The 57,403-nt window shown below is 43.5% G+C and carries 60 protein-coding genes and 1 pseudogene (2 of these 61 cut by a window edge); 9 read left to right on the top strand and 52 right to left on the bottom strand.

The window, feature by feature from the left end:
- On the bottom strand, window positions 1-349 hold the 5' portion of the coding sequence (locus tag AC0QUU_RS09185) for a chromate transporter (protein ID WP_474542270.1). The gene continues 215 nt to the left of window position 1, outside the view; 349 of the gene's 564 nt are visible here — the first part of the coding sequence; the start codon lies at window positions 347-349; its stop codon lies off the left edge, out of view.
- Window positions 346-912, bottom strand: coding sequence for a chromate transporter (locus AC0QUU_RS09180; RefSeq protein WP_474542269.1), 567 nt, complete (start codon window positions 910-912; stop codon window positions 346-348). Before AC0QUU_RS09180 ends, AC0QUU_RS09185 begins: the two co-directional genes overlap by 4 nt.
- A gap of 108 nt (window positions 913-1,020) precedes the next feature.
- Here AC0QUU_RS09180 and AC0QUU_RS09175 point away from each other — a divergent pair, with 108 nt between their 5' ends.
- Window positions 1,021-1,941 carry a LysR family transcriptional regulator gene (locus tag AC0QUU_RS09175; RefSeq protein WP_474542268.1) on the top strand — a complete coding sequence of 307 codons (921 nt, stop codon included), beginning with the start codon at window positions 1,021-1,023 and terminating at the stop codon, window positions 1,939-1,941.
- On the opposite strand, the gene AC0QUU_RS09170 is transcribed toward AC0QUU_RS09175, so the two are convergent.
- From AC0QUU_RS09170 to AC0QUU_RS09135, 8 genes are all read right to left on the bottom strand, one after another.
- Entirely contained in the window at window positions 1,910-2,401 is a 492-nt protein-coding gene (locus AC0QUU_RS09170; protein ID WP_474542266.1) for a pyridoxamine 5'-phosphate oxidase family protein, read from the bottom strand. The two genes, AC0QUU_RS09175 and AC0QUU_RS09170, sit on opposite strands and share 32 nt — an antisense overlap.
- Window positions 2,402-2,423: 22 nt before the next feature.
- Window positions 2,424-3,017: a hydrolase gene (locus AC0QUU_RS09165; protein ID WP_474542265.1), complete on the bottom strand. Its 594-nt coding sequence runs from the start codon at window positions 3,015-3,017 to the stop codon at window positions 2,424-2,426.
- A 100-nt stretch (window positions 3,018-3,117) separates the two neighbouring features.
- On the bottom strand, window positions 3,118-4,599 hold the full coding sequence (locus AC0QUU_RS09160; RefSeq protein ID WP_474542264.1) for an MATE family efflux transporter: 1,482 nt from the start codon (window positions 4,597-4,599) through the stop codon (window positions 3,118-3,120).
- Window positions 4,589-5,050 carry a MarR family transcriptional regulator gene (locus AC0QUU_RS09155; RefSeq protein WP_474542263.1) on the bottom strand — a complete coding sequence of 154 codons (462 nt, stop codon included), beginning with the start codon at window positions 5,048-5,050 and terminating at the stop codon, window positions 4,589-4,591. The genes AC0QUU_RS09160 and AC0QUU_RS09155 overlap by 11 nt, the downstream gene beginning before the upstream one ends.
- Window positions 5,051-5,135: 85 nt before the next feature.
- On the bottom strand, window positions 5,136-6,185 hold the full coding sequence (locus tag AC0QUU_RS09150) for an alcohol dehydrogenase (protein WP_474542262.1): 1,050 nt from the start codon (window positions 6,183-6,185) through the stop codon (window positions 5,136-5,138).
- A gap of 17 nt (window positions 6,186-6,202) precedes the next feature.
- Complete coding sequence (locus AC0QUU_RS09145) at window positions 6,203-7,219, bottom strand: aldo/keto reductase (RefSeq protein WP_474542261.1); 1,017 nt, start codon at window positions 7,217-7,219, stop codon at window positions 6,203-6,205.
- Between the two features lie 26 nt (window positions 7,220-7,245).
- The gene (locus AC0QUU_RS09140) at window positions 7,246-8,583 is read right to left on the bottom strand and encodes a DHHW family protein (protein WP_474542260.1); all 1,338 of its coding nucleotides are present in this window, start codon (window positions 8,581-8,583) and stop codon (window positions 7,246-7,248) included.
- A 14-nt stretch (window positions 8,584-8,597) separates the two neighbouring features.
- Complete coding sequence (locus tag AC0QUU_RS09135) at window positions 8,598-10,019, bottom strand: MBOAT family O-acyltransferase (protein WP_474542258.1); 1,422 nt, start codon at window positions 10,017-10,019, stop codon at window positions 8,598-8,600.
- 345 nt (window positions 10,020-10,364) lie between these two features.
- On the opposite strand from AC0QUU_RS09135, the gene AC0QUU_RS09130 reads away from it, so the two are divergent.
- Complete coding sequence (locus tag AC0QUU_RS09130) at window positions 10,365-10,847, top strand: RNA polymerase sigma factor (protein WP_474545552.1); 483 nt, start codon at window positions 10,365-10,367, stop codon at window positions 10,845-10,847.
- Window positions 10,840-11,826 carry a zf-HC2 domain-containing protein gene (locus tag AC0QUU_RS09125; RefSeq protein ID WP_474542257.1) on the top strand — a complete coding sequence of 329 codons (987 nt, stop codon included), beginning with the start codon at window positions 10,840-10,842 and terminating at the stop codon, window positions 11,824-11,826. The genes AC0QUU_RS09130 and AC0QUU_RS09125 overlap by 8 nt, the downstream gene beginning before the upstream one ends.
- Window positions 11,827-11,972: 146 nt before the next feature.
- Here AC0QUU_RS09125 and AC0QUU_RS09120 read toward each other — a convergent pair whose 3' ends face one another.
- The 10 genes and pseudogenes from AC0QUU_RS09120 to AC0QUU_RS09075 all read right to left on the bottom strand — a co-directional run bounded on the left by AC0QUU_RS09120 (window position 11,973) and on the right by AC0QUU_RS09075 (window position 18,465).
- On the bottom strand, window positions 11,973-12,437 hold the full coding sequence (locus tag AC0QUU_RS09120; RefSeq protein WP_474542256.1) for a hypothetical protein: 465 nt from the start codon (window positions 12,435-12,437) through the stop codon (window positions 11,973-11,975).
- 50 nt (window positions 12,438-12,487) lie between these two features.
- Window positions 12,488-12,952: a helix-turn-helix domain-containing protein gene (locus AC0QUU_RS09115; RefSeq protein WP_474542255.1), complete on the bottom strand. Its 465-nt coding sequence runs from the start codon at window positions 12,950-12,952 to the stop codon at window positions 12,488-12,490.
- Between the two features lie 95 nt (window positions 12,953-13,047).
- Window positions 13,048-13,173, bottom strand: a complete 126-nt coding sequence (locus AC0QUU_RS09110) for a DUF6019 family protein (protein WP_474542254.1) — start codon at window positions 13,171-13,173, stop codon at window positions 13,048-13,050.
- Between the two features lie 96 nt (window positions 13,174-13,269).
- Window positions 13,270-13,692, bottom strand: a complete 423-nt coding sequence (locus AC0QUU_RS09105; RefSeq protein WP_474542253.1) for a DUF5301 domain-containing protein — start codon at window positions 13,690-13,692, stop codon at window positions 13,270-13,272.
- A gap of 125 nt (window positions 13,693-13,817) precedes the next feature.
- The gene (locus AC0QUU_RS09100; RefSeq protein ID WP_474542252.1) at window positions 13,818-14,552 is read right to left on the bottom strand and encodes an SAM-dependent methyltransferase; all 735 of its coding nucleotides are present in this window, start codon (window positions 14,550-14,552) and stop codon (window positions 13,818-13,820) included.
- 22 nt (window positions 14,553-14,574) lie between these two features.
- Window positions 14,575-15,033 (bottom strand): helix-turn-helix domain-containing protein, encoded by a 459-nt coding sequence (locus tag AC0QUU_RS09095; protein ID WP_474542251.1) that lies wholly within the window; start codon window positions 15,031-15,033, stop codon window positions 14,575-14,577.
- A 61-nt stretch (window positions 15,034-15,094) separates the two neighbouring features.
- Window positions 15,095-16,078, bottom strand: a complete 984-nt coding sequence (locus AC0QUU_RS09090) for a Gfo/Idh/MocA family protein (protein WP_474542250.1) — start codon at window positions 16,076-16,078, stop codon at window positions 15,095-15,097.
- Window positions 16,079-16,127: 49 nt separating this feature from the next.
- Window positions 16,128-16,316: pseudogene (locus tag AC0QUU_RS09085) on the bottom strand (class I SAM-dependent methyltransferase); the annotation flags it as partial.
- 52 nt (window positions 16,317-16,368) lie between these two features.
- Window positions 16,369-16,671 carry a DUF1648 domain-containing protein gene (locus AC0QUU_RS09080; RefSeq protein WP_474545551.1) on the bottom strand — a complete coding sequence of 101 codons (303 nt, stop codon included), beginning with the start codon at window positions 16,669-16,671 and terminating at the stop codon, window positions 16,369-16,371.
- 324 nt (window positions 16,672-16,995) lie between these two features.
- The gene (locus AC0QUU_RS09075; protein WP_474542249.1) at window positions 16,996-18,465 is read right to left on the bottom strand and encodes a VanZ family protein; all 1,470 of its coding nucleotides are present in this window, start codon (window positions 18,463-18,465) and stop codon (window positions 16,996-16,998) included.
- A 327-nt stretch (window positions 18,466-18,792) separates the two neighbouring features.
- Here AC0QUU_RS09075 and AC0QUU_RS09070 point away from each other — a divergent pair, with 327 nt between their 5' ends.
- On the top strand, window positions 18,793-19,020 hold the full coding sequence (locus tag AC0QUU_RS09070) for a hypothetical protein (protein WP_474542248.1): 228 nt from the start codon (window positions 18,793-18,795) through the stop codon (window positions 19,018-19,020).
- Window positions 19,021-19,070: 50 nt separating this feature from the next.
- Here the strand turns inward: AC0QUU_RS09070 and AC0QUU_RS09065 are convergent, their stop codons facing one another.
- Both AC0QUU_RS09065 and AC0QUU_RS09060 read right to left on the bottom strand, forming a co-directional pair.
- Complete coding sequence (locus AC0QUU_RS09065; protein WP_474542247.1) at window positions 19,071-19,322, bottom strand: hypothetical protein; 252 nt, start codon at window positions 19,320-19,322, stop codon at window positions 19,071-19,073.
- 104 nt (window positions 19,323-19,426) lie between these two features.
- On the bottom strand, window positions 19,427-19,819 hold the full coding sequence (locus AC0QUU_RS09060; protein ID WP_474542246.1) for a DUF3795 domain-containing protein: 393 nt from the start codon (window positions 19,817-19,819) through the stop codon (window positions 19,427-19,429).
- A 275-nt stretch (window positions 19,820-20,094) separates the two neighbouring features.
- Here AC0QUU_RS09060 and AC0QUU_RS09055 point away from each other — a divergent pair, with 275 nt between their 5' ends.
- The gene (locus AC0QUU_RS09055) at window positions 20,095-20,604 is read left to right on the top strand and encodes a helix-turn-helix domain-containing protein (RefSeq protein ID WP_474542245.1); all 510 of its coding nucleotides are present in this window, start codon (window positions 20,095-20,097) and stop codon (window positions 20,602-20,604) included.
- A gap of 122 nt (window positions 20,605-20,726) precedes the next feature.
- On the opposite strand, the gene AC0QUU_RS09050 is transcribed toward AC0QUU_RS09055, so the two are convergent.
- The 4 genes from AC0QUU_RS09050 to AC0QUU_RS09035 all read right to left on the bottom strand — a co-directional run bounded on the left by AC0QUU_RS09050 (window position 20,727) and on the right by AC0QUU_RS09035 (window position 26,775).
- Window positions 20,727-21,614, bottom strand: a complete 888-nt coding sequence (locus tag AC0QUU_RS09050) for a DUF5688 family protein (RefSeq protein WP_474542244.1) — start codon at window positions 21,612-21,614, stop codon at window positions 20,727-20,729.
- Between the two features lie 19 nt (window positions 21,615-21,633).
- Complete coding sequence (locus AC0QUU_RS09045) at window positions 21,634-23,319, bottom strand: recombinase family protein (RefSeq protein WP_474542243.1); 1,686 nt, start codon at window positions 23,317-23,319, stop codon at window positions 21,634-21,636.
- A 276-nt stretch (window positions 23,320-23,595) separates the two neighbouring features.
- A complete protein-coding gene (locus AC0QUU_RS09040; protein WP_474542241.1) occupies window positions 23,596-26,094 on the bottom strand; it encodes a hypothetical protein in 2,499 nt (832 codons plus the stop codon).
- A gap of 171 nt (window positions 26,095-26,265) precedes the next feature.
- Complete coding sequence (locus AC0QUU_RS09035; RefSeq protein WP_474542240.1) at window positions 26,266-26,775, bottom strand: hypothetical protein; 510 nt, start codon at window positions 26,773-26,775, stop codon at window positions 26,266-26,268.
- 476 nt (window positions 26,776-27,251) lie between these two features.
- Between AC0QUU_RS09035 and AC0QUU_RS09030 the strand changes: the two genes are divergently transcribed.
- Window positions 27,252-27,689, top strand: a complete 438-nt coding sequence (locus AC0QUU_RS09030; RefSeq protein WP_474542239.1) for a hypothetical protein — start codon at window positions 27,252-27,254, stop codon at window positions 27,687-27,689.
- Window positions 27,690-27,945: 256 nt separating this feature from the next.
- Here the strand turns inward: AC0QUU_RS09030 and AC0QUU_RS09025 are convergent, their stop codons facing one another.
- The 7 genes from AC0QUU_RS09025 to AC0QUU_RS08995 form a co-directional block, all read right to left on the bottom strand.
- Window positions 27,946-28,308, bottom strand: a complete 363-nt coding sequence (locus tag AC0QUU_RS09025; RefSeq protein ID WP_474542237.1) for a hypothetical protein — start codon at window positions 28,306-28,308, stop codon at window positions 27,946-27,948.
- Window positions 28,305-28,709 (bottom strand): hypothetical protein, encoded by a 405-nt coding sequence (locus AC0QUU_RS09020; RefSeq protein WP_474542235.1) that lies wholly within the window; start codon window positions 28,707-28,709, stop codon window positions 28,305-28,307. Before AC0QUU_RS09020 ends, AC0QUU_RS09025 begins: the two co-directional genes overlap by 4 nt.
- A complete protein-coding gene (locus AC0QUU_RS09015) occupies window positions 28,666-29,265 on the bottom strand; it encodes a DUF1643 domain-containing protein (protein WP_474542234.1) in 600 nt (199 codons plus the stop codon). The genes AC0QUU_RS09020 and AC0QUU_RS09015 overlap by 44 nt, the downstream gene beginning before the upstream one ends.
- Before the next feature lie 70 nt (window positions 29,266-29,335).
- Window positions 29,336-29,926, bottom strand: a complete 591-nt coding sequence (locus AC0QUU_RS09010) for a hypothetical protein (RefSeq protein WP_474542232.1) — start codon at window positions 29,924-29,926, stop codon at window positions 29,336-29,338.
- A 100-nt stretch (window positions 29,927-30,026) separates the two neighbouring features.
- Window positions 30,027-31,403, bottom strand: a complete 1,377-nt coding sequence (locus tag AC0QUU_RS09005; protein ID WP_474542230.1) for a hypothetical protein — start codon at window positions 31,401-31,403, stop codon at window positions 30,027-30,029.
- A 55-nt stretch (window positions 31,404-31,458) separates the two neighbouring features.
- Window positions 31,459-31,656, bottom strand: a complete 198-nt coding sequence (locus tag AC0QUU_RS09000) for a hypothetical protein (RefSeq protein WP_474542229.1) — start codon at window positions 31,654-31,656, stop codon at window positions 31,459-31,461.
- Between the two features lie 46 nt (window positions 31,657-31,702).
- Entirely contained in the window at window positions 31,703-32,248 is a 546-nt protein-coding gene (locus tag AC0QUU_RS08995; protein ID WP_474542228.1) for a hypothetical protein, read from the bottom strand.
- A 110-nt stretch (window positions 32,249-32,358) separates the two neighbouring features.
- On the opposite strand from AC0QUU_RS08995, the gene AC0QUU_RS08990 reads away from it, so the two are divergent.
- Window positions 32,359-32,598, top strand: coding sequence for a helix-turn-helix domain-containing protein (locus AC0QUU_RS08990; RefSeq protein WP_474542227.1), 240 nt, complete (start codon window positions 32,359-32,361; stop codon window positions 32,596-32,598).
- Between the two features lie 162 nt (window positions 32,599-32,760).
- On the opposite strand, the gene rlmH is transcribed toward AC0QUU_RS08990, so the two are convergent.
- The 3 genes from rlmH to AC0QUU_RS08975 form a co-directional block, all read right to left on the bottom strand.
- Window positions 32,761-33,240, bottom strand: coding sequence for a 23S rRNA (pseudouridine(1915)-N(3))-methyltransferase RlmH (gene rlmH / locus AC0QUU_RS08985; RefSeq protein ID WP_474542226.1), 480 nt, complete (start codon window positions 33,238-33,240; stop codon window positions 32,761-32,763).
- Window positions 33,237-34,679, bottom strand: coding sequence for an FAD-dependent oxidoreductase (locus AC0QUU_RS08980; RefSeq protein WP_474542225.1), 1,443 nt, complete (start codon window positions 34,677-34,679; stop codon window positions 33,237-33,239). The genes rlmH and AC0QUU_RS08980 overlap by 4 nt, the downstream gene beginning before the upstream one ends.
- A gap of 81 nt (window positions 34,680-34,760) precedes the next feature.
- Window positions 34,761-36,818 (bottom strand): HelD family protein, encoded by a 2,058-nt coding sequence (locus tag AC0QUU_RS08975; RefSeq protein WP_474542224.1) that lies wholly within the window; start codon window positions 36,816-36,818, stop codon window positions 34,761-34,763.
- A 185-nt stretch (window positions 36,819-37,003) separates the two neighbouring features.
- On the opposite strand from AC0QUU_RS08975, the gene AC0QUU_RS08970 reads away from it, so the two are divergent.
- Window positions 37,004-37,567 carry an FKBP-type peptidyl-prolyl cis-trans isomerase gene (locus tag AC0QUU_RS08970; RefSeq protein WP_474542223.1) on the top strand — a complete coding sequence of 188 codons (564 nt, stop codon included), beginning with the start codon at window positions 37,004-37,006 and terminating at the stop codon, window positions 37,565-37,567.
- Window positions 37,568-38,277: 710 nt separating this feature from the next.
- On the opposite strand, the gene AC0QUU_RS08965 is transcribed toward AC0QUU_RS08970, so the two are convergent.
- The 16 genes from AC0QUU_RS08965 to AC0QUU_RS08890 all read right to left on the bottom strand — a co-directional run bounded on the left by AC0QUU_RS08965 (window position 38,278) and on the right by AC0QUU_RS08890 (window position 56,910).
- On the bottom strand, window positions 38,278-38,976 hold the full coding sequence (locus AC0QUU_RS08965) for a DNA alkylation repair protein (protein ID WP_474542222.1): 699 nt from the start codon (window positions 38,974-38,976) through the stop codon (window positions 38,278-38,280).
- The gene (gene gltA, locus AC0QUU_RS08960) at window positions 38,976-40,367 is read right to left on the bottom strand and encodes an NADPH-dependent glutamate synthase (RefSeq protein WP_474542221.1); all 1,392 of its coding nucleotides are present in this window, start codon (window positions 40,365-40,367) and stop codon (window positions 38,976-38,978) included. The genes AC0QUU_RS08965 and gltA overlap by 1 nt, the downstream gene beginning before the upstream one ends.
- Window positions 40,367-41,254: a sulfide/dihydroorotate dehydrogenase-like FAD/NAD-binding protein gene (locus tag AC0QUU_RS08955; protein WP_474542220.1), complete on the bottom strand. Its 888-nt coding sequence runs from the start codon at window positions 41,252-41,254 to the stop codon at window positions 40,367-40,369. The genes gltA and AC0QUU_RS08955 overlap by 1 nt, the downstream gene beginning before the upstream one ends.
- Window positions 41,255-41,394: 140 nt before the next feature.
- On the bottom strand, window positions 41,395-42,576 hold the full coding sequence (locus AC0QUU_RS08950; RefSeq protein WP_474542219.1) for an iron-containing alcohol dehydrogenase: 1,182 nt from the start codon (window positions 42,574-42,576) through the stop codon (window positions 41,395-41,397).
- A 151-nt stretch (window positions 42,577-42,727) separates the two neighbouring features.
- Entirely contained in the window at window positions 42,728-44,125 is a 1,398-nt protein-coding gene (locus AC0QUU_RS08945; protein WP_474542218.1) for a chitobiase/beta-hexosaminidase C-terminal domain-containing protein, read from the bottom strand.
- Window positions 44,122-44,976, bottom strand: a complete 855-nt coding sequence (gene folD / locus AC0QUU_RS08940) for a bifunctional methylenetetrahydrofolate dehydrogenase/methenyltetrahydrofolate cyclohydrolase FolD (protein ID WP_474542217.1) — start codon at window positions 44,974-44,976, stop codon at window positions 44,122-44,124. The genes AC0QUU_RS08945 and folD overlap by 4 nt, the downstream gene beginning before the upstream one ends.
- 15 nt (window positions 44,977-44,991) lie before the next feature.
- On the bottom strand, window positions 44,992-46,662 hold the full coding sequence (locus tag AC0QUU_RS08935; RefSeq protein ID WP_474542215.1) for a formate--tetrahydrofolate ligase: 1,671 nt from the start codon (window positions 46,660-46,662) through the stop codon (window positions 44,992-44,994).
- An 11-nt stretch (window positions 46,663-46,673) separates the two neighbouring features.
- The gene (locus AC0QUU_RS08930) at window positions 46,674-49,205 is read right to left on the bottom strand and encodes an FtsK/SpoIIIE family DNA translocase (RefSeq protein WP_474542213.1); all 2,532 of its coding nucleotides are present in this window, start codon (window positions 49,203-49,205) and stop codon (window positions 46,674-46,676) included.
- A 64-nt stretch (window positions 49,206-49,269) separates the two neighbouring features.
- Window positions 49,270-49,983 (bottom strand): ClpP family protease, encoded by a 714-nt coding sequence (locus tag AC0QUU_RS08925; protein ID WP_474542212.1) that lies wholly within the window; start codon window positions 49,981-49,983, stop codon window positions 49,270-49,272.
- A 154-nt stretch (window positions 49,984-50,137) separates the two neighbouring features.
- Complete coding sequence (locus AC0QUU_RS08920; RefSeq protein WP_474542210.1) at window positions 50,138-51,412, bottom strand: O-acetylhomoserine aminocarboxypropyltransferase/cysteine synthase family protein; 1,275 nt, start codon at window positions 51,410-51,412, stop codon at window positions 50,138-50,140.
- Window positions 51,413-51,415: 3 nt separating this feature from the next.
- Window positions 51,416-52,177, bottom strand: a complete 762-nt coding sequence (locus tag AC0QUU_RS08915; protein ID WP_474542208.1) for a CFI-box-CTERM domain-containing protein — start codon at window positions 52,175-52,177, stop codon at window positions 51,416-51,418.
- An 11-nt stretch (window positions 52,178-52,188) separates the two neighbouring features.
- Entirely contained in the window at window positions 52,189-52,920 is a 732-nt protein-coding gene (locus AC0QUU_RS08910) for a YebC/PmpR family DNA-binding transcriptional regulator (RefSeq protein WP_474542206.1), read from the bottom strand.
- 109 nt (window positions 52,921-53,029) lie between these two features.
- Window positions 53,030-53,377, bottom strand: a complete 348-nt coding sequence (locus AC0QUU_RS08905) for a type II toxin-antitoxin system PemK/MazF family toxin (RefSeq protein WP_474542205.1) — start codon at window positions 53,375-53,377, stop codon at window positions 53,030-53,032.
- A gap of 157 nt (window positions 53,378-53,534) precedes the next feature.
- On the bottom strand, window positions 53,535-54,701 hold the full coding sequence (gene alr, locus AC0QUU_RS08900) for an alanine racemase (protein WP_474542204.1): 1,167 nt from the start codon (window positions 54,699-54,701) through the stop codon (window positions 53,535-53,537).
- A complete protein-coding gene (locus tag AC0QUU_RS08895; RefSeq protein ID WP_474542202.1) occupies window positions 54,698-56,197 on the bottom strand; it encodes an NAD(P)H-hydrate dehydratase in 1,500 nt (499 codons plus the stop codon). The genes alr and AC0QUU_RS08895 overlap by 4 nt, the downstream gene beginning before the upstream one ends.
- A 68-nt stretch (window positions 56,198-56,265) precedes the next feature.
- The gene (locus AC0QUU_RS08890; RefSeq protein ID WP_474542200.1) at window positions 56,266-56,910 is read right to left on the bottom strand and encodes a redox-sensing transcriptional repressor Rex; all 645 of its coding nucleotides are present in this window, start codon (window positions 56,908-56,910) and stop codon (window positions 56,266-56,268) included.
- Window positions 56,911-57,073: 163 nt separating this feature from the next.
- Between AC0QUU_RS08890 and abc-f the strand changes: the two genes are divergently transcribed.
- Window positions 57,074-57,403, top strand: the start of a protein-coding gene (gene abc-f, locus AC0QUU_RS08885; protein WP_474542198.1) for a ribosomal protection-like ABC-F family protein. 1,635 nt of this gene lie beyond the right edge of the window; the window shows 330 of its 1,965 coding nt (coding positions 1-330); the start codon lies at window positions 57,074-57,076; its stop codon lies beyond the right edge, outside the window.

The following is a 57,403-nucleotide window of genomic DNA, read 5'->3' as shown; positions in this document are numbered from 1 at the left end:
CCGGTCTAAGAGATCCCAGAACGCTCTGCAGTACAGTCATGTTTCTGTATTTCAGATATAGTTTTGCAATCAGAGTAACAATAATACAGGACGGAAGAATACATCCCAGAGTGGCTGCCAGAGCTCCCGGAATTCCTGCAATTTTAATGCCTACAAAAGTAGCTGAGTTGATGGCAATGGGCCCGGGCGTCATCTGGGAAATGGTCACCAGATCCGTAAATTCCGTCATGCCAAGCCAGCCGTGCTGTGTTACAACCTGTCCCTGAATCAGGGGCATTGCCGCATATCCTCCTCCGAAACTGAAAAGGCCGATCTGAAGAAAACTGAAAAAAAGCTGCAGACAGATCATCTCTTTGCCCCTCCTTTACTCAGAAAGGTTCTGACAATGCCGATCAGGCCGCAGACAAGAATAATACAGATCACATTGATCTCAAAGAAACATGCCGCCGCAAAGGCTCCCGCCATAATACAGAGAGACGCCGGATTTCTGCCCTCCACAATCCCCGCGGCCATATCATAGACTACCGAAGCAATCACTGCCCCTACTCCGGCCTGCATGCCTTCCAGCATCTGGCTGATAAGCCAGTTGTTCCGGAACGCATTGTAGAAAACAGAGATCAGCGCGATAATCACAAAAGGCGGAATAACAGTAGCAACAATCGACACCAGTACTCCCGGAAGTCCGGCAAGCTTATACCCCACTACAATGGCCCCGTTAACCGCAATGGCACCCGGAGACGACTGGGCAATGGCAGTCAGGTCCAGCATCTCATCTTCTTCGATCCAGTGGTATTCGTCCACAAACTTCTTTTTCATCAGCGTTACAATCACATATCCGCCGCCGAATGTAAAAGCACTCAGGTACAGAGTTGACAGAAACAGTTTTACCAGCACTTCTTTTTTCTGCTTCATCTCATTTCTCCTCCTCCCTCCCCAGTATAATGACGGTTGATTTATATGTAAAATAGTATTATTCTATTAAATACATAATGAAATTCTTATATAAGTAGGAGATACACTATGACACTTCGGCATATGAAAATATACGTCTCTGTTTTTCGTCTGAGCAGCATGACAAAAGCGGCGGAAGAACTTCATCTGGCTCAGCCCTCTGTCAGTCTCGCCGTCCGGGAACTGGAAGATTATTACGGAGTCCGGCTTTTTGAGCGGATCGGAAGACATATTTATCCGACAGAAGCAGGGAAAGAATTTTACAGCTACGCGGTTCACATTGTTTCACTGTTTGAAGAAATGGAGAAAAAAATCAGAAACTGGGATGCACTGGGCATCCTCCGGATCGGAAGCAGTATTACCATCGGAACACGGATTCTTCCTTCCCTTATCGCCCGGTGTCAGACTGCCTTTCCCGATCTGAGAGTGGAAGCTGTGGTAAGCAATTCCACAGAAATTGAAAAGAAAATTTTAAATAATGCAATTGATATCGGTCTGATCGAAACCCAGACCGGACAGAAGGAACTCTGCTCTGTGCCCTTTATGCAGGACTGCCTGTGCGCCATTCTTCCTCCCGGGCATCCTCTGGCCGGACAGAAGGACGTCTCTCTTTCTCAGCTTGTCCGTTACCCCTTTCTTATGCGGGAAAAAGGCAGCGCGGGGCGGGAGATCCTGGAGGCTGCATTTTCCATCAGCCAGCTGTCTGTCCGTCCGGTGTGGGAAAGCACAAGCACCCAGGCGATTGTAAAGGCAGTATCCCAGGGGCTTGGTGTGGCAGTTCTTCCTTATCTCCTTGTAGAAAAAGATATTCAGGAAAACACTGTCGTGGGACGGACATTAAATCCGCCCATACAGCGCAGCCTGAATATCATTTATCACAAAAGCAAATATTTAACGGAGAATATGAATGCTTTCATCTCTCTGTGCAGAACTTACGGCGCGGAACAGGAACCGGTTGTCATCCCTTTTTCTTCCGCTCCTTGCCCGTAAAATGCGTTATGTCGATTCTGAACACCGCTGTTCTCTCCAGCATTTCTCTGCTGAAAACAAGGTCTGCATCCGGAGCCGCATGCTCCATGATCCTGGAAAGAGCATATTGCTTTTCTTCATCAGAAGTAATCCGGCTGACTCTGCCCTTTCCCATGATGCTTCTGTAGGCATAGGAATAACTGCAGGTATAATTACCGGTGATCAGTTCGTGACAGCAGTCCATTTCCACTGCAACATCCGGATTAAGGGCAAATGCTTCCGCCTTTCTGCCCTCCGCCGCGCCGTGAAAATACAATACCAGCCGGGTAGTTTCTTCTCCCGTATCAAAATCGTATCCGAAATTCACCGGAACTATGAACATTCCTTCCTCATCCACGGCGCCGATCCGGACCACATCACATTCTTCCAGTATCTCTCCCAGAACCTTTTTATCCGTGACTTCTCTTTTTTTCAGTCTCATTGCCCGCATTATCTTTCCGTCCTTAAAATCCCATTTCTTTCATCTCATTCTGCACCTGTTCCTCGCAGGAGCGCATGGCCAGTATGGTTTTCCCGAATACATCATTCAGTTCCCAGCCAAGCCGTTCCGCACCGGTACGGATCACATCCCTGGAACAGCCCGCGGCAAATCTTTTGTCTTTGAACTTTTTCTTTACACTGGACACTTCCATATCCATCGTGCTTTTGGACGGACGCATAAGTGCCGCAGCCCAGATCAGACCGGTAAGCTCATCTACCGCAAAAAGGACTTTCTCCATCTCATGAACCGGCTCCACATCACTGCATATTCCATACCCGTGCGAGCATACCGTATGGATCATGTCTTCTCCCACGCCGCCTTTTTCCAGCAGTTCCGGTGCTTTTTTGCAGTGCTCATCCGGGTACATTTCAAAATCAATATCATGCAGCAGACCGCTGATTCCCCAGTAATCGATCTCGTCTTCATATCCCAGCTCCTGCGCAAACCAGCGCATCACTCCTTCTACAGTAAGTGCGTGCTGAATATGAAAAGACTCCTTATTGTATGTCCGCAGCAGGTCCAGCGCCTGCTCTCTTGTAATCCTGCTTGTCCGCATATCTCTTCCTCCTGTCATAAAATCAAATGTCAGTCATCTGCTCACCTGTTAATTATATATACATTTCCGTGCAGATGCAATTATTCTGTCCATCCGGATGCTATTCCGCCGTCTTATATTCTTCTTTCTTTTTCATTGATGCCAGAACTTTTCTGAACTGCACAGCAAACAGAACTGCAGTAAAAGTAACTGCGACAGTATCCGCAATTGGTTCTGCCATATAAACTGCTGTTGTCTGTCTGGACTGCAGAATCTGCGGCATAATATAGATCAGCGGAAGAAGAAGGACAAATTTTCGCATCACCGCGACAACAATGGATTCCACAGCTTTCCCCAATGCGTTAAATGTCATCTGGCAGGCTACCTGTATGCCGAACAGGAACATAACCGCCATATAAATGCGAAGCGCTGTCTTTGTGTATTCCATCAATTCTGCGTCCGTAGTAAACAATGCGGCAAATCCTCCCGGGAACAGCATAACGAAGAGCCACAGAATAACAGAGTAACACAGGCTGGTCTTCAACAGCAGTCTGAAAGCAGCCTTTACTCTTCCGGGATTTCCCGCGCCGTAATTATAACTGATAATAGGCTGCGCGCCCTGTCCGAGTCCCTGAAGGGGAAGCATGGCAAACTGCATAACACTGGTCAGAATTGTCATAGCTCCCACAGCAATATCACCGCCGTACTTCTGAAGGGAAGAGTTAAAGCAGACAGAAATTACACTCTCGCTGGCCTGCATAATAAAAGTAGATGTTCCAAGAGCCAGACAGGGAAGTATAATTTTCGGCACCAGACCGAAATTTTTCTTTCTGATCTTCAGAAATGTTTTCTTTCCGCACAGAAACCATACTACCCAGATACAGGATAAAGCCTGGGAAATAATCGTAGCCAGAGCCGCTCCGCGGACGTCCATGTTAAGTTCGAAAATAAAAACCGGATCCAGAATGATATTCGCCACTGCTCCGATCAATACCGAAAGCATACCGGTTTTTGCAAAGCCCTGGGCAGTAATAAATGCGTTCATGCCCAGTGTAACCTCAACAAAAATTGTGCCCAGCGCATAGATATTCATATAGTCTGCCGCATAACCGATGGTATTGCTGCTGGCGCCAAACGCCATCAGAAAATCCCGGTTCCAGATCAGTAGTACCGCTGTGAGAATTACAGAAATGATAATCTGCACGATAAAACAGTTTCCCAGCGTTTTTTCCGCGGATTCTTTGTCCTGTTTTCCCATAAAAATAGACGCCCTCGGTGCTCCTCCATAGCCCACCAGTGCGGCAAACGCTGAGACAATCATAATCAAAGGCATACACACGCCGACTCCTGTCAGAGCAGTGGCGCCAATCTCCGGTATATGTCCGATATAGATCCGGTCCACAATATTGTACAGCATATTAATAAGCTGAGCGGCAACGGTAGGAACCGCCAGCCGGAACAGCAGTTTCCCGATCGGCTCTTTCCCCAGAGCTTCTTTATCTGAACCGCTCTGCCCGGATATCCGGGTGTCCGCCGCAGCTGTTCCGTCGTCTCTTTCTTCATTCTCCTTATTTTCCAGGAAATCGTCTGATTTACGCTTCATATTCTTTCTTCCCTTCTATTTCCATTGCCCGGTCAATATTATTCAGCAGTTTCTTCCGGAATCTTGCATATCCTTCCAGCTCTTCCTCCGTAAACCCTTCCAGCACCATATCCCAGAATTCATCCTGAACCGATTCGATGCTTTCTGTTACCGGTCCGGCCTCAGGCCTCAGGATAAGATGAATCCGCCTCCGATCCTGCTGATCAGGCCTCCGATCCAGCAGAGACTTCTGGATGAGAGACTCCACTGCTTTAGAAACCGCGCCTTTGGACAGCATCCGCAGCTCTACGATATCTGCTGCTGTATCTTTTTCAGGATTGTTCTGGAGAAAACTGATTACATCTGCCTCGATTACAGTCAGATGGTGTTCTGTACAGACTCTTTTCAGCATTTTTTCATACAATTTAATTACGCCCCGGATTCCCATCCATGTTTCTGTATTCTGTTTCATATATGCCTCCCGGTAATTAAGTTTATAAAAAAACTGTTTCTGCATAAACCATTATAGTCTTTCTGCAGAAACAGTCAATATTAATTCAAATATTTTGTGGCTTAATCGCAAATTTTATAACATGATCCTTTTTATGCTCAAAAATATCATAAGCCTCCATAATCTGATCCATACCACAGCGGTGAGTAATAAGAAAATCTGTGTCCAGTTTTCCGGCCGCAGTAAGATCCATAATCTCCTGACAGAAGCTTCCGTCCACACCGCCTGTTTTAAACACCAGATTTTTCCCATACATATCAGGAAGCGGAAGGATCTGCGGTTCTTCATACATTGCCACAATTACGACAACTGCATTCGGTCTGGCGATCCGCCACGCCGTCTGAAAAGTATCCTTTCCACCTGCAACTTCAAAGACCACATCTGCGCCTCTTCCTTCTGTTGCCGTCCGGATTTCCTCATCGATCCTGTCCCGTCCCGGAACGAGTATCAAATCGGCCAGTCCCTTTTCTTTTGCAAGATGCAGTCTGTACTCATCAGTGTCTATGGCAATAATTCTGGCCGGCGTATAAAGGCGGGCACAGAGCATGGTACACAGACCTGTGGGACCGGCGCCAATCACGGCAACCGTATCCGCGGGCTTTACTTCCCCGATTTTTGCCGCCCAGTATCCGGTGGAGAGAATATCTCCGTTAAAAAGCGCCTGTTCATCTGTCACGCCTTCTGGAATCTTGGTCAGTCCATTGTCTGCAAACGGAATTCTGGCATACTCGGCCTGACCGCCGTCAATCCGGCAGCCCAGCGCCCATCCGCCGTCTTTTTCTGTACAGTTATTAACAAATCCCCTGCGGCAGTAGAAACACTCTCCGCAGAATGTCTCTACATTTACAGCTACCCGGTCACCGGGTCTGACCTTTTTTACCGCACTTCCTGTCTTAATAACTCTTCCGGTAAATTCATGCCCCAGAATCGTACCCGGCATCGCTTTCGGCACTGCACCGTGTTTGATATGGATATCGCTGGAACAGATGGTAGTCAGCGTTACTTCCACAATCGCATCTCTTTCATCCAGAATCTGTGGCTCCGGGCGCTCTTCCACCCCGATTTGTCCTTTTCCCTGATATACAAGTGCTTTCATCTTTTTTCTCCCGGTTCCTAGTTCAGAAACGTCCTGTAATCTTCATAATTTTTTGCAAGCAGTTCCGGCGTATTCAAGCCATATGGGCATTTACCCATACACTGCCCGCAGTGAAGGCAGTCCTCAATTTTTTTCATTTTCTCCTGCCACTCCGGGGAAAGCCATCCTTCCTGAGGCGCGCGCCTGAGCATCAGACTCATCCTTGCACAGTTATTAATCTCAATCCCCACAGGACATGGCATACAGTAGCCGCAGCCCCTGCAGAAATCTCCGGACAGCTGTTGCCGGTCCGCTTCAATCTCCTTCATAAGCCTCTCATCAAGACCGGGCGGACAGACCTGATAGGAAAGGAACTCATCCAGCTCTGACTCCCGCTGCACTCCCCAGATGGGAGCTACATGAGAAAACTGAGGCTGAGCCATATAGGCATAGGCACATGCCGAATTATGAATCAGTCCGCCGGAAAGCCCCTTCATGGCAATAAATCCCATGCCGGCCTTTTTGCAGTTTTCCACAATCTCCAGGTCAGCATCTGCAGCCAGATAGGAAAACGGGAACTGCAAAGTCTCATAAAGTCCGGAATCTATCGCCTCCTGCGCCACTGAGATCCGGTGATTTGTAATGCCGATATGACGGATCTTTCCCTGCTTTTTTGCTTTCAGAGCCGCATCGTACAGTCCCGACTCATCTCCCGGTTTCGGACAGAACGCCGGATTGTGAAACTGGTAAATATCTATGTAATCTGTTTTTAATTTTTTCAGGCTCTCCTCCAGATCTTTCCAGAATCCTTCTGCTGTCTGCGCCATCGTCTTCGTACTGATAATAATCCGGTCTCTTGTATATTTAAAAGCCGCGCCCATCTTTTCTTCGCTGTCGGAATAAGCTCTTGCAGTATCGAAATAATTTATTCCATTGTAAAATGCCTTCTGAAGAAGATACACCGCATCTTTTTTGCTGATTCTCTGTATGGGCAGTGCTCCGAAGCCATTTTTGTTTACCTCAATTCCTGTTTTTCCTAAAATTACCTTATCCATGTTGTTTCCTCCTTCTTCGGGGAATCTTATTCGAGGAGACCCGCGATTGTTTTTGATACATCTTCGCTTGCAATAATAGAAATATTATTCATAATAATCAGATCCTGAATATTATGCTCTTTTACGAAATCCATTACATTATTCTGTGTATACCGGAAATCAATGACATAAACTGTCTGATAATGGTCTACCAGGAACGGAACAAAACTGTTCCCATAAGACTCTTTTACAACAACACAGGACGAGCCGTCATTGAGTTCCGGATTGTTAATCTGGACAAGAGGTTTATCTCCCGCGATAAAACAGGAATAAAGGGAATTTTCATTCCAGGTGCTTACATCCTGAATTACGTGCCATTTCACTTCAGAGCCATCTGCTTCCCAGTAAGTCATGTCATTTGTAGCCATTGGAATATATGCGTCTACCGAATCAGGATTTTCCGCCATGTCTTCATTCTGCAGTTCCTGGTAAAATGTGCCCAGAAACGGCGCAAATGTCATCTTCTGAAAATCAGACAGCTCGTTTGGCTCAATTCCTTTCTGTTCACAGAAATTCCGATATACATAATACGCAGCCAGCTGGGTCCAGTGATGGTCGGTACGGAAATACAGATACTCGTCATTGTGTTCACGCAGGGTATCAATAGTATCTACCGTCTTTACGCCGTCCGTCAGACTGTAATAATACCTGATGGCCTGCTGCTGATCCGCTCCTCCCAGTGCTTCCAGCTCCTCTTCGCTGAGCATGACTCCTGAATTATTCGGAACCAGAATGGAGTACACATTTGTTTTGCCTTCCAGTTCAGCGGCTGCTTTATTTAATGCCGCAGTATAGCTATCTGCAGCTGCCTGACTGTAATAATAGAGTGAATAAGCAGCTCCATCCTTAACATACAGATTCTGCTGAATCTGTTTCTGAATCTCCGATTCCATTGCCCTGCTGTCCGGCGCAGAAATCTGCTCCACCTCCTGAGGCTGTTCGCTGCTGTCATCGGTCTTCTCCTCTTCTATATCCGGAATGTCATCACTGATCTGCCTGCTTCCTACCATCATAGTAGAAGATGTAATTCCATATGCGTTTTCAATTTTCTGATCCACGGCAATCAGTCCGTCACGCATAGGATATGTGTCCGAGTACCATAAAGACAGATCATAAAAAAACTGACCATCCCACAGGGAACTGACGGTAGGTGTCGGAAATTTCGTCAGCGTCCGTTTCTCCACATCTGACACTTCAGGACGGAAGAAAAACAGCAGACCGACAATTCCTCCCAGCAGCATTATAAACGCAAAAATGCGTACACTGAGGGCACGGTAAATAAAGATCGTTTCTTTTTGCTTTTTTGTAATTCTTTGTTTCCCCATTAATTATACACTCCCTAGAACTGAAAATATAAGAAAGGATTATAGCTGTTTCCGATCAGCGCCAGAACGGATAATATCAGCAGCAGCGGCGGTACAATCAGCTCTGTAATATTAAAAACTGTAAATACCGCCGAATTGCGGCTTCCGAACCGAAGCAGGTTCTGCCGTATCAGTTTCCCAAGCGGCGTACATGCGACAACCGCAAAAATAAGAAGGAAAATATTGCTGAGAAATAAAGTGCTCACATCCATTCCCGTAAATCCATTTGTGCCAATCCCGAATAAGCCTCCCAGTACAGACCCGAGTTCTCCCAGACTTTCAAATTTGAAGATAACCCAGCCGAAGAAAACTACAAATAAAGTATATATATACTTAAGCGGTCCGGGGATTCTGTCCTTGATCACAAAGCGTTCCAGCAGCAGGAATACAAGATAATAAAGTCCCCAGAAAATATAATTCCAGCTGGCGCCGTGCCACATTCCCGTCAGGAACCATACAACCGTCATATTACGGATATATTTCAGCGTGGAACAGCGGCTTCCTCCCAGCGGTATATAGACATAGTCTCTGAAAAATGTACTGAGAGAGATATGCCACCTCCGCCAGAAATCTTTCACGGATTTCGCGATGTACGGATAATTGAAATTCTCCAGATAACGGAAACCGACCATCCTTCCCATGCCGATCGCCATATCTGAATAAGCTGAAAAATCAAGATAAATCTGCAGCATATAGGCAAACATTCCCAGCCACAGTCCAAGAGTGGACTGCGCCGCGAGAGCATCGCTTCCCGGCAGAATCAGAGAATCCGCGATTTCAGCGCAGGAATTTGCCAGAATTGCCTTCTTGGCAAGGCCGATACAGAATCTCCGCACCCCGACATAGATATCTGTCTGCGAGACTTTCCGGTTATCAATCTCATTTGCGACCGTTTCATAGCGGACAATAGGTCCTGCAATGCACTGGTGAAACAGACTGGAATACAGAAGCAGCTTCCAGAACGCCGGCTGGGCGTGTATCTCTCCCCGATATACATCAACCACATATGAGAGAAGCTGAAATGTATAAAAGGAAATGCCGATAGGAAGAACGATATTGGGAATCACTTCCGGTACGCCGAACAGCATCTGAAAGTTTTCCAGAAAAAACACTGCATATTTAAAGTATCCGAGCAGTCCGAGCAGGACAACGCATTCCCCGGCCATATATAATTTTCTGCCCCGGTCATTTTCAGTTTTTTCGATTCTTAGAGCAAAAAACCAGCTTGCAAATGTTTCGCCGACTAAGAGGAGCAGATATTTCGGCCCGCCCCAGGCATAAAAAATCAGCGAAAACACAAGCAGTACTATATTTTTATATTTATCTTTTACAAACAGATAGATTGTCAAATTTAAGACAAGAAACAGAAACAAAAAAATAAGGCTTGAAAAAACCATGACGTAAACTCCCCTCTGAATTACAGAAAATGTATACTCAACGAAATTCTACAAATCTCGACATTACCAGTATAATGTCAGAAGCCCGGAAACACAAGCGATGTTTTCAATCTTTAATACAACTGTAATATTATTAATTTCTTGATTTCTTATGTAAAAAAATCGCAACAATTGCGTGATTCCTGAAAAGAATTGCCGGCATAAACATGAAGTTGCCTGCACAATTGGTTTTCTGATATACTAAACAGGTTCCGACGAACAAATTTTTTATGAAATTTATAAAATTCTTTGTAACGAAACCCATAATTCTCCGTCTAACCGGTGTACAGGAGGAGGTGAGCAGTTCTGGATTACGAAAAATTATATCATTCATACTATCTGCATGTGTATTCTTATGTAATGACTATTATAAAAAATCAGTCTCTTGCGGAGGAAATTACACAGAATACGTTTTACAAAGCTATGACAGCAAAAAAGTCTTTTGAACAAAGATCCAGTGAGCTGACCTGGCTATGCGGCATCGCGAAACGACTGGCAGCAGATGAGTGCAGAAAAAATCAGAAGGTTACAGAATTAGATGAAACATCTGCCGAAGATCACAGAAAAGATCTGACCGAGGCTGTTGAAGATAAAGAAACTGCTCTTCAGATTCATCTGATTCTGCATAAACTGCAGGAGCCCTACAAAGAAGTGTTCCAGCTGCGGGTATTCGGTGAACTTCCCTTTTCGCAGATCGGATTTATATTCGGGAAAACCGAAAACTGGGCAAGAGTCACTTATCACCGGGCACGACTAAAAATTCAGGAAAGGATGGAGAAAAATGAATAAAAAGAAATCTCAGGAATGCGAGATCGTTCAGGATCTGCTTCCATTATATTATGACGACGTTTGCAGCCCTTCCAGTAAAAAATTTGTACATCAGCATCTGGAGAACTGTGAAATATGTAAAAACTTTTATGAAGAACTGAAAAATGATTCCGTTGACCGGATCATGGAAAAGGAAACCCATGACGTTCTGGAAAGACATGCCAGAAAAGAAAGAACCGCCGCCTACAAAGCCGGATTGATTATCAGCGTTCTGCTGCTGATTCCCATTGTAATAACACTACTGGTTTCCATGGCTGCAGGCGGAGGCCTGGGCGTTTTCTCAGTGGTGGCGGCTTCCATGCTACTGGTTGCTGCCCTGACTGTCGTCCCGCTCATGGCAAAACAAAGCAGACTGACGAAAAGCATTCTGGCCGGAGTAATCGCATTATTGCTGATTATATTTTTTGTAGACAGAATGAACGGCGGCGGTCAGTTTATCTTCCTTGCTGTTCCGACTGTTTTCGGAATTTCCGTACCGCTGTTTCCTTTCGTAATCAGAGGGCTCTCTTTACCGCCTGTACTTTCTGACAAAAAAGCCCTGATGGCCATGATCTGGGATACTGCATGGCTTTTTCTCACAATCTTTGTCATCTGCAGTCAGTCCGGAGATGTGGATGGCTTAAGAAACGGCAATATTATCAGTGTCATTCTCATGACCGGAGTATGGCTTGTATTTCTGACTGCCAGATATCTTCCGGCAAACCGCTGGATCAAAGGCGGCATTATTGTAATAATAACAGGAATATGGACCGCCTTTTCCAATGATATGTACTTGCTTCTTTCCGAGCACAAAAAACAGCTGACCATTCTTTCCGCCAGCTTTACAGACTGGTCATCCGACCTTCATATCAATGCCAATATTTATCTGATATGCCTGATATGCAGTATTATTATCGGAGCGTTCCTTATAATAACAGGTATATTGAAGCGGAATCGATAATATTGCCTGAATCCAAGCCTTAAACTGATCATTCCTGCTTCCGCCGAACCCCTTCAATTTGCAGGGGTTCGGCCTTTTTACCGGATTATGGAAGTCCCCTGCTTTATACCGCGCGGAGCAGTAAGCAGGGGACTTGCTTCTCTTTTCTATTTGTTTAATATATTTAATAATTCTTCTATACATACAGGTGAGTTATTCAGGAAATAATTTTTCCCATTGACAGAAATACTGTCTGCGCTTGTTATAATTATTGTATCATCCAATTCATTATTCTCATCAAATATATGCATAATCAGTATTTGATCGCCGGTTTCCGTCAGAGAGCCGTCTGAAAATAATGTTCCCGGCGTTCTTCTGTATGAGTACTGTTCCAGCAGATCTATGATCTGTTCTTTTTCGTCTTCTGCTATTTCATTGTAAGGTGTATCGTTAATATAGGGCTCTCCATCTCTTACGCCAAGCTCCTCATATATAGCTGTAATATATTTGTTTGACGGAACGGATAACTGAAGTGGTCTGAAATATAATAATATTCCGGCTAAAAGAATAATTATAACGATGACCAAAAAAACGTTCTTTCTTTTTTTCATTTCTTCATTCTCCTCAACCATAAATGAACAAGCCACATAAAAGCGTCCTCCGGAATTTTCCGGCCCGGTATTTATCTGCCGATCATACTTCTTCCGAGAATATAAACCCCAACCAGCATTTCACCCACGGATAATCCCAGAAGGATTCCGGAAAATAATTCCTGCATATCAGAACCGCCCATTGTATGCGAAAGTGCCTGCAGGGCAATTCCCATCACGATCAGTAAAATTCCATATAACTGATTTTTTTGCTTTTCTAATTCCTGCGTTCGCTTCAGCAAATCCATAATCTGCTCATCATCGTATAGACGCACGCTTCTTTTTTCTGATTCTTCTCCATCCATCAGTTCAGCAACTGTAATCTCCAGTTCTTTACACAGATTCTGAACAACTCCATAGTCCGGCATACATTTACCGGTCTCCCATTTTGAAATTGTTTTATTGGACACTCCGATTTTTTCCGCCAGCTGCTCCTGCGTTAAATTCTTTTCTTTCCGTTTTTTCGCTATAAATTTTCCGGTATTATATTGATTCATCAGCTTAACCTCCATTTCATATTATTTATCTACAATGGAAGAATATCTTTTCCCAGCTGAAAATAACACCCCTTGTCCGCAGAATATCAGTGGAATTACTGTTCTTTATCTTTCTCTCTGAAATATTCTTTTAGTGCATCTTTTACCGCTTTTTTAACAATATAATATAATGCTGAGATTGCGATAAGTACTGCAATTACAGTAATCGGCAGCCATTCCATATTCTTTCCTCCCCAAAGCTTCTAAATATCTTCGATACAAATATCAGGATCTCAAAACTGTTTTTCTTATTATTTATAGTAGCAGATATTCCACGGTCACAGAACATATTTCGCTACAGAATTATACTCATCTCCGCTGATCTGATAAATCCCATTATATGGCTGTTCTATATAATATCGATTCTCCTGTGCATATGCATACAGAACGGAGCTGCCGCCCCGGGCAAAACAGAATTCAATCTTGATCGGAGTTTCCGCGTTAACCGGAAAATCATTTATACTCTCTCTTTTGGTAGTTCTTCCGTTGCCCTCCAGCACATAAATAAGATCCTTAATTTTCTCCCTGTCTGTAATTTCTTCCTTGGTGGTGTCAGTACTGATTACCACATTTCCCAGGGTTTCTGCCTGCGGTAGATCCAAAGAATAAGTTCTCCTGTGCATCTGAAAGAAAAATACGATTCCAATCACATCCAGAATGAGAACCACTATAAGAATCCATATGGTCTTTTTTCTGTTCACTTCTTTCTTCCTTTCTCCATATAACCCTGAACTATCATAATAAGCCGTTTTGTCTTTGTATCTGTATAAAAAATACACAGTAATTCTTGAAAATACACAATAAATTTCTTAATGTTTCTTTAATTTTATTCCTTATGCCCGGCTGACGGGGCATGCAGTAAAGTACCTGTTATTCCGATAATGTTCATATATCTCCCATTATCTGTGCGAATCATTTCCCTGTCACCTACTGCATAAGGGTTATCGGTATTCAGCCAGTCATTCCATGCCTGCTCAAAGCATCCCATTTCCCACATGTTAAGATGATTCAGCTCATTTTCAAATTTCGGTCTCCACCAGTTGATAGAGTGCCACATTTCCAATGCCTCTTCCGGCCAGTACGGCCTCATTTCATCCGGAATATTTTCCTTCACCTCATATTTCATGCCCGGGAAAGCAATTGCCGCAATTCCGTTCTGTTTTAATAAAGGACGTATTTTCTCCGGGAAAAATGTGTCATTGTTTCCTACATAATGATAAGCATCCACACTGATCACAGCGTCGAAAAATTCATCTGCAAACGGCATGTCCAGCGCATCCGCATGAATCGGTATGACCGCCTGTTCAACTCCTGCCTCCCTGAATCTCCTGTAATTGTCAGTAGCAGAAATCCACAGATCCAACGCGAAAACCTGCACTCCATATTCTTTTGCAAGGAAAACAGAAGTCAATCCGTTTCCGCACCCCAGATCCAGAACTCTCATTCCTGGTTTTAAGGGTACTTTCTCCAGAAGCTCTTCCAGAATCATCATTGAATTCGGGCCCATCATATTCGGTTTTAAAAAATCTTTGTCATATTTCTCTGTTCTGAAAAAATCCATTTTCACATACTCCTCATGTTTTCTATTTTCCATTTTTATTTTCTACAGTATTTGCAATAGCAATAACGGCCGGAAACAAAACCCCTGCTATCACCCAGACAATCCATCCTTCTTTCCAGCTTTCTGACGGGAGGGTGCAGGCCAGGTAAATGGCTGTCGCAACCAGCCAGTATACAAGCGCAATCAAAGATTTCAGCGTCTGCTTCTTCTTCGCCCTTGTATAGTCTCCTTCCTGCAATAATTTTTCAAAACTTGCCCAGATGATTCCGGCTCTTATCAGAAAAACAACGCCGATCCCGACGATTACAATTTTTAATAAATAATCTGTGGTAACCCCGAATAATTTTGACAGCCGAATCATTTTTTCCAGATCCGGGATGGACTGCGCTCCTTCCCATTTAGAAACAGACTGCCTTGACACATTCATCTGTCCTGCCAGTTGCGTCCTGTCAGAATCGCTTATTATTCTCTCTGTTTTCATTCTTCCCCGGTATCACGTGAAGCGAATCCCCCACTGAAGCCGGACGGCACACAGACTAAAATTATTTCTGTGTTTCTCTTTCCCGGGGATAGACAAGCCCCCACTGTCCGCGCAGCTGATCCATAATCTCCATGACCTTAATTGTATCAGAAAGAGGCATGGAGGTGCTCTCTTTCTCCCCGGAACGGACAGCATCTATACATTCCAGTACCTCATACTCATATCCGCTGATCTGTATTGGCACATCCATCCGACGGACAAGTCTGTCTTCTGTATCATAAACGGAAATACTCTGTGGATTATTGATGTTTTCCACAATAATGTAGCCCTTTTCGCCATAGAAAATGCCTTTTCGGTCCGATCTGCTGTAGATATCATGGGTCAGCACTGCCATGCGTCCGCCTCGGAAAAAGATAGTGATGGATTCCATAGCATCCACCCCGGTGTCTGTCATTCGGACAGATGACTCAATCCTTTCAATATCCGTCCCGAAATGCATCATGGCAAAATTAACGCCGTACACGCCAATATCCAGAAGCGCTCCCCCGGCCAGTTCCGGCCGCATAATCCTCTCTTTGTGAGAGATAGGATAAGAAAGATTGGCTGTCAGTACAGAGATATCGCCAATGATTCCGCTGTCGATAATTTCCTGAATCATATTTCTCGACGGCATATATCTTGTCCAGATTGCCTCAGCAACAAAGACCTGCTCCTGCTCCGCATATTCCCTGATCTGTTCTGCCTCCCGCGCGTTCACTGTAAATGACTTTTCGCACAGAACCGGCTTTTTATGCCGGATACACAGCTTCATGTTATCGAAATGGCTGGAGTGCGGCGTTGCGATATAGATCAGCTCCACTTCCGGATCCGCACACAGCTCTTCGTAGCTTCCGTAAGCCTTCTTAAATCCATATTTCCCGGCAAATTCTTCCGCGCGTTTCAGAGTACGCGAAGCCGCCGCACAGCATTCTACCTCTCCCATCTGTCTTAATGTATCGGCGAATGTCTCCGCCATAACTCCACAGCCTAAAATTCCTATTTTCATAATGTCCTCCTCATTTTACACAATATCTATAGATCGTATCATTTTTAATTCAGATCTTTTTTAATTCAGCAATAGCCGCGTAATGCAGCACATCAAATTCAGCAGGCGATATATTTTCAAGAAGATCTCTGTGTTCCCGTTCCCACATTAATATTTCATTATCTGTAAGAGACGCACCGATTCCACGGCACGCTTTTATTCTTCCATTCCAGCTTTCACGGGTAAACGGTACTTTCAAATAGTATTCATCTTTTCTTGCTGCTAAAGTAATGAAAATTTTACTGCATTAATCAAGACGCTCTGATTATTGTAATTTCCGATAGCAGAAATAAAATGACAAATGCAAGAACAACAATGTAATATGTAATAATGCTGTTTCCATATTTCGGTATAACGGTAAAACTCTGCCGCACTCCTTTTAAACTGAAAAACAGCAAAAAAATAAGCTGCATAAGAGGAAAAAGAAATAACCAGATTTTAGGAGCATAGGAATCGACAATACCATTGTCAAAATGAATTGGTATCTGGTCCGGCAGCAAATAAAAAAATACACAGGAAATAATTAATGTAACAGCAAACACAATCCATGCCATTTTATTGTTATACAGTATCCGTAATAATAGTTTCATAATCTGCTCACCCCTGCTTTAAAAGATACCCTTGTTGTATTTGCTGCTTTTTCCATAATAAGAATCCTAAATACAGAAACAGGACAGCGCATCCTTCCATTACTATAATAAAAACTATGTTTTCCATAAATTCCTCCGGATCTTTTCTTCTATTATAGCATGTAATGAACGCTCTGTCCTTTTCTTCTGTATCAAATTACCTGTATTCCTGTCCGTCCCGCAGAAAGGACAGATATCTCGTCCCCTGGAAAGTAAGACTGCCTTTATCTCCTTCGACCAGCATCCCATTTATTTTCCTCCTGACGCGCTCTTAAGAGCCGGAACCACTATTTCATATCCGTCCTGCCCGTTTACAGAAGCTTCAAATGAATATACCGGCTGATAATATTTCTTGGAATCTATTACATATTTCATACTAACAGCCCCGAGTTCGAGTTCTTTTATTTCATCGCCGGCCTGACCGGAATAACGGAAATTTCCGCTTTGTATCTGTTTCCACGCTTCATCTTCAGACAGAATCGGATAATCTTTATACTTCTCACATGAGAGAATATGATTGCTGATATCTCCCAGCTTTCCTCCGTCATAAAGCGTGCAGTACAGCGATCCGTCATAGAACCGGTCTCCATCTCTTTGCTGGGAAACCGAAAACTCATAGCCAGGCAAATCGGACGATTCATCTGACTGCTCCTGAAACACCGCTCCCTCCGGCACCTGAATTCCATATGTGGACAACGCACTTCTGACAGTTGCCTCATCTTCCCCGGAAACAGGTTCCGGATAAGTCTCTGCTTCCGGATCGTCCCCAAATACAACGGCATAATCCGTATAACTCATTGTCCCGCCTGCGTAGTCAATCCACAGAGAATTCTGCTCTGTACTATAATAGACAGCCGTTTCATCATACAGATCTGTCCTGGACTCATCCAGTGTCTGCCCCAGTGAAGCGAAAAAATTATCGGCAATCTTTCTTGTCTCTTCTTCCGTATATACAGGAATTTTATAGACTGCTGCTGTTCCCGGCTGACTGCTGTAGTTCTCCGTTGTTGTCACCTGAACATCCGACATGTCAATCCGGCTGCTGAGGCCGATTTCCAGATTGCCAAGTTCCTGCCGGTCATACATAATAAAAATTCCGACAAACGCCAGGACGATAGCGGCAAGGGGGATCTGGGCAGCTGCCATTTTCAGAACACTGAATCGTTTTCTCTTTGCTGCCGCTGTAATCTCCCGAAACAGAACATAGATTCCATAACCGATCATTGTTCCCAGGAAATTATTCAGAATATCATCTGCCTCCGCAACACCCCGCGCTAAAATAAGCTGAGTCGATTCGATCAGTACAGTCACTGCCAGCCCTGTCAGATAGGTCACCCAGAAGCGCCGGAAAAATCGTATTCCCAGCGGCAGCAGGAATCCAAACGGTACAAAGAGAAGGATATTCAGAACGATATTTCTCCATTCTGCTCCGGAAAAACTGTACCATGCTTCCCGATACGAATAAAACAGAGGCGTCATCCCGGCATCGGACCAGCCGGAAACGCGGTCCAGAAGTGTAGCTGAAAGCATTACTGCAAGATAGCAGAAAAAAACGCCTGCCCACAGCACATTCAGCGGCCGGATCCACCTTTCCCCTTTCATCATCTTTTTATATACGATAAAATAGCCTGCTCCCGCAATTCCTCCCGCAATCACGGCCAGAATTGCCCCCTGGAGCAGATATTGTTTTACCAGTTCAATAATATTGACTAATCTCATTATCCCTTTCCCCATATTAGCACAAAGGTGCCACATAAAATATACTTTCCGTTTCTTTTTTACATCTTTATAAAACAGAATAATACGGAATAAATATTTAAAGTTCTATATAAAATTCTTAATATTTTATTGAATTTTATTTATGGAACTGTTTTCCCTGATTATATATCACTTCCGGCGCTTTCGCAGCGATAAATATATCGGATTTTATAGCAGGCAAGTCTCTTATTGACCGTGCACCAATGCCGCTGTATAATAAAAAATATGTGAAAACGGCGGCAGTTCCTTATACTGCCGCTTCGAGAACAAGCAAAAGGAGATATGCATATGCGTCGCACTGATCATCCATTTAACGGGAAGCAGTTCATATTAAATAAAAGCACAGGGGAAATTCACAATCTTGACTGCGAATCACCACTGTGCTGTATTGACAAAATAGATACCGATCAAATCTTTGCCTGTGATACTTATGCAGAAGCCGTACTGTTTGCATCCGTACTGGGAATCGAAAGAAACGGATGCGCACACTGTATGCCGGAGCACCATCATAGTTAAAAACAGATTTTTCACAAAACAGACTCCGGTGCTGAAAATAAGCATCACCCTTATCGGATTAAATATGCTGCTTTTTCAAGATCCTTTTTATGAACATAAATTTTATATTCGTAGGAATAGTTCTGATTAATTCCAAAACTGCCAACTCTCCCTCTGCTGTTGCCAACTATTGGCGCTGCCTGGAGATTTGTGGTTTTTATGGTATAATCAATACCATTCTGAGAAAGAATATCCCGTACCTGTGCCTGACGGTTCATTTCCGTTGTCACAATCAGCTCTTTACGGTTAAATATTGTTATCATATAAGTCTCCTGTTCCGATCTGCAAAAGCAAATCAAGTTCTATACATTTTCCCCGGTGTTTTCAGTGCATTTCAGTCCGCAATACACAATCATATCCCTCATGGCTATGTACCTCCGTTATCCTGTTTATATCCTGTTCTTATATATTCTATCAGCGGCTCCACTTCATCAAAATCATCATAATCACCATTTATACCATCCCGGTGATAAATAATCCCTTTCTTCTCGTTCCTTTCAAGGCAGTCTAAAAGATAATCCTCGCCATATCTTCTGGCAAACTCAGTAAATGCATACGGTTTTATTTTACCTAGTAATCCTTTTCTGCATTTTCCGGTGCACTCATAACAATGTCCGATTTTCCTGGAAATAGAACATTTTCTGTTTTCGCACCAGTCTTTGTCCGGACATTGCCCCGAATCACAGCCGTCACACATCGTGTTTTCAGAACACAGGCAACAGGCAAGTCCGCAGCGGGCAATCCCTAACTCTCGCTTCACAACAACACCTCCGAATTACAATCTGCCGGCCTGACTTTTCTTCATTATACCATTTGTTTATTTCTCTGTCATTATATTTGCAGACCTATATGAAAAGACAGCAGAATATCATTTACCCGCTGCCATCAGAAAAAGAATGAATAAAATTATGATAATTCGTCAGGAAATTGCCAGTGATCAACAGTTTTCTTTATATGTTAAGACGCATTGCTTGTAGCAACGGGCAATTCCGACTACAATAATGGTATCGAAGGAAAGAAAGGAGAATATGCCTAATGCTCAATGAAAATATTAAAGCAATCAGAAAATCAAAAGGCCTTTCGCAGCAGGAGCTTTCTGCCAGGCTGAACGTTGTACGGCAAACAATTTCTAAATGGGAGCAAGGATTGTCGGTCCCCGATTCTGATATGTTAATCTCCATATCGGAAGCGCTCGAAACACCTGTGAGCACGTTACTTGGAGAAACTGTTATTGAAACGGAGGTTGATAGCATAAAAGCCATTTCTGAAAAACTGGACGTGATAAATTGGCAACTGGCGCAGAGAAAAAACACGGGAAGAAAAATTATCCATTGGCTGCTTATTTCATTATCCGCCATCATAATAATGGTTTTTGCAGCCTTAGTAATATTAAATAGTCCTTATCTGGACTGGAATTATAGTAACCCTGAAACCTCTGTTCTTGGAGTGGTATTTCACTCATTTGAATGGTTGTTTGTCAGAGCAGCACCGATCATCTTTATTATTGCAATCATTGGAGTTTTCTTAACACGAAAGAAAGAATAAATCAGGTTCTGATAACATTATGGTATGAAATAAGGAGGAACTAAACAGTTCCTCCTAAACCGCCTTTATTTATGATAAGGCTCTCCATAACGTATCCAAATGCGGTTTTTTTCCAATTTCCCTTATAAAACCGCCGTTTCCGGTGTATATATACTGATTGCCCCACTTTCACGACTAAAATAATATATATTGTCTGAAAGACTATCCTGATCGGGCTTATTGAATACCTTTATTACTGTCATCATATCGTTTAAATCTTCATCCGTCAATTCTTTAATTGCCGGAGTCAGGATGATATCATTGATCGAGTTCGGAAGTATATATAAATCTGCATTGACCGTTTCAGCGAACTGGGTAATCAAGTCTGTCCGGAGCATCCCTCTTGCACCGAACTGTCTCTCTGTATTTGTCATTACATAATTTAACCCGTCATAAGGTGTCGGTTTTCTCTGCTCACCTCTCAGTTCTTGTATAACCTCTTCCATATCACGGATGATAAATTTCTCTTTTTGCAGATTGTTCAGTGCAGTTTGAAAAAGTGTTTCTTCATCTATCTCCCATATCTCAAGAAGACCTGATGTAACAGCCATGCTAACTACGCCCTCTGCATTTTTAACGAAATCCATATATACGACAAGTGATAAATCCATTAAATCCCTATGAGGTACGCCCTGCAGGAACTTCTGATTCCATGCTGAATTTATCAGTCGTATGGTCAGTCTGGATTGAACTTTCTCCCAACTGCCAAGCGTTGTCTGAACGTCAATATTTCTACTTGTTCCTGATATTTCAAGCACAAACTCCGCCACGCCTTCTATATCGCCTGTCAGTTTATAGAGTCCGTAAAGATCGTCAAGGTGTATCAGTGGATTGCAGTTCTTTCCATCTTCCCGAATATAAATACCTTCCTTTTCAATGCTGTTATTCTTTGTGTAATTCCTTATTTCAGCATTTTCCAATCTACTCTTTACGTGTTGGAGCAGCTTATTTTTAAACTCATTATAATCCATTATAAAACCTCCATCTTTGTTATATTGCAAGTTTCAAGTCAAGAGCCGGAATACCAATTTGCGAAAGCATATAGTTAGAGGGAACACCCTCAATGGATGTTCCCTCAGTATCTTGTAATAGCTGTATCAATGCATCAGTCAGTTTTATGTGTATGCTCTCGATCTCTCTCCTTCGGTCGATCGTGATCTCTGAAATCAGCATATGGAGAAGCTGTTTCTTCAAGCTTCTTTCAATATGCTCGTCCATAATTACTTTGCCAAAGTTCTGTAAAATATTTTTAATCACTTCATACGGGATCTCATTTCTATGCTCCTGTGCAAGTATATTCGTCTGCTCTGCTGACCTCGTCCTTAACTGCTCCTCTTCCTCAGCCAAAGCACTTTTACGCATTATAAACTCTTCACTTGATATGATCCCGTCTTCAAAACCTTTAAAAAGAGTTGACTTCCTGCTTTCAAGCTGTTTTAACTCTTTCTCATAGTATTTCAAATTCTTATCCGCAGACTTGAGTTCCCTCTGACTGGCTTCATTGACTTTCCTCAATACTGCCCTTAAAAAACGTTCATTGCTAAAAAGTTTCTCCAGTTCACGGAATACAACAGTATTTGCTTTCTCAACCCGTATCATATTACTGTGGCATACTGCCGTACCTTTATTCTTCCAAGCACCGCAGGCATAATAAGTAATTCTTTTCTTTGTACCATCTTTCAGCTTATTTGTCGTTCTGGATATCACCATACCTGCACCGCACTCAGGACAGCGCAAGATTCCGGTTAACGGATATTCACCGTCATATATCCTAGAGGGCTTTCCAGATTTCTGGTTTATCATTGTCTGTACTCTATCCCAAAGTTCCAAACTGATAATAGGATCATGGACACCATCAGCAATAATAGGATCTGGATTCAGATTGTGTCTGCGCTTCTCATTCCAGTCCCGTCTTACGTTAAATCTCACCTTCCCAATATAAACCGGATTGGTAAGAATGGTTCTTAATTGCGCTACGGAAAATTCATTTCCTTTTTTCGTCTTATAGCCATCCTTATTGATCTTATTAACGATTGCTTTATACCCCTTACCGGAAGCATAGAGTTCATAGATCAGGCGGACGGTTTCTGCTTCTTTTTCGTCTATCTCAAGTTTTGACTTTTTCCTTGAGGAATTTTCTGTTCCTTCCATCTGAACCCATTTATATCCCAGTGGCGCAATCCCACCGCACCATTCTCCCGAACGAGCCTTTGCACACATCCCCATTTTTACGTTTTGTGCTATCGTGCTCCGTTCAAACTCTCCGATCAGAGCCATCATCTGGAACTGCATCTTTCCTGCAGGTGTGTTTGTCTCAAAAGGCTCTGAATACGAAAGATACGTAATTCCATACGTTTCAAGCAGATCAACGATTTTTATGGCGTCTGCAAGTTTCCTGCTGATACGGTTTATCTTCCACGAGATAACCATATCAAATTTCTTCTGAGTAGCGTCTTCAAGCATACTCTGCATAGCCGGACGGTGCTTTATATCCTTACCGCTGATACCTTTATCAGCGTAAGTTTTATATACTTCATATCCATGCTTGTCGCAATATTCGATTAGAAGCCGCTCCTGCTCACCAATGCTATAGCCTTCTTCTGCCTGTTCTGTTGTCGAAACCCTGCAATAAATTGCTACTCTTATTACTTTTTTATCCATGTTGTTATCATTCATGAACTATCATCCTCCTTTCAAATTTATAATATACGGATCAAATTCACTTCATTTGATTTATTCTATCAGTATTATATTTAAAAAAAATGCCGTCACCGCCGTCCCTCTCGCCCCTGCGTAAGTGACGGCAGGGACACGGGTGACGGGAATTTCTCACTTTTCTTCTTCTCCCTCTGCAATATGCTCACTGCTCACTTCGTCTCTATGTACGTTGATATATTGCAGGATAATCTCGCTCATTAAATTCAATAACTGCTCCGACTGCTCAGCCAAGAGCTACTCCTCCGGATGGCTGTCGTCATCTTCCATAATCAATTCGATATAGCGTTCTCCGTTGGATTTACCTCTGTTAACACTGATACCGAACATACTTAATACAGACTGATTCTCATACAGCTTTCTACTCAGGGAAGAAGCGTCTCTTGCCCATCCTACTCTGGTATCGATCTCCATTTTTTCTGCCATATTTGTAAGTGAAACGAGAAGTTCTGTCACTGTACCTTTAAAATAATTGTGCTTTTTCATAGCTTCAATCAGCACAGTGATTAAAGAATCTTCTGACACCAGATTTTCTAATAAATCTGCCTGATTGTTCTCATATATCCTTAAAAATCTTTCTCCACCGTATCCAAGAGCTTCGGCAATCGCATACCCCCACTTTGCAAAGTCAGCCATTCTGGGAAGCCGCTCTAATTTGAGGTCGTTATAAATCGGTATCGCTTTGGATAATATGCGGAATATTTTATCAAGAATATACGGCAAATCCGTTTGAAATTCCTTCATGATTTCTTCTTCTGTGCGCCGATTACTGCTGTCAATACGGTTCAGTTTCAGGCATACGATTCTGTCAATAAGATCCGGTTTGGTACTCAGATTCGTAATGCCTGAAAAGCTGACTCGTGCATTCAGCTTTATTGCAAATTCTTGGTTATTCGAGTATAACATCTTTTTGGAATAATACCCATGCGTTGCAACGATGCAGAAAATATCTGATAATTCGTCACTTATGCGGCTAACGTTGTCGAAGCTCACCATGTATTGATTTGATACAGCCGCAACTGCATCTGAAATGCTTTTTGGTAACGCTTTGATATCTATCTCTGACGGATCTACAATCATTTTGTCCAGTCTCATACTTGTTGATTTCGCTGATCCACGATCACCGAAATAATAAATCAATGGCTGTGATCCTTCTGCAATAAAGCGTGATATGAGGAGTATCCAGTGCAGGATTCTGTCGTCTGGAGTTGCAAACTGCCAGTATTTCATTCCCATCTTTTTTAGAGTATTTTTTGCCCTTTTTGGCAAGACTTGCTCTGACATATTTTGCTTCTTGATGAACGGTACCGGAGACTCTGCAATCACTCTATATCCGTTTTCATCTATACAGATTACCGTCTGCTCCCTATCAGCAAGGTAATAGTATATCTTCCCATCATGGTAAGCGCAACGATATGCCGGAGTAATTTCTTTCCCCTCTATCTGAGCCTTCACTGCTAGCGTATCCTGAACCTGTTGTAGCGCTTCCTTAGGAACAGCCCTTTGATATCTGTCATAGTACATATAGCGAATATATCTTTTATAATCAGCTCCATAGACCTGCATATACTGTATGATACCCTCTTGAGTCACACAAACATAAGGAGTCTCTGCTCGGTCACGATAAAAGGTGTGCTGTTCTTCCTCAATATCCCTCAAAAGTGTATTCACTGCATTTTCCTCTTCGGTTTCTGCTTTCTTATGCTTTGGTGGCATCATTCTTGAATCAGGATACAATTTAATTAAGTCTTTCCACCCCTTATCCGAGCAGGAGTCATGGTGACAACCTGCGCAAATTTTACCATTAGGATATTCAATCACATATGCTCCAGTATCGGTATGATCGGGATTGAACGGACATCTTTTCAGCACATAACAGATTCCTCCCTGATACTCCTTTTCTCTTGCGATTTCAAGACCATGCTCCTCAAGATATTCTTTCACTGGAATATGTTTCCACATGGGTTTTTTACCCTGAACTGAACCTTGCTTTTGCTTGCTGTCAGGAGCTATTTTTTCTATAAGCTCCTGCAGTTGCTCAAACTGTATCTGCTCAATAGTCTCTGGCGCTTTTATAATACGGGATCGCCGGTGAGGACGCTCTTCGGTATTATCCCCTTTGCAAGAGAGCGTGCCATACAATTTGCAGATACGTGCAGCATTAAAATTGGCACGATCCACTTTTACTTTTTCGTTCGAAAACTTCTGATCCATGAGTTCCAAAAATTTTTTTATCGTTTCTCGCTCCTGCTCGCCGTTTTCTATATCGCAGGAATATAACAAATGATACCCGTTACCGCTGAGGGCGAATATTGGTTCTTGGAATCCCTGTTGAGTCAAATATTTTCTCACTTTTATGGCACACTCTTTCGCCGCCTTTAGCTCTTCTTCCGAGGAAGAAATCCCCGCCGGACGCACGGGATCGAAATCGAGTAAAATCCATTTCCTCTTACTTATTTCAGAATCTGTCGTAGTATTCTTGGCGTATTTTGTGAAATGATCCTGACTACGGGCTACGATTTCCTGCGACAACTGGTTCAGAGTAAAAAAAACATTATACTTGCCATCTAGCGTGCGGATGGAATTATAAATATCTTCTGGTGATTTAAAATATCCACTGAGAGTTCCTGAACTCGTGTTCAGAATACGGATTTCCATATACTCATTCTCAGAATTGATAGTTGAGAATGTTTTTATTAACTCTTTTTTTAACTTTTCATTATTTCTTTTTACCATAATTATTCCTTTCCACAGGGGATTTTACCCCTGCCGTTCTTACCGTTCGTTCTTCTGTTTTTCTGCTTCTGTAAGACGCATGAGATACTCTCAATACCCGTCTGCTTTTTTCTACCTGAAGCCGTAAGCCGATATAACAATATCTAAAGGTATCATCATAGGCATAATATTTTAGAATCTCTTTTCTAGCTCGGTCTCAGCAATACGATGTTCATCTCTGGTTCTGCAATATTTAATTGCGCATTCACAGAGCCATTTTTTTAATAAATCAGGCTCATAAAATGCGGGAATATTTATGTTGTATGACCAATCCTGTGGTTCAACCTTATGTACAACATACCCCATATTTTCTGGTTTGAACCATATGGAATATTCATAGTTGAACAAGGTTAGAAGATTCGCTTTCCCGTCGCACCGATTTATTGCTCGTACTTTTTCCAGTAACTCCAAAAAATCTGCGTTCAGTGGATGATACGTGGAAAACGAAAAGCCGTTTACGCCTTCATAAACCCACATCAGAACTGCATAAACTTCTTTTTTTGAAATCTCGAAAGAATAATCAATGCAGTTACAGCAATAGATAATCAGATCGTCTTCAAATGTTGCATATTCCCTATCACGCAATACAATATCAGACGGAATATAAGAACTTTTTGCGTCACCATTGTACTTGGTTTTCATGATATAGCCCTGCTTTCTTCTTTATTTTTTTCTATATTTTGTTGTCAAGGTGCTTTGCATCCCGATCAATCCTTAGGAATGCGATAATTTTTCATCCCGCAGATCCTCGGGATGCATTTTCTTATCATGTTTAAGAGCTCTTATTGTCGACACGCTTATACTCTCACTTTTCTCATTTTTTATCAACTTTTCTTTATCTCGAATTTTAAGCCAGTTCATCCATAGATAGTGATAGTTTATAAAGTAATTTCTCATTAAATTATGAGAAACTAAAAATATAGAAACATTGATTTTTCAATATTTTGCCGCTATAATATAAGAGAAACAAATAAGAAATTTAACAAATTATAGAGTAGAAAATAATGGGAGAAAGAAGCAAAACAGAAAGAGACTGCAAAAGCATCATACGAAACTATATCAGGGAACACAAAAAATACAAAACGAAACTACGAAGCCTACGACAAATATATAATAATTTGCACGAACTTGAAACGGATGGAATCTTGGAATTTCCAATATCCCTACAGACTTTCTATCGTTACGCCGAAGATATGAATTTACAAGAGATATCTCCAGGATCACAGCAATTTGATTTTATAGCAAATCGCCCTGCATCACTTAATACGTATTTAATCCGCAAAGATTTCAACAATTTTCTTTGCTATCAACTTAAAAATCTTGCCTACGGTTCTCTGATCGTCGATTACCTTAACGACTATTACAGCAACTACCGGAAATCTTTTCACTGTGTTCTGCTTGGCGACATGATTATCTGCTTTTTTTACACGTCACCAGATAGTGATGATAAAAAAAATCCGGGAAAGAATAATCCCCCTGTATCACTTAGCAGAGAAGAAGTTATAAAAGATATCCGGAGATGTCTAAAAAAATATAGAATTACAGAGACAAAATAAAAAAATATTTTTGTGAAAAGGCTTGCCTCTATCCGGGCAAGCCACCTTTCTTTTTTTATCGTCTGCGTTTCTTTGCAGTTCTGCAAATTTCATATAATGACACGATCAGTTCAACTCCCATTAGAAAGAACTTTATGTATTTTTCATTCATCTTGCCTGCTCCTCTCGTTTTGATTCAACAAATTCCAAAATAAGCACGCATCCCAGTGCTAGCACAATTCCAACCCCATACGCAAAATATACTTCCATTCGCCTATTATTCTCCTTTCACAAAATAAACTAAAATCAAAGAAAGTTCGGTCATTATATATGTATCACTCTTCCATAAGCGGTTTCTCTCATCCGTACACAAGCTGTCATGAAATTCAACATCCTCTTCTGATAGGTGATACTCCTGCAATAGATTATCATATTCTCTTTGATATGAATGGTCGTCCTCTGGTAAAATCAGTGCCACATAGCCACCGTCCGCCGTTATACTCCGGTCAGCACCATAAGCAGCATCTAATATTTCCAAATTGCTTTTGATCACATTAAAGACTTCTTCTGGAATATTGTACCGTTCAATGATCTGCTCCACATCTGGAATCTGAGCTAAAGTCCAAAATTTTGCTATCATAATGCTTTCCTCCATACATCAGTTTCTCTCATACCATAAATCAAATATATTCTTGCTCCTGTTTCCTGAACTTCTATACCATATCCAGACCACGATATTCGCTTTCCATCTCTATGCGATATGACATCTATATTAAAGTCTTTATCATGATTAGCTAAGGTATAAGGATAAAGATATAATGCATCATATATTTCAATGGTGTCATTTCTAAGCGGATCAAAGAAGACGGCGATATAATCATGAACGTCAAGTTTTTCTTCCATGAGTATTCTTCCGATTAACCCCAATATTGCATCCGGCAACTTACGCTCACCCAGATATGGGTTCACCTGCCGGAGTATAACCCACTGACTTTCATTAATTATCTTTAGATACGGCACTCTTTGCATTGCTTTCTTCACTCTCCTTATGGAACACATACTTTCTAAACTTCCATTCCCCGGAGAACCTCTGACCTGCAAATAACGGATGAATGGTTTTTAGCCTTGAATATATATCCTTTTTATCCACCAGTTCAACAACATTGGCTTTTGACTCTTTGAGAACCTTCTCTAACTCCTCCTTTGCCTGATTGACCTTTTTATTACCTGTAAATGTATTACCATATCCCAATAATACGGAAGTATAATTATTCTTGAGGAGATTACTGATATACTCGATATTATCAGAATTGTCTGCAATCTCCTTTGTCTTTAGTTTGCCACAGATCGTTGCATATAAATTGGATATGGTAATTGTGGTATATCCCATAGGGAGAAGATTATTCAAAATGTAGTTTGTCGTTGTGTCTGTGATAGTGATATCTGAACTTGCCGGATTAAGGCAGATAATTAGAATACTCTTCTGCTTTTTCGACCCTCCTTCACAGCAAAACGTCAATTCATACCTTTTTGTCATATCTTTACTAAACACCGCTGTCTTTTTCAATGTACCTGTTTTGATAATAGTATTGGCCATATAAATATTCTCCTTTGCAATTTGCATAAAAATAGTCCATACGCCACTTTTCATATTCAGACGTATGGACTCATAAAATAAAGTATGTCTCATTGAGCGGATCAATGAAAATATCATGATATAGAAAATCGGATTCATCCGGACTTGAAGCAAAAGATACTTCTACAGTCAGCGTGCCGTGCTCCTTATCAAATTTACTTATCGCACCGTTTACCTTTCCTTTTAATTTATAGAGGTATTTCAAGCGTTTTTCTTCTCCAAGCCCTATATATTCCATATACTCGTCAAACGTCAAAATATTCCTCCAGTTCATTCCCATAATAAACTTCTTTATCCCTTGGCTATTCCCATTGATCGTAATTTTCAAAAAGATATCCTGTTCTCCGCATTTCCTAAGATATCCCTCGTCATCCCGAAAATAGTGCAGTATATGATCGCCCTGTATACTGCGCTTATGTACAATATCCTGGTACTCTTTATATATCTCTGTCCATTCATTTTCATATAAATATATAAAGGTTGTAAGTTCCATAAGCCACGACTTAGGTGTACCTGGATATTCCGGCGGTAGGTCATTGATATTCTGCAAATTCAAGCATTCTCTTCCCTGATCCCATCTATTGATAGTAAAAAATCTCTCTTCAATTAAATCTTTACTCATTGGTTTCCTCCCATTAAAAAAATAAGGCTGACGTGAAAGCCAACCTTATAAATTCTTTAATTCAATATACTATTTTACTCTATAATAACAAACTTGTATTTTACGGGAGACTATACTCCGCAGGCATCTCAATCGCATCAATTACTGACTGATCTACTTTCTTAAGTTTTACATCTGATGGAAATGGGCAAGGCGCTGTAGCAAGATGACCAATCAAATCAGTCATTTCTCCCTCTCTGTTTGATTTGAATGACAAAGTGCCATCATCATTCACTATCATTGTAATCTTATAATCAAACAGATATCCTTGTTCGTCTGCTTCATTATCTTGAAGTTCACCGCCCACTTCTCCAATATAGACATATTCTGGAATTTCATAATTGAAATTCACAAAATGTCCTACTCTATTGTTGAATGATGAACTGTTATTGTTATCGGTCCAATTTATCATAGACCAAGATCCGTCTCCGATTTCATCAAACCAATGATATGAATTTAAAGTAACAGCAATAGCCTGAGTGCAACCTTGAAGATTTTCATTAGTCGTCTCTACTTTTGCCAACACAAAATCTGCACCTGCTCTTGTGGGATTTTTACCATCATAAGAATACAAATAATATCCCTCTTCTGGAACATTCTTTGCATAGATAGGATACTGTTCCATTGACATTCTATCTTTCTTAGGCTGATTATTCTCATAATAGCATCCTTCCGTTCCTGCTATATAAGAATTAATAGTCTTAAGACTATCCTTGATATAGGAATCGTCCTTTTTATCATATTTGCCCAGTGAATAGCTATAACAGCTTACGCCCTCTTCTGGTTGATAAGACGGATAGAATAATGCCATTGTATCTTGAAGCATAGTATTATTTATCCACTGACCTAACTGATTAGTAGTATTTAATGTAAAACTACCAGAAGAAAGATCAATGTTTGTATCTGCAGTATCAGTCGTTGCAAACATACCATCTGTATCTACTGAACCATAAGTATTCTCTGCAGTGTATACAAACGAAATTGTTGTAGGGCTCATTACGTCAACCGTTCCAGAACCAACGTAATAATCAAAGGCAAAGAAATCTGTCTTAATGAAATCTCCATCTACTTGATAGAAATTAAATCCTATATATCCGTTAGTATAGTACCCTAACAGGCTTGTATCAAAGTCATAGGGATTACCGTTCTCTGATACATCTTCCATTTCATCAAATGGAATTTCAGAGTATTCATCTTTGTATTCAATATAAGAAATCGCTTGACCTGCAGACTTTTTTGAAGAGTCTCCATTTGTATCTTCCCCTTCAGAATCTTCTTCTGTCGTGCTCTCTTCTGTCTGCCCTTCAGTGGTTTCTTCTTCCACCTTAGTCTCTTCTTTTGTCTGTTTCGCATTTTCACTTTTTCCGCATCCTGCAACTAAAATAGTAACTATTAAAGACATTACAAATATCAATTTTTTAAGATTTCTTTTCTTCATTTCTCTCTCCTAAACGATTGCAAAAATAAGGCTGACTTTTCGTCAACCTCATTTTTTACTCCTCTGATAAATGTTTTTTAATTTGCTGCACATTTTTATTCGTCTGAATCCTCTTCCGCAACTCCTGATCCGCCACACGCAGGGCACGTGTGATATCCATCCCCACTGCACGCAGGGCAACCACCATCTGAGAATCCAATTCCTCCGGCGCAATAATCGCATTCAACTTTACCAGAACCACCACAATATCCACAAGGCTCAGCCATATTTTTTCTCTCCTTAAAGCTTTCAATCACGAACTACATTAATAAATCTGCTTCTAATTCACCAATAACCTTTTTTAGCATAATCTCTAACCCTTTTAAAATATCTTTCCTATCAGAAGATACGTTTTCATCATTATTGACCTTTTCTAATTCTTTCACGATTAATGGATATTTTTTCTTGGCTTCTGTATAAAGTCTTTTCTTTTCCTGCCGTAACTGTTTTTTCTTTATCTGTTTTGCTACTGCAACACCTACTCCTGCCAGTCCTGCAACTGGAGCGGCTAAAACTAAAACTCCTGCAGCCATTCCACCGCCAACCAATGCCCCGGCAGCAGCAAGAGCTGAGGTGATACCTGCCGCTGATAATCCGACCGTTCCTAAGCCATATAGGGCTAAAAATGAAACTCCTGCACCACTTCCCGATCCAATAGCTGCCGCAAAGACCTCTACTAACGGACTATCTTTTATAGTCCTTGTTGGATCACCTAAAGTAATTGATGCTTCATTAATCACGTTAACAACCGGCTGTAATGAGTCCATATTCGGAAAGTTCATTTTTTCTTTAACCTGTTTCTTCATTATTTTCGCCCTCCTGTGTATATATCTACTCATATGAATATAACATATTTATCAACTCATTACAATATACAGCATTTTAATTTATTCTATTTCAAGGGAGGGCGATTTCAATGAATGATTTAGAATTTGGTACAATCAGACTTCATTTAGACGAATTAATGAAAGAACGCAATATATCAATCAGTAAGCTCTCATATCGTGCAGAAATGCAACGTACACAGCTCAAAAAATATAAAGATAATGACGTTCAAAGATTAGATATTGCTGTTCTGTCACGGCTTTGCTATGCCTTAGACTGTGACTTAAATGACCTTTTAGAATATATTCCGCCTGAGAATCTAAACAAGTAGAAAGCCATACCAAGAAGAATAAAGTGTTCTATCCTTTTACTTCCTCTGGTATGGCTTTTTCTTTTATGAGCATTTCTCAACCATATCACACCCAATGCGAAAAAACCGCACTTACTTGTGATATGGTTGTCCATAACGTATCCAAGTGAGAAAAAACCGCACTTATTTGTGATACGGTTCCCCATTCATAATCCGATACCCCCGGTACACCTGCTCCAGCAGGATCACCCGCATAAGCTGATGGGGAAACGTCATCTTCGAGAAACTGAGTGCATAATCCGACCGCTTCAGCACTTCTTTTCCCAGTCCGATGGATCCGCCGATCACAAATGCGATGCTGCTCTTTCCCTGCACCCCCAGAGTTTCTATCTTCTCTGCAAATTCTTCCGAAGAGAGCATTTTCCCTCCGATCTCCAGAGTAATCACATACATATCATCTCTGATATATTTCAGCAACCGCTCCCCCTCTTTCGAACGGATTGCATCTTCCACTGTCCCGCTTGCCTGATCCGGGGTCTTCTCATCTGCTACCTCTATGATCTCCAGCTTACAGTAGCGGCTCAGCCGTTTACTGTATTCTGCAATAGCGTCTCTTAAGTACTTTTCTTTTATTTTTCCTACCGTAATTACTGTAATCTTCATTGCTTCTCCTCTTTATCAATTCCCTTCTGGGCCGGACCTTCCAGCAGATTTCCCTTATAATCAAACCGGGAGCCGTGACAGGGGCAGTCCCATGTCCTCTCATCCGGATTCCATGACAGCTCGCATCCCAGATGGGGGCATACAATGTCTACCTGAAATAACTCTCCTTCTTCCGTCTTATAAACGCCTGCTTTTCCCTGAGGCGTGTCCACAATCGCTCCATGCCCCCGCTCAAGAACAGCCGCCGTCTCATCCGGAATATGAAAAAATCTTTTCGTCAGTCCTTTTACAGCCTTTCCTGTATCTCTCATAATCTGCGGAACTTCCTCCGCCGAGAAACGGGATGGATCAAATACTGCTGAATACGGATTATCTATGCCGCATACAAGATCTTTCAGCAGCATGGCAGATATCATGGAAGAACTCATGCCCCATTTCTGAAATCCGGAAGCCACAAGCCAGTCCGGACGGTCCGGCGCATATCGGCCGATAAAAGGAATTTTATCTGCGGTAATACAGTCCTGGGCGGACCAGTACACTGCCACACGGCAATCAGGATACAGGGTTTTTGCCTGCCCCTGCAGTTTTGCGTATCTGCCGCCCTCCCGGTTTTCACCGGTCCGGTGTCCCTGGCCGCCAAGCAGAATATATCTGTCATACTGCCGGAAGGAAAGTTTATCCTCTCCATCACCTATATACATGCCATTTAATATTCCCGCCTGTTCCAGTGCAAGCACATAGGAACGTTCCTGGTGCATTCTTGCAAAATACATCCCCGGAAAATTCACAAAAGGAAAATGGGTGGCAAAAATGATCTTCCCTGCCAGCACAGTTCCGCAGGCAGTTCTGATTCTGTTCCCCTCGACTTCTTTTACCGGGGTACTTTCATATATGTTCAGTTTTCCGGCAAGTCCTTCTATAAATTTCAGCGGATGAAATTCTGCCTGTCCGGGGAAACGTACTGCCCCCGCACATGGCACGGGAATCTCAATCTGCCTCTCAAATGATGCATCTATGCCAAGTTCCCGCGCTGCTTCTGTTTCCTTTTTTAATTTTTCTTCATTCCGGGAGTACACATAAGAATCCGTCACTCTCAGATCACAGGGAATCTGCTCTTTTCCTATGATTCGTCTGTACTCTTCCACTGCAGCCTGATTTGCCTGAACATACAGCTTTGCTGTTTCTTTTCCTTTTTTCTCAATGAATGTATGACAGAACATTCCATGCTGAGATGTGATCTTTGCAGTTGTGTTCTTTGTCTGTCCGCCGCCAATCCGTTCAGCCTCCAGCAGGACGGTATGCACTCCCGCCTGTTCCAGCTGATAGGCGGCCAGGATTCCTGCCATTCCGCCGCCGATCACAGCCACGTCTGCCTCAATATCTCCGTTTAAAGCCGGCTGCTTTTCAATATTACAGGTTTTACTCCATATGGATTTCATTTCAATCCTCCCGTGAATTTTTACTTATAAGGTTTCCCATGGGAGGGGATTTATACCTGTACGGATTCTGGTATCCGGGTTTTACCGGCCTGCCTGATTTCCGGTTCCATATACATACAGTTCATGCAGAGCCCTTGTTGCGCAGATATATTCCGCCTGTTTTTTCAGCGGATTTTCTTCACTTCCCTGAATCGCAAATACCTGATCAAACTCCAGACCTTTTGCAAGATAAAATGTAGTAACTGTCAGACCTTTACGGAATGCGGAACTGTTTCTGTCTACATATGACACATCTATGCCTCTGTTCTGCAGAAGGCGGTAAATATCAAATGCTTCTTCCTCTGTCATTGTAATAACCGCTGCAGTTTCATACCCGTCTTCACCCACATTCAGATTGTCCCGGACTGCAGAAAGCATCTCCTCCTCGGAGTCAAATAGCTTCTCTTCAACTTCTTTTCCATGCCGCTCCAGAAGTTCAATATCTGACACTCCGCTTATTTTTGCGGCAAATGTTGCGATCTCCCAGGTATTGCGGTAACTTTTATTCATGACAACCTTACGGATATCTTTTCCGAATATTTTCGGAAGAAAATTCAGCACGTCCCTCTGTTCCTTATCAAGCGTCTGAGCCCGGTCTCCCAGAATCGTCATGCGGCAGCGGAAAATCCTGTTCAGTATCAGATACTGAAGATAGGAGTAATCCTGCATTTCGTCAATCACCAGATGCTTGATGTTCTTATGCACACTTTCTCCTGTCAGGCGGTATTTTAGATAAAGCATGGGATAAACATCTTCATACGGAATTTTTCTTCGCTCAAATGGCACATTTGAAAGAAGATCCTGCCCGCAGTATTCCAGCAGCCGGTTATAAATCTCATAGATATCCTTTGTGACATACATTCTCTCAAATTTCTTCTGAAGAAAGTCTCTGTCCTCTTCAGAAATATCCCGGCCTCTCAATGTTTCATATGCATCGATAAAATACTCCATCACCGCATCCATTCTTCTGAGAATCGGTGTTTCGTAAAATTTATCATAGAAAAGATGAATGATTTCCTGTTCCGACAGATGCATTCCCCGGAAATCAATATCCCGGAAATCCATCAGGCTGTCCTCTTCCAGCGCCAGAAATCCTTCCAGCTCACCTGCGAACTGCGCGGACTGTTTCCAGCGGAACCTTTCCTCCGCTCCCGCATCCGGAAAACGCATCATTCTCTCCAGCTGATCATATCTGTCTTCGCAGTCTGCCGCAGTATCTTTCAGCTCTCTGTATGCAAAAAGATCAAAGCTCATTTCACGGATATTTTCCTCTCCCAGTTCCGGCAGGATATGAGAAATATAATCCGCAAACACGCTGTTCGGTGAAAGAATAAGTACATTGGAGGAGCGCAGTCTGTCTCTGTCATGATACAGAAGATAGGCAATCCTGTGCAGGGCAATGGAAGTCTTCCCGCTTCCTGCCGCTCCCTGGATAACCAGAATTCTGTCTTTCGTATTGCGGATAATTTCATTCTGCTCTTTCTGAATGGTGCGGACTATATTTTTCAGCTTTACATCTCCGTTGCTGCCCAGTTCCTGCTTCAGAATCTCATCATCAATCTTTGTATCGCTTTCAAAGGCATAAATCATTTTTCCGCCGCGGATCTTGTACTGCCATTTTGTCAGAATCTCTCCTCTGATTTCACCGGCAGGGGCCTCATAGGAGGCAGGACCTTTATCATAATCATAAAATAATCCGCTGACCGGAGCTCTCCAGTCATAGACCAGAGGAGTCATCCCTGCCCGCTCGGCAAAATTTCCGATTCCGATATAAAATCTTTCCGCTTCTTCCTCATCTTCAAAGGCAAAATCCACCCGTCCGAAAAACGGGGCATCCAGCATTCGCTCAAACCGATGCTTTAATTTCTGTTTTTCATCATTGGCATTGCTCTGCTGAAGCAGCGCCTGACGATTATCATAATCCTCGTACCCGTACTGGTCCATTTCCGCATAGTTTTCCCAGTAGTACTCATGCATGCTTTCAATATCCTTCTGTCCTTCTGCCAGATCTTTCTCTATCTCACGGAGCCGTATATTCAATTTCTGAAGTACTTCCTCCAGAAATTCTTCACCCTCAAAATTGTTTTTCTTCTCTGCCATAATATTTATTCTCCAGTCTTTTATACAGCCGGGACTGCACATTTTTTCCAAAGGTGCAGTCCTCCCTGTCTTCATGCAGTCATAGTGATAGTATAACATGTATTTTTTGAAATGATATCACAAGTTAGTCATAAATTTAGCTTAAAATATTGAAAGATATTTTAGGAAATGAGGTAAATCACACAATGAAAAAAGAAAATCGAAAAATGGCGCAGCAGCGCAGAGCCCAGGAACGAAAGAAAAACGCAATACGAAAACGGATATCAACAATCCTTGCTGTTCTGATCCCCATACTGGTACTTGCGGCTCTCGTGGCGATCCTTATCATCTTTTCTGCCCCCTCTTCCTCCGACAGCTCCGGCGGAAGCGATACAGGAACTGCCGAGGACTCTTCAGGCTCCGGCAGCACAGATACAACTGATACTACAGACTCTGACAGCGCCAATTCTTCCACAGACACATATTCTACCGATACTTCTCTCACAGTCGAGGACGGCGATACAGTCAACATTGATTATGTAGGCTCTATAGACGGCGTGGAATTTGACGGCGGGAACACGAACGGAGCCGGAACCGACCTTACCATTGGCTCAGGACTGTACATCGATGACTTTGAAGAACAGCTCATTGGCGCACATCCGGGTGACACTGTAGAAGTCAACGTCACCTTCCCCGAAAATTACAGCAACGAAGAACTGAGCGGGAAAGACGCCGTGTTCGAAGTCGTAATCAATGGAATTTATGAATAAATGCAATTTGTGAAGGGGATAACTTCCGCCGGGGAGTCCGGGTATTGTGCCGGAGAGCTCTCTTTCGTTCGGATCGCGGCGCAGCGGTACATAAGAGCGCAGAAGACGCGCTCTAAGTGCCGGCGCCGCTTTACGGCTCTCCATCACAATACCCGGACTCCCCGGCTGCGCTTTCCCACTCACAATTTCAAATTTAAACAAGAAAAATGAAGACAGAACTTTATCGGCTGACACAAAACTGTATTCTGCGCTGCTGTTTGAAAGCAGGTGTATTTTCCTGTTTCAAAAGCGGAGGGCAGACAAACAGTTGTCATAGTCGAAAAAGTTCTGTCTTTGTTTTTGTTTGTTGAATTTGAAATTATCGGCGGCAATGCCGGTTGGATGTGAGCAGAAAATGCTTGGATACAGACGGCTGGATACGCCTTTCGGAGAGCGGCTGGGGAGATTTTGAACGACTTTGAAGCAGAATCTAGTAAAACCAAAACCCTGGGTGCAGGCGTCAGGATTTTCAATGGAGCTGTTCGAACGAAACGTGAGTTTCCATTGAAAATCCTGTTTTTAGCCTGTATCCAGGGTTTTGTTGTTTTACTTATTCTGCGGAACGGAGATCAAAATCTCCTCAGCCGCTCTCCGAATACGATTTCTGTTTACTCTGTATCAAAGTATTTTCGGACTTTTTTTCAATCGCATGCCGCAGATAAATTCAAATGTCACTTTCGCTTTAATTGATTTAATTCTTCTTTTTCTTCTCTGCTCACCCGATATGACTCGCGGATTTTCTGTATGGCCTTATTATGTGTAAAGTCATCCATCTGATTATCTTCCAGCAGCGCCTTTGTTTTTTCCGGAAATTTTACATAACATACCTGCAGTGCCCAGGCCACGCCCATTTTTGTATAATAGCCGTCATTCCGGACCGTGCTGCATATTCTGAGTATTTCATCAATGTGGCTTTCATCCACAAAATGGGACATCATTGCCACAATCATAAACCGCAGCCTGAATTCTTCATCGCTCTTCTGATATTTCTTCAGGTAATCAAACCAGTAGTCCGGATCTTTCTGCATAAATTTGTAACTGTTCACACAGCTGTCGCAGACCGCCCAGTTGGTGATCTTCGGCACAAACTCTTCCAGATATTCTGTCCGCTCCTCGCGATCCATTTTTGCATATCCAAGCACAAGCCCCTGCAGCATGATCTCTTCATGAATGGAATCTGCCCCGATCTTTTCCGAAGCCTCATCCAGATAGGACCTGAAGTCACCCTTTGCCACTTCTTTGGCCAGTTTTCGCATAGCAGGAAGCCGGACGCCCAGAACATGTTCTACTCCGGGCAGAAGCTTCTGATTGAATGTTTTATAATCCTCTTCCGATAATTCGTGCAGTTTTTTTCTGATTTCTTCTACCATTACTGTTTGCTCTTCAGATACTCATCAATGCCCTTTGCGCCGGCTTTTCCGGCTCCCATGGCCAGGATAACCGTAGCTGCGCCCGTCACGGCGTCTCCGCCTGCATATACGCCTTCTTTTGACGTCCGGCCGGTTTCCTCATCTGCTACGATACATTTTCTTCTGTTTATATCAAGACCTTTTGTAGTAGAAGAAATCAGCGGGTTTGGAGATGTACCGAGAGACATGATCACTGTGTCAACCTCGATGTCGTATTCAGAGCCCGGGACCTCGATGGGGCGTCTTCTTCCGGATGCGTCAGGCTCGCCCAGCTCCATCTTAATCACAGTCATACTCTTGATATTTCCGTTTTCGTCCACATTGATTTTCTTCGGATTTCTCAGAAGATCAAATACTACGCCTTCTTCTTTTGCGTGATGCACTTCTTCCACTCTGGCCGGAAGCTCCGCCTCACTGCGGCGGTATACAATATGTACATCTGCACCCAGACGAAGAGCCGTTCTCGCCGCGTCCATGGCAACGTTTCCGCCGCCTACAACCGCGACTTTTTTGCCTGCAATGATCGGCGTATCATAGCTGTCATCAAACGCCTTCATCAGATTGCTTCTCGTCAGATATTCATTGGCGGAAAATACACCGTTTGCATTTTCTCCCGGAATGCCCATGAACATTGGAAGACCTGCGCCGGATCCGATAAATACAGCTTCAAATCCTTCCTCTTCCATAAGCTGATCGATGGTTGTGGATTTACCGATTACAACGTTTGTTTCAAATTTTACGCCCAGTTCTTTTACTTTTTCGATTTCTTTTGCCACTACTTTCTGTTTCGGAAGACGGAATTCAGGGATGCCATACACAAGCACGCCTCCCAGTTCGTGGAGTGCCTCAAATACAGTCACCTCGTAACCCATCTTGGCAAGGTCGCCCGCACATGTCAGTCCGGAAGGACCGGAACCGATCACGGCAACCTTATGTCCGTTCATTTTTTCCGCTCCCTGCGGTTTGATATCGTGTTCAAGTGCATAATCAGCCACAAAGCGCTCCAGTTTTCCGATGGATACCGGCTCGCCTTTAATACCTCGGATACAGACACCCTCACACTGAGACTCCTGAGGGCAGACACGTCCGCAGATTGCCGGAAGAGCGCTGGATTTTCCGATTACTTTATAAGCCTCTTCGATATTTCCTTCTTTAACCTGATGAATAAATCCCGGAATATCAATGGATACAGGACATCCTTTGATGCATTTGGCATTTTTGCAGTTCAGACATCTCTGTGCCTCTTCCATTGCCTCTTCCATATTGTATCCAAGACAAACTTCATCAAAATTTGTCGCACGTACTTTTGGATCCTGCTCTCTGACAGGCACTTTTTTCAACATATCAGCCATTATTCGTCACCTCCACAATGTCCGCATCCGCCGTGATGGGTATCGCCCTCCTGCAGCCTCAGCATCGCACGGCCTTCTTCGGTCTTATACATCTGACTTCTCTTCATCGCCTGGTCAAAGTCCACCAGGTGTCCGTCAAATTCCGGTCCGTCTACGCAGGCAAATTTGATCTCATCGCCTACCTGGAGACGACAGGCGCCGCACATACCTGTGCCGTCCACCATAATCGGATTCATGCTGACAATCGTAGGAATCTCCAGTTTCTTTGTCAGGAGGCAGACAAATTTCATCATAATCATGGGACCGATTGCAACACAGACGTCATATTTCTTGCCTTCTTCCACAAGTTTTTCAATCTTTGTGGTAACCATGCCTGCGTGTCCGTATGTACCATCATCTGTACACGGATAATAATTTCCGGCTACGGCTTTCATCTCGTCTTCAAGTATGAGCATGTTCTTTGTCTTTGCTCCTACAATTACATCTGCGTCAATTCCCCGTTCTTTCAGCCATTTTACCTGAGGATAAACAGGCGCGGCGCCTACTCCTCCGGCAACAAAAAGCATTTTCTTCTTTTTAAGGCTGTCGATATCTTCGTGTACAAATTCAGAAGGACATCCCAGCGGGCCTGTAAAATCGCGGAAATAATCTCCTTCTTTCAGAGAGCCCATCTTTGTCGTTGACGCGCCTACTTCCTGGACGACAATTGTAATCGTTCCTGCTTCTCTGTCATAATCACAGATTGTCAGAGGGATTCTTTCTCCCTTCTCGTCCATCTTTACGATAACAAACTGGCCTGGCTGACAATGGCTGGCAACACGCGGCGCATGCACATCCATAAGAAAGATCTTGTCCGCCAGTTTTTCTGCTTTCAATATCTTATACATGATTCTCCTCCTTGTAAAAACTGCCTTTTTTTATAATACGCCAATAGAGTGGGAAAGGCAAGCAAAAAAGCAGACGCCGGAGACATATCCGGGTCTGCTTTTTCGCAGATAAACTGGTTTGTCAGAACATTTCTGACAGATTAGAAATCAACTTCTGTTCCGTAATATGTACATGTGAGAAGTTTTTCCATAGTTGCAGGATCAATTGCGCGTGGGTTGGATCCTGTGCACGCATCTCCTACAGCCAGTTCGGCAATATGAGCCACTTTCTCTTTGAACTCATCTTCATTAATGCCGAAATCTTTCAGAGTTCTCGGGATGTTCAGTTTTACATTAAACTCGTTGATCTTCTCTCTTAAGCTGTTAATCAGCGCTTTTTCTGAATTTCCTTCAAGTCCCATTCTGCGGGCGATCTCTGCATAACGGCTTGCTGCAACCGGATCTTTTGCATTGTATGCGATTACATACGGAAGATAAATTGCATTTGCACATCCGTGCGGAATATGGCCTGTGGAGAATGCAGCGCCTGTCTTATGAGCCATGGAGTGAACAATTCCAAGCAGAGCGTTAGAAAATGCCATTCCGGCAAGACACTGTGCATAGTGCATCTGCTCTCTTGCTTCCATATTGCAGTTGTAGGATGCCGGAAGATAATCCAGTACCATCTCAATTGCCTGCAGTGCAAGCGGATCTGTAAACGGTCCGTGAAGAGTAGATACATACGCCTCGATTGCATGTGTAAGCGCGTCCATACCTGTGTAAGCAACCTGTTTTACCGGAAGACCGGATACAAGATCCGGATCAACAATCGCTACATCCGGTGTAATATTGAAATCAGCAAGCGGATATTTTACACCTGTCTGATAATTTGTTATAACGGAAAATGCGGTAACCTCTGTTGCGGTTCCTGATGTTGACGGAATCGCAGCAAATTTTGCTTTCTGTCTCAGCTCCGGGAAATTAAACGGAGTGCAGAGATCCTCAAATGAAGTCTCCGGATACTCATAAAATGCCCACATAGCTTTTGCAGCATCGATCGGTGAACCACCGCCCATAGCTACGATCCAGTCCGGTTCAAAAGCACGCATTGCTTCAGCACCCTTCATAACTGTCTCAACAGACGGATCCGGTTCAACGCCTTCAAAAACCTGTACTTCCATGCCTGCTTCTTTCAGGTAGTTTACGGCTTTGTCAAGAAATCCCTGACGCTTCATGGAGCCGCCTCCGACAACCAGTATTGCCTTCTTTCCTTTTAAATTTTTAAGCTCTTCCAGGCTTCCTTTTCCGTGATAAATATCACGTGGTAAACAAAATCTGCTCATGATCAGCATCTCCTTTTTGTTATTTTTTTAACACGGATATTATACCTCTTTAAATAAAAAAATGCAACCGGAGTTTCGTAAACAATTTGACAATTTTTTTCAAATTATTTAAAAAACACAGCTGCATTTTTCTTGTTTCTGTTATTTAAGATTACTCTGCTCTTGTTATATAATTTCGAGTTGTAACATCCGTTGCTTTTCCATTGTTGTTATTAATAAGAACAGCATTAAAAATAATCTGCGAATTTTCCGGCATATCTACGGGTCCGGTATATCTTTCCGAATCGCTGGTAGGCGTTGTTCCGTCCATTGTATAATAAGCCGTATAACCATCCGGTACTGTAATGGTAATCTGCGTTGGCTCAGTATACTGTCCGGTAGCCGGATTAACTGCGGGTGCACTCGCAATCGGAAACTCAATCGTATATTTTGCAGAAGACACAATACTGGGAATCTCTTTATCGTTTATGGCGATTGCTTTAATTACCACTTCTCCCTCGTTCTGAAGAAGAATCGGTTCCCGATATTCCTCACTGGATGCAGTGGGATCTGTTCCATCGGTTGTATAATAAATTGTACCTCCTGTAGAAGAACTGATAGTAACCTCCTGTACCTCAGAATATGTTCCACCCTCCAGGCTGAAGGAAGGAGCTGCGGACACATAATCAGATACAGCGTTCAGAACTGTCTCGTCCTCACAGTCTGCCAGCAAAGGAGAAATCTTTTCCAGCTGCTCTGTATCCATATAAAAATCAATTGCCGCCTGATAAAGATCTGCATTTGTCGGCTGCGATCCCAATGCGGATAAAAATACAGATTCTGCTGAGTCCAGATCATTCTGCTCAATATAAATCTCTGAAAGTCCGGTATATGCCTCTGCTCTTGACTTATCTTTTACAATAGCACGGTTAAAATACGATTCCGCCTGTTCGTAATTTCCGGCCTGAAGCGCGCTGTATCCTTTTTTCATAACCCCGGTATAGGAATTCTGGTATGCAACATAAATGCCTACTCCAATTAAAGCAAGAAGCAGAAACAGGGTAATCAGCAGATTTCTCCTGCGCTTTTTGGCTGCCTCTCTTTTTTTCAGCTGCTGCTGGCGTCTTCGGTCGTCCCGCTGCCGTCCGGTCTGTTCACGGTTCGGACGTACATTTCCCGTATTCCGGGCAGAGCCGCCGCTGCGCGTTCCCGCGGCAGTCCGGGAACCGCTTCCTGTATTACGCACACCGCCGGTGCTGCGGCCTCCGGCACGATTCTGTTCTCCGGTACGACGGTTCATGTTCTGTCGTTCATCGCGGATACGGTCAAGTTCTCCCTGACTCATTACACGGGTCGAATTTACACTCTGTACTGGAGTTCCTCTCCTGTTGTATCTTCTGATGTCCCCGGAACGTATCTGACGGGTTGCGCCTTCTACGGAACCTTTGACTTCTCTTGCCAGAACATCTTCCAGCGGATTATAGTCCGGTACAATCTGCACTTCTGCTCCACATTCAGGACAGATCACCTGATCATCCGGAATATTTGCTCCGCAGTGCAAACATTTCATTGTGATCCCTCCTGACTGCGCACACTTTCTACACAGTTATTCATCAACATTGCAATGGTCATAGGCCCGACTCCTCCGGGAACCGGGGTAATGGCGGATGCCACAGGTTCTACAGATTCAAAATCCACATCACCGCAGAGGTGATTCTTCTCGTCTCTGTGGATTCCCACATCAATAACTACAGCTCCTTCTTTTACATAATCCGCAGTGATAAACTCTTTTTTCCCGATAGCCACAACAAGAATATCAGCCCTTTTCGTTGTTTTCATCAGGTCGCATGTCCGGGAATGCGCAACTGTTACAGTTCCGTTTTCCCGCAGAAGAAGAGCAGCCATAGGTTTTCCGACAATATTGCTTCTGCCGACAATCACACATTCTTTCCCTTCAATCTCAACACCGGAGCGTTTTAAAAGCTGAATAATGCCTGCCGGTGTGCAGGACACAAAGCCCTTTTCTCCAAGCCATAGTCTTCCTACGCTGACCGGATGAAAGCCGTCCACATCCTTATCCGGGGATATGGTCCGGATAATCCTGTCTTCGTTTATATGAGAAGGAAGAGGAAGCTGTACAAGGATACCGTTTACAGTATCGTCACTGTTCAGTTTCTCAACCAGAGCGACCAGCTCCTCTTCTGAGGTATTCGCCGGCAGCTCATATGCTCTGGAATCAATTCCAATATAAGCACATGCCTTTTTCTTATTATTCACATAAACCGAGGAAGCAGGATCTTCTCCCACCTGAATAACAGCAAGGCAGATCTTCGTTCCCTGCTCTTTCATTCTGCTTACTTCTTCTTTCAGTTCATCTTTAATCCGCTTTGAAATTCGTTTCCCGTCAATTAACCGTGCCATTGATTTCTCCTTTGGTTAAAACAGTCCCGTAATCTTCCCGTCATCTGTAACATCAATTCCATTTGCCGCAGGTACGCGGGGCAGTCCGGGCATTGTCATTACAGCGCCCGTCAGTGCCACAACAAAACCGGCTCCCGCGCTTACGTATACTTCCCGTACATGTATATTGAATCCGGATGGACGTCCGAGTTTTTTCGCGTCATCCGAAAGGGAATACTGATTTTTGGCCATGCATACAGGAAATTCTGAGAATCCCATCTCTGCGATTTTAGCAAGCTGTTTCTTTGCGGCAGGTTCATAAACCACACCGTCTGCTCCGTAAATTTCCTTTGCAATACACTCGATCTTTTCTTCCAGGCTGAGGCTGTCATTATAAAGCGTATGGAAATGGCTCGCCTCTTCCTCCAGAGTCTCCAGTACTTTTTCAGCAAGACCGATGCCGCCTTCTCCGCCGTTGGCCCATACTTCTGACAACGCAAAACTGCAGCCTTTTTCCTCACAGAATTCACGGATATATTCATATTCCGCTTCGGTATCCGTAACAAAAGAATTAAGGGTAACAATTACAGGTACATCATATTTCTGTATATTTTCAATATGTTTTTCCAGATTTACAATTCCTTTGGCCAAAGCCTCCAGGTTTTCTTCGCCCAGATCGCTCTTTGCAACTCCACCATTATACTTCAAAGCGCGGACAGTTGCAACTAAAACAACTGCATCCGGCTTTAATCCGGCAAGACGGCATTTGATGTCAAAGAATTTCTCAGCTCCCAGATCTGCTCCAAATCCTGCTTCTGTTATAGTAATATCGCTCATTTTTAAAGCCATCTTTGTAGCCCGGACGCTGTTGCACCCATGTGCGATATTGGCAAACGGACCTCCATGTACAAGTGCCGGCGTATGTTCAAGAGTCTGTATCAGATTCGGTTTGATCGCATCCTTCAGGAGCGCCGCCATAGCGCCGGTTGCCTTCAGATCATCCGCCGTTACCGGTTCCCCGTCAAAATTATATGCTACAATAATCCGGCCCAGACGCTTCTTCAGATCCGCAAGATTCTCCGCCAGACAGAGAATTGCCATGATTTCGGATGCCACCGTAATTACAAAATGATCTTCTCTTACCATTCCGTCCATTTTGTTTCCAAGACCTACTACGATGTTGCGGAGCACCCTGTCATTCATATCCAGACATCTTTTCCACACAACCTGCCGCGGATCAATTCTGAGGGCATTTCCCTGCTGAATGTGGTTATCCAGCATTGCAGCCAGCAGATTATTGGCAGATGTAATCGCATGAAAATCTCCTGTAAAATGAAGGTTCAGTTCATCCATGGGAACTACCTGAGCATATCCGCCTCCGGCTGCTCCTCCTTTTATCCCGAAGCAGGGACCCAGTGACGGCTCTCTGAGAGCAATGACAGTGCGTTTTCCAAGTCTTGTCAGGGCATCTCCGAGCCCTACGGTTGTCGTTGTTTTCCCCTCTCCGGCAGGCGTAGGATTAATGGCTGTAACAAGGACAAGCTTTCCATTTTCATTGTCCTTGATTCTGTCCCATAACTCGTCCGAAAGTTTGGCCTTATATTTTCCGTAAAATTCCAGCTCATCTTCTGAAATTCCTATGCTTTCCGCCACCTGACCTATGGGTTTCATCTGCGCTTCCTGTGCAATCTGTATATCTGTTTTCATAATTCTCCTCCTTATCCCTGGTCCTTTGTCTGTCCTGCCAGATACTGTTCAAACTCATCCTTTGTCATAAGTACTTTTCTGGGCTTTGTACCCTCTTCCGGACCTACAACTCCTGCTTCCGCCAGCTGATCCATGATTCTTGCAGCCCGGTTAAATCCAATCTTAAACATTCGCTGCAACATTCCGATTGACGCTTTTTCTTTGTCAATAATCAGCATTCCGGCTTCTGCGAAATATGCGTCACGGTCATTCCGGTTCTCCGGGCCGTTTCCCGGCGGCTGGGCGGAAATATCTGTATTCATATGCTCTTCCAGTTCGTCATTATATGTGGCGTTTCCGTTATTGCTGATCAGATAATCAACTACATCCTGTACTTCCCTGTCTGACACAAAAGAGCCCTGAACACGCACCGGTTTCGGATAACCGGAAGGATAGAACAGCATATCGCCTTTTCCCAGCAGTTTTTCTGCTCCGTTCATATCTATAATCGTTCTGGAATCCACACCCGATGATACGGAAAATGCAATCCTGGACGGCATATTTGCTTTGATCAGACCCGTAATAACATTAACCGAAGGCCTCTGTGTAGCAAGAATCAGATGAAGCCCCGCCGCTCTTGCAAGCTGCGCCAGACGGCAGATGGCGCCTTCCACCTCGCCGGGGGCAACCATCATAAGATCCGCAAGCTCATCAATAATAATTACAATCTGAGGAAGTTTCTTTGTTATCTCCTCACCGGTCTGTCTGCTCTGAACTTTTTCGTTAAAACCTTTCAGATCTCTTACATTATACTCCGCAAACAGTTTATATCTTTTTTCCATTTCTGCCACAGCCCAGTTCAGTGCTCCCGCCGCTTTCTTCGGGTCTGTAACCACAGGGATCATAAGATGCGGAATACCGTTGTATACGCTCAGCTCCACTACTTTCGGATCTACCAGAATCAGTTTTACTTCTTCCGGATCAGCTTTGTATATAATGCTCATAATCAGCGTATTAATACATACAGACTTTCCGGAACCGGTGGCTCCCGCCACAAGAAGATGGGGCATCTTTGCAATATCCGCCACTACAACCTTTCCGGCAATATCCTTTCCCACTGCAAATGTAATGGGAGACGTACTTTTTTTGAATTCTCCGGATTCCAGCAGGTCCCGCAGCATTACCGCAGTATTTTCACTGTTCGGCACCTCGATTCCCACTGCTGCTTTTCCGGGAATCGGCGCTTCTATTCTCAGATCCGCCACTGCCAGATTCAGTTTAATATCATCTGCAAGCCCTACGATTTTGCTGACCTTGACCCCCTGTTCCGGCTGAATCTCATATCTTGTAACAGACGGCCCGCAGCTTGCGTTCGTGACATGCACCCCAACGCCAAAGTTCTGAAGGGTCTGTTCCAGTTTCAAAGCGGTTGCCCTCAGATGGGCATCTGAATCCCCGCCCGTTTTTTTCCCTTTTTTCAGCAGAGACAGCGGCGGAACTCTGTATGTATTCCGGGGTTTTCCCTCCTGCCGGCGTACAATATCCTCCACACTTGCCGCTTCTGCCGCGACCTCCATGGCTTCCTGTTTTGTATTCCGCCTGGCGGTCTTTCCTGCAGCCGCAGATTCTTCGGATTCCGAAAATGGCAGTTCCTCTTTCTTCTCCGGCGCCGCACTCAGATCCGGCCGTTCCTCACTCACCGGAGGGAAAGGCTCGGGTTCCGCCCGGTTGATTACAAACTCGTCAAAGGAACTTTCCGGATCATTTACAGCATCCTCCGGATCCGGAATAAGTTCATGCATTTCCGGAGATTTCTTTCTTCCTCTTCTTTTCTTTTCTCCGTTTTCCGACACAAGGGTTGTAGCAAAAGACACGCCTGATACCTTATTATCCTTCCGCTTTTCAGCCTGTCCGGAGTTTTTTTCCTTCTGCTGTTTTTCCTCTTCCTTCTGTTTTGCGCGGATTGCAGCTGTCTCCTGACGCTTCTTCTTTACATCCGCATAGGCCTCTTTGCTTTTCCTTCCAAGAGGTGCAAGAAGAGACTTTTCCGTAATCAGAATCACACAGATAATACACAGAATAAAAAGTATCACATACGTCCCGATCTCGCCGATTAACGGACAGAACAGGCTGACAAGACAGCCTCCGGTCAGACCTCCGGCATTCTGGTGAATACTGGATCTGTGATAGTGTGTAAGTAAAGACACCCCGGACTCATATTGGTCAAAAATCAGGCCCAGGATGGCGGTAAGAAGCAGAAACAGGACAACTGCTGCTCCTGTCTTTATGTAAGCATGTGCATTTCCCCGGTTTGACACAAGAAATGCACTGATACCAAAGGCGGCAAAAGGAAAGATATATGCCATAGTGCCGAAAAGACCGAATAATACAGATGAAACCGCCTCTCCGACAATCCCTCCCATACCGAAATTGCTCAGAACAAGCAGGATACATACCGCAAGCGCGATAAGGATAATGATCTCCCCTCTGATTTCCTGATTCTGCTGCTCTTTTTTCGGTCTTCCTCTGGTTGTTTTCTTCTTTTTTGTACGTTTCGCAGCCATACGACTCCCCCTTAATTAATTACACATACTGGTTCTAGTATATCATTAATTAAAATTTGTGTCATTACAAATTTTTCCGCCTCTCCTCAATCATTTCATGCAGTTTTGCAAACGCCTGGCTGATTCCTCCCACCTCATCAATCAGACCTTCCCTTACTGCATCCGCTCCTTCCAGCATAGTTCCCACATCCTTTACAAGCTGGGTAGAATCCAGCATCAGCTCCAGCAGCCGCTCCTGTGTAATCTTTGAATGTTCTGCAATAAATCTCGCAATTCTGTCCTGGGTTTTTTCCATATTCCGATAGCTCTGGATTACACCGATAAACATACCGGTAGAGCGAACCGGATGAACGATCATCGTCCCCGTCGGTACAATAAATGAATAATCAGCTGAAACGGCCAGCGGGCCTCCGATCGAATGGCTGCCGCCCAGTACAAGTGATACCGTAGGTTTACTCAGAGAAGCAATCATCTCTGCAATTGCAAGGCCCGCCTCCACATCTCCGCCAAGCGTGTTCAGAAGGATGAGCACGCCTTCTGTATCTTCGTCTTCCTCAGCTTCTGCCAGCCGCGGAAGAAGATGTTCATATTTGGTCGCCTTGGTATTTCCGGATACTGCGTCATGCCCTTCAATCTCCCCGATAATCGTCAGCAGGCGGATCCCGTGTTTTCCGCTTTTTCCCGTCAGTTTCAGGGAACCGTTCTCACGGATAGCCTGATCTTCCTGCTCTTCATTGCTGTCGGAGTCCTCCGGTCTTGTATTTTCTTCTTCCGGCATATCTGTTTCCTCCTTTTCTGCTTCAGATGCTTCTTAACACAGAATAGTATAGGAAAAGCAGGACCTTTTTATACAGGGAAATCATCTGAAAAAGCACCTGTATCAGGCCAAAAAATGGTATGAATGCAAACTGTATACATCCATACCATTCTGTTTACTGCAGTGCCTGCTCCAGATCCGCAATAATATCTTCTATATTTTCAATACCTACACTGAAACGGATCAGATCCGGCTGAACACCTGCCTCGATCAGTTCCTGATCATTCATCTGGCGGTGTGTGTGGCTTGCCGGATGAAGCACACAGCTTCTTGCGTCTGCCACATGAGTTACAATCGCGATCATTTTCAGTTTGTCCATCATCTCTACTGCTGCGTCTCTTCCGCCTTTCAGGCCGAATGTTATTACGCCGCATGTGCCGTCCGGCATATATTTCCGAGCCAGTTCGTAATATTTATCCCCTGGAAGAGAAGGACAGTTTACCCACGCCACTTTTTCATGATTCTGAAGGTACTGCGCAGCTTTCAGTGCATTTTCACAATGTCTTGGCATTCTTAAATGCAGTGTCTCAAGACCGATATTAAGAAGGAACGCGTTCTGGGGTGACTGAATTGAGCCCAGGTCTCTCATAAGCTGAGCAGTTGCTTTCATAATAAAAGCCATCCTGCCGAATTTCTCCGCGTAAACGATTCCGTGGTATGTCTCATCCGGTGTTGTCAGTCCCGGGAACTTATCAGCATAAGCCATCCAGTCAAAATTTCCGCTGTCTACAATAGCACCGCCTACACAGGCCGCATGACCGTCCATATACTTTGTCGTGGAATGTGTTACAATATCCGCTCCCCACTCAAAGGGACGACAGTTAATCGGTGTTGCGAAAGTATTGTCTACAATAAGCGGAACACCATGTCTGTGGGCAGCCTCCGCAAATTTTTCAAAGTCCAGCACAACAAGAGCCGGATTGGCAATAGTTTCCCCGAAAACAGCCTTTGTATTGTCCTTAAACGCTGCGTCCAGTTCCTCCGGAGTACAATCCGGATCTACAAATGTCGCTTCCACTCCCATTTTTTTGATGGTGTGTGCATACAGATTATATGTACCGCCATAAAGTGCAGAAGCACATACAATATGGTCGCCTGCCTGAGCAATATTCATAATCGCATAAAAGTTTGCCGCCTGTCCGGAAGAAGTAAGCATGGCTGCTACGCCGCCTTCCAGGTCACATATTTTCTCCGCAACAGCATCGTTTGTAGGATTCTGAAGGCGGGTATAAAAATAACCGGACTCCTCCAGATCGAACAGTCTTCCCATCTGCTCGCTGCTTGTATAACGAAAAGTGGTGCTCTGGTAAATCGGAAGAATTCTGGGCTCTCCGTTTCCCGGTTCATAGCCGGACTGGATACATTTTGTTTCAATCTTATAATTGCTCATGTTTTAATCCTCCTGTAAGTATAAATACTGTGCTTCAAGTTTCTTTACCATACTGCTGTACAGATCTCTGCACTTTTCATTTTCTCCGTTCTCAATCATAGTAATACAGGGACTCAGATAGGTCTTCCAGATATCTTCATAAATCTGATCCGCCTCTTTCTTTTTATCGATCCGCTTTACTATGGTAGGAGCTATATTGTAATACTCCTGAACCATTTCTTTTCCTTCATCACTAGAAAGAAGATAAGAATCCCTGTAATTCCGCAGTGTATTCAATTCGTAGCAGTCATCCGGTCTGCCCAGACTATTGCAGACCGCTGTCGTGATATAGCAAAAAACGCTTCTTCGGAATCCTTTTTGTATATTCTCATAACTGGAAAAAGCAATCTTTGCGTCCGGAATCTGTTTATTCCATCTCTCTGTTATATCACTGATAAGCTCGTCCTTTTTTTCGGATTTCATTTCTCCCAGAAGAGGCAGAAAATAAGCAACCATATTCAGATTATAATCAAATGCTGCAAGTTCCCGCTTTCTCTTGGAAGAAATCTCATTAAGCTGTGAAAGTGCATATTCCGGAATACAGGAAATCACAAATTCTCTGGCTTCTTCGGATTCTTCGCACTGCTCTATTGTTTCCTGGAGAAAAGCGGCGTGTTTTTTAATCATTTCTTCCATATCAGAAGCGTAATGTTTCTTTCTGAATTTGCACTTCATTGTTTCTTCAAATACGGCTATCAATTCATTACGAGTCTTTTCTTTCTCCATTTTCTGCTCCTTTACTCACTCCAGTTGTGATAAACGTCCTGAACGTCATCGTCCTCCTCAAGCAGATCCAGAGTTTTCTGGATATTTTTTTTATCTTCTTCATTTGTCAGTTCCACATACGTCTGAGGAATCATGGTCACTTCAGCTTCTGCCATGGCAATTCCTGCCTCCTCCAGCTTCAGGCGCACATCGCTGAATGCATCCGGAGCGGTAAGAATCTCATAGCTTTCCTCATCCTCAACAAAATCTTCAGCGCCTGCATCCAGAGCAAGCATCATCAGTTCGTCCGCATCCATATCGCAGTCTTCTTTTGCGACAAAGATCTGCCCCTTTTCGTCAAACATAAAAGATACACATCCGGGAGTTCCTACATTTCCATTTCCCTTTGTAAAGGCATTTCTTACATTTGAAGCTGTCCTGTTTTTATTGTCAGTAAGTGTTTTTACGATAATTGCCGTTCCGTTGGGGCCATAGCCTTCATATGTAATATGCTCATAATTATCTGCGGAACCTTCTCCGGCAGCCTTCTTAATATTTCTCTCAATTGTATCATTGGGCATATTATTTGCCTTGGCTTTTGCAATTACATCACGCAGTCTGCTGTTATTGGCCGGATCCGCGCCGCCTCCCTCTTTAACGGCGACCGCAAGCTCACGTCCGATTTTTGTAAAAATCTTTCCCTTTGCAGCATCATTTTTCTCTTTCTTATGTTTAATGTTGGCAAATTTTGAATGTCCTGACATGGTATATTCTCCTCTTTTCTCTTTCTCTCATTAAAAGCGGCGCCCGCAGGCGCTGTCCGCACTATACGCCTTTCAATTTTATCACTCTTTTCACATTCTGTAAAGAAGTCTATGTAGGAAGCTCCAGGCTGACACGAATGGCCTGGTCTACATTTTTCATCATATCCGGATCAATGTGGCATACAAATTCTTTGAGCCGCTGTTTGTCGATCGTGCGGATCTGTTCCAGCAAAATCACAGAATTCTTTACAATCTTATAGCTGCTGGCGCTGATTTCTATATGAGTCGGAAGTTTCGCCTTATTCATTTTTGATGTAATGGCGGCACAGATCACAGTCGGACTGTGCCGGTTTCCCACATTATTCTGAATGATAAGAACAGGACGGATTCCTCCCTGCTCAGAACCGACTACCGGGCTTAAATCTGCATAAAAAATATCTCCACGTCTGATATTCAACTCTTTCACACTCCGATTCCATACTTGCATTCTTTTTTCATGTTTCTCACATAAAAGAAGCATACTTCAGTATTTCCGTTTTTCTCGGATGTATTCAAAAGAAGCTGTTCAGACCGTACGTTACAATTCCTGGTGCTATGCTCACGGCATAATACCACTACTCAAAGCAGTCTGTCTGTTTTACAATCTGTCCTCCGGATGTGTACACTCTGGGAATACGTTTTCCAAGGCAGCAGACAAATTCATAATTGAATCTGCCGCTGAGCTCCGCAAGCTCCTCTACCGTTATTCTGTCATCCTGATCTTCTCCAATCAGAACAGCCTGATCCATAAATTGTACTTCCGGAATATCTGTCACATCCACCATAAACTGATCCATACACACTCTTCCCAGAATCCTGGCTCTTTTTCCATGAATCAGTACGCAGCCTTTATTGGACAAGGAACGTGGATATCCGTCTCCGTATCCAACAGGGATCGTAGCTACTTTCATCTGTTTTGGAGCAACAAAGGTTCCTCCATAACTGATGGATGTCCCCGGCTCTACCGTCTTGACAAAAATGACATGGCTGACCAGAGACAGAACCGGTTTCAGATCAACCGCGTCCCGGTTTACTTCCTCTGAAGGATACATGCCGTATGTAGATATGCCTGCCCTGGCCAGATCATGCTTCATATCCGGGAAGTCAATGATACCCGCACTATTGTCGCAGTCATAGTAAGGAATTTCTACATTCCGCTTTTCCATCTGTTCCTTCATCCACATGAATTTTCTGTGCTGCTCATAAGTATATGTCTTATCTCTTTCATCAGCTTTGGCAAAATGGGTGAACATCCCTTCGACCTCTATATTCTCCATTCTGCTGATACGTTCAATTATATCTGCGCTTTCTTCCGTAACCGGAAATCCGATCCTTCCCATACCGGTATCAACCTTGATATGAATATAGGCTTTCTTTCCCGCTCTTTCTGCAGCTTCTGCTATTTTTCCGGCCATCTCTTCCATATATACAGCCGCCCGGATCTCATTTCTGACCATATCATCATACTGATCCGGGAAAACACACCCCAGAACAAGGATCGGTTTTTTTATTCCGTGCTTTCTCAGGACAATGCCTTCATCCAGAGTTGCCACCGCATATCCCCACACATAGTCAAGTTTCTCGAATACTTCCGCGAGAGGTACTGCGCCGTGTCCGTAAGCATCCGTTTTTACCACCGCAATCAGTCTGGCGCCGCCGCCGATTCTGTTTTTCATCTGTTCCATATTATATGCAACTGCATCCAGATCTATCTTTGCGTATACTCTGTTGTACTCTTTCATTTCTGTTCCTCCGCCTTTTTCATACATTTCTGGATTCCCTGAATCAAATCCCGTGCCAGTATACTGTAACTGCCCAGACAGTCTCTGATTTCATCGCCTCCGCAGGCGTGAAGATACACACCCAGGGCCGCGCTTTCAAACGGTGACATACCCTGGGCCAGAAGGCCTGTGATTACTCCCGCGAGCACATCGCCGGAACCCGCTTTCGCCATCCCGCTGTTTCCCGCGAGATTAACAAAAGGATGCCTGCCCTTCTCAGCTACAATTGTCCTGCTGTCCTTCAGCACACATACTGCAGGACAGTTTTCTGTAAATTTTCTGAGAATCTCCATTCTGTTTTCTTTTATTTCTTTTACCGCAGTTCCTGTCAGGCGGGACATTTCCATCATATGAGGAGTCAGAATCAGCGGAGCCGCAATACGGTTCAACAGTTCTCTGTTTCTGCTGAGAAGATTGATACCGTCTGCATCTGCTACACATGGCACCTTTACCTTCTCCATTGTATGAACCAGAAGTTTCTCCGCCTGCCGGTCTGTTCCCAGACCGCATCCGATACATACCACATCTGCCCAGTCAAGAAGTTCATCCAGTTTCTTTTCATCATAACCGGTATAACAGGACAGCACTGCTTCCGGAAGAAGCTGCTGAACAATCACCCGGTTTTCCTCAGGCGTATAGATCTGCACAAGCCCTGCCCCCGCTGTATATGCTGCCCGGGCTGCCAGACAGGAAGCTCCGGCCATTCCGTAACTTCCTGTAATCATCAGGACTTTCCCATAACTGCCCTTATGGGAATCCGGTTTTCTGAGCGGGAGAAGCCGGAACAGATCATCCCGGTCATAAGTGCAGCACACTTCTTTGCTGTCCGAAAAGATTTCCGGATTAATGCCGATAGGCACAGCTACTGTTTCACCGGCATAATTCTTTCCGGGATACAGCTCACAGCCCAGTTTCGTACAGGCCATTCCAACCGTCAGTTCCGCACAGAATGCAGTTCCCAGAACCCGGCCGTCCTGCGCGCACACACCGGAAGGAATATCTACAGCCACCTTGCGTCCGGGAGCATGATTCATTGCCTGGATTATGTCTTTATAAGAACCGCTGATCTCCCGGCTTAAACCTACACCAAAAACAGCGTCGATTATAACAGTATATTCTTCTTCCGGGAATTCCGTGAAAATCCGAAGTCCCATCTTTTCGGCAATCTGCTTTTGTACCCTGCACTCTTCACTCATGGAAGACTCTTTTCCTGCAAAGACGATGTCTGCCTGCCTGCCTTTTTCTGTCAGAATTCTGGCCGCCGCAAAGCCGTCCCCTCCGTTATTTCCGCTGCCGCAGACGATCAGTGCTTTTGACGTATCAATACCTCTTTTTTCCATAGTCTCCACAGTCTTAAGCGCCGCTCTCTCCATGAGCACAAGGGAAGGAACGCCCAGATCTTCGATGGTATGTCTGTCTGCTTCCTTCATCTGTTTTCCGTCTGGGAGATATCTCATTTCACACCCGTCCTTTCTCTTAAGAACCCCGCAGCATGCTGCGGGGTTCTTTCATAAACATCTTTTTTCTATTCTTCAAATCCTTCCATACGCTGACTGACATTATAGGACAGTGTCATAAGACTGTCTGAAAGGTGTACACTCTCTACAATTACATCGTCCGGGAGATCCAGATCTGTATGTGCAAAATTCCAGATTGCCTTGATTCCGTTCTCCACCAGAATGTCAGCAACTTCAACCGCCTTTGACTTCGGAATAGTAAGCGCCGCGATCTCAATATCATTTTCTTTAAGGAAATCTACAAGTTCATCCATCATTCTTACCGGTATCCCTCTGATTGCCACCCCCTCCAACCGGGGATTGACATCAAAAAGACTTTTTAAAACAAACCCGCTCCTCTCAAAAGAAGCATAATTTGCAAGCGCCTGTCCAAGATTTCCCGCTCCGATAATGATAAAATTATGTGTTCTGTCAAGGCCGAGAATCTTGCCGATCTCCGTGTAGAGATACTTTACATTATACCCGTATCCCTGCTGGCCAAAACCGCCAAAATTATTTAAATCCTGTCTGATCTGCGATGCAGTCACCTGCATCTTCTTGCTCAGATCATTGGAAGATATCCTCTCTACGCCCGCCTCCAGCAGATCTCCAAGATACCTGTAGTATCTCGGCAGTCTGGAAATCACTGCGCGGGATATTTTTCTATGTTCCAATGTTCACCGACCTCCATCATTCAAGTACGCTTTTTCGCAATCATTTTTTATTATATAAAATAGTTAATATTATGTCAAACTTTACTTTTCCCGTTTTTCCGTTATAATGGTCATTGGACTGTAATAACTCGATTTATATACAATTTTTACAAGGAGAAAAAACATGATACTGGCATGTCATAATATAGAGAAAGCTTTCGGCGATCAGGTCATTGTTTCCAATGGCTCCTTCCATATTGAAGAGCGTGAAAAAGCTGCTCTTGTAGGGGTGAATGGAGCCGGCAAGACAACAATTCTGAAAATGATTATCGGAAATGAACCGCTGGATTCAGGAGAAGTAATTCTCGCCAAAGGAAAAACCATAGGTTATCTGGCTCAGCACCAGACAATGCAGAAAGGAAGTACCATCTATGAAGAAGTCAAAAGCGCAAAGGCCGATATATTCAGAATGGAACAGCAGCTGCGTTCCATTGAGCAGGAATTAAAAAATCTG

The sequence above is a fragment of the Mediterraneibacter sp. HA8405 genome (genome assembly GCF_056148955.1).
This window is presented reverse-complemented; position numbering and strand designations above follow the sequence as displayed.

Bases quoted from the DNA above. Each gene is read 5' to 3' on its own strand.
- AC0QUU_RS09180 (WP_474542269.1), bottom strand. From the start codon at position 912: ATGAAGCAGAAAAAAGAAGTGCTGGTAAAACTGTTTCTGTCAACTCTG.
- AC0QUU_RS09175 (WP_474542268.1), top strand. From the start codon at position 1,021: ATGACACTTCGGCATATGAAAATATACGTCTCTGTTTTTCGTCTGAGC.
- AC0QUU_RS09170 (WP_474542266.1), bottom strand. From the start codon at position 2,401: ATGAGACTGAAAAAAAGAGAAGTCACGGATAAAAAGGTTCTGGGAGAG.
- AC0QUU_RS09165 (WP_474542265.1), bottom strand. From the start codon at position 3,017: ATGCGGACAAGCAGGATTACAAGAGAGCAGGCGCTGGACCTGCTGCGG.
- AC0QUU_RS09160 (WP_474542264.1), bottom strand. From the start codon at position 4,599: ATGAAGCGTAAATCAGACGATTTCCTGGAAAATAAGGAGAATGAAGAA.
- AC0QUU_RS09155 (WP_474542263.1), bottom strand. From the start codon at position 5,050: ATGAAACAGAATACAGAAACATGGATGGGAATCCGGGGCGTAATTAAA.
- AC0QUU_RS09150 (WP_474542262.1), bottom strand. From the start codon at position 6,185: ATGAAAGCACTTGTATATCAGGGAAAAGGACAAATCGGGGTGGAAGAG.
- AC0QUU_RS09145 (WP_474542261.1), bottom strand. From the start codon at position 7,219: ATGGATAAGGTAATTTTAGGAAAAACAGGAATTGAGGTAAACAAAAAT.
- AC0QUU_RS09140 (WP_474542260.1), bottom strand. From the start codon at position 8,583: ATGGGGAAACAAAGAATTACAAAAAAGCAAAAAGAAACGATCTTTATT.
- AC0QUU_RS09135 (WP_474542258.1), bottom strand. From the start codon at position 10,019: ATGGTTTTTTCAAGCCTTATTTTTTTGTTTCTGTTTCTTGTCTTAAAT.
- AC0QUU_RS09125 (WP_474542257.1), top strand. From the start codon at position 10,840: ATGAATAAAAAGAAATCTCAGGAATGCGAGATCGTTCAGGATCTGCTT.
- AC0QUU_RS09120 (WP_474542256.1), bottom strand. From the start codon at position 12,437: ATGGTTGAGGAGAATGAAGAAATGAAAAAAAGAAAGAACGTTTTTTTG.
- AC0QUU_RS09115 (WP_474542255.1), bottom strand. From the start codon at position 12,952: ATGAATCAATATAATACCGGAAAATTTATAGCGAAAAAACGGAAAGAA.
- AC0QUU_RS09110 (WP_474542254.1), bottom strand. From the start codon at position 13,173: ATGGAATGGCTGCCGATTACTGTAATTGCAGTACTTATCGCAATCTCA.
- AC0QUU_RS09100 (WP_474542252.1), bottom strand. From the start codon at position 14,552: ATGGATTTTTTCAGAACAGAGAAATATGACAAAGATTTTTTAAAACCG.
- AC0QUU_RS09095 (WP_474542251.1), bottom strand. From the start codon at position 15,033: ATGAAAACAGAGAGAATAATAAGCGATTCTGACAGGACGCAACTGGCA.
- AC0QUU_RS09090 (WP_474542250.1), bottom strand. From the start codon at position 16,078: ATGAAAATAGGAATTTTAGGCTGTGGAGTTATGGCGGAGACATTCGCC.
- AC0QUU_RS09080 (WP_474545551.1), bottom strand. From the start codon at position 16,671: ATGGCATGGATTGTGTTTGCTGTTACATTAATTATTTCCTGTGTATTT.
- AC0QUU_RS09075 (WP_474542249.1), bottom strand. From the start codon at position 18,465: ATGAGATTAGTCAATATTATTGAACTGGTAAAACAATATCTGCTCCAG.
- AC0QUU_RS09070 (WP_474542248.1), top strand. From the start codon at position 18,793: ATGCGTCGCACTGATCATCCATTTAACGGGAAGCAGTTCATATTAAAT.
- AC0QUU_RS09065 (WP_474542247.1), bottom strand. From the start codon at position 19,322: ATGATAACAATATTTAACCGTAAAGAGCTGATTGTGACAACGGAAATG.
- AC0QUU_RS09055 (WP_474542245.1), top strand. From the start codon at position 20,095: ATGCTCAATGAAAATATTAAAGCAATCAGAAAATCAAAAGGCCTTTCG.
- AC0QUU_RS09050 (WP_474542244.1), bottom strand. From the start codon at position 21,614: ATGGATTATAATGAGTTTAAAAATAAGCTGCTCCAACACGTAAAGAGT.
- AC0QUU_RS09045 (WP_474542243.1), bottom strand. From the start codon at position 23,319: ATGAATGATAACAACATGGATAAAAAAGTAATAAGAGTAGCAATTTAT.
- AC0QUU_RS09040 (WP_474542241.1), bottom strand. From the start codon at position 26,094: ATGGTAAAAAGAAATAATGAAAAGTTAAAAAAAGAGTTAATAAAAACA.
- AC0QUU_RS09035 (WP_474542240.1), bottom strand. From the start codon at position 26,775: ATGAAAACCAAGTACAATGGTGACGCAAAAAGTTCTTATATTCCGTCT.
- AC0QUU_RS09025 (WP_474542237.1), bottom strand. From the start codon at position 28,308: ATGATAGCAAAATTTTGGACTTTAGCTCAGATTCCAGATGTGGAGCAG.
- AC0QUU_RS09015 (WP_474542234.1), bottom strand. From the start codon at position 29,265: ATGGCCAATACTATTATCAAAACAGGTACATTGAAAAAGACAGCGGTG.
- AC0QUU_RS09010 (WP_474542232.1), bottom strand. From the start codon at position 29,926: ATGAGTAAAGATTTAATTGAAGAGAGATTTTTTACTATCAATAGATGG.
- AC0QUU_RS09005 (WP_474542230.1), bottom strand. From the start codon at position 31,403: ATGAAGAAAAGAAATCTTAAAAAATTGATATTTGTAATGTCTTTAATA.
- AC0QUU_RS08995 (WP_474542228.1), bottom strand. From the start codon at position 32,248: ATGAAGAAACAGGTTAAAGAAAAAATGAACTTTCCGAATATGGACTCA.
- AC0QUU_RS08990 (WP_474542227.1), top strand. From the start codon at position 32,359: ATGAATGATTTAGAATTTGGTACAATCAGACTTCATTTAGACGAATTA.
- rlmH (WP_474542226.1), bottom strand. From the start codon at position 33,240: ATGAAGATTACAGTAATTACGGTAGGAAAAATAAAAGAAAAGTACTTA.
- AC0QUU_RS08980 (WP_474542225.1), bottom strand. From the start codon at position 34,679: ATGAAATCCATATGGAGTAAAACCTGTAATATTGAAAAGCAGCCGGCT.
- AC0QUU_RS08975 (WP_474542224.1), bottom strand. From the start codon at position 36,818: ATGGCAGAGAAGAAAAACAATTTTGAGGGTGAAGAATTTCTGGAGGAA.
- AC0QUU_RS08970 (WP_474542223.1), top strand. From the start codon at position 37,004: ATGAAAAAAGAAAATCGAAAAATGGCGCAGCAGCGCAGAGCCCAGGAA.
- AC0QUU_RS08965 (WP_474542222.1), bottom strand. From the start codon at position 38,976: ATGGTAGAAGAAATCAGAAAAAAACTGCACGAATTATCGGAAGAGGAT.
- gltA (WP_474542221.1), bottom strand. From the start codon at position 40,367: ATGGCTGATATGTTGAAAAAAGTGCCTGTCAGAGAGCAGGATCCAAAA.
- AC0QUU_RS08955 (WP_474542220.1), bottom strand. From the start codon at position 41,254: ATGTATAAGATATTGAAAGCAGAAAAACTGGCGGACAAGATCTTTCTT.
- AC0QUU_RS08950 (WP_474542219.1), bottom strand. From the start codon at position 42,576: ATGAGCAGATTTTGTTTACCACGTGATATTTATCACGGAAAAGGAAGC.
- AC0QUU_RS08945 (WP_474542218.1), bottom strand. From the start codon at position 44,125: ATGAAATGTTTGCACTGCGGAGCAAATATTCCGGATGATCAGGTGATC.
- folD (WP_474542217.1), bottom strand. From the start codon at position 44,976: ATGGCACGGTTAATTGACGGGAAACGAATTTCAAAGCGGATTAAAGAT.
- AC0QUU_RS08935 (WP_474542215.1), bottom strand. From the start codon at position 46,662: ATGAAAACAGATATACAGATTGCACAGGAAGCGCAGATGAAACCCATA.
- AC0QUU_RS08930 (WP_474542213.1), bottom strand. From the start codon at position 49,205: ATGGCTGCGAAACGTACAAAAAAGAAGAAAACAACCAGAGGAAGACCG.
- AC0QUU_RS08925 (WP_474542212.1), bottom strand. From the start codon at position 49,983: ATGCCGGAAGAAGAAAATACAAGACCGGAGGACTCCGACAGCAATGAA.
- AC0QUU_RS08920 (WP_474542210.1), bottom strand. From the start codon at position 51,412: ATGAGCAATTATAAGATTGAAACAAAATGTATCCAGTCCGGCTATGAA.
- AC0QUU_RS08915 (WP_474542208.1), bottom strand. From the start codon at position 52,177: ATGGAGAAAGAAAAGACTCGTAATGAATTGATAGCCGTATTTGAAGAA.
- AC0QUU_RS08910 (WP_474542206.1), bottom strand. From the start codon at position 52,920: ATGTCAGGACATTCAAAATTTGCCAACATTAAACATAAGAAAGAGAAA.
- alr (WP_474542204.1), bottom strand. From the start codon at position 54,701: ATGAAAGAGTACAACAGAGTATACGCAAAGATAGATCTGGATGCAGTT.
- AC0QUU_RS08895 (WP_474542202.1), bottom strand. From the start codon at position 56,197: ATGAGATATCTCCCAGACGGAAAACAGATGAAGGAAGCAGACAGACAT.